The organism is Streptomyces candidus (assembly GCF_014207445.1).
GTDB lineage: Bacteria > Actinomycetota > Actinomycetes > Streptomycetales > Streptomycetaceae > Streptomyces > Streptomyces candidus.
Window position 1 is genome coordinate 397,445 of sequence record NZ_JACHEM010000004.1, and the last position, 56,254, is coordinate 453,698.

The 56,254-nt window shown below is 69.9% G+C and carries 54 protein-coding genes and 1 tRNA gene (1 of these 55 only partly in view); 25 read left to right on the forward strand and 30 right to left on the reverse strand.

The features are described 5' to 3' along the window. Positions 1-104: 104 nt before the first annotated feature. Entirely contained in the window at positions 105-821 is a 717-nt protein-coding gene (locus tag HNQ79_RS10520) for a rhomboid-like protein (RefSeq protein WP_185029363.1), read from the forward strand. On the opposite strand, the gene HNQ79_RS10525 is transcribed toward HNQ79_RS10520, so the two are convergent. Then, positions 742-1,932, reverse strand: a complete 1,191-nt coding sequence (locus tag HNQ79_RS10525) for a hypothetical protein (RefSeq protein ID WP_185029366.1) — start codon at positions 1,930-1,932, stop codon at positions 742-744. The genes HNQ79_RS10520 and HNQ79_RS10525 overlap by 80 nt on opposite strands. A gap of 149 nt (positions 1,933-2,081) precedes the next feature. Between HNQ79_RS10525 and HNQ79_RS10530 the strand changes: the two genes are divergently transcribed. After that, on the forward strand, positions 2,082-3,485 hold the full coding sequence (locus tag HNQ79_RS10530; protein WP_185029368.1) for an NAD(P)/FAD-dependent oxidoreductase: 1,404 nt from the start codon (positions 2,082-2,084) through the stop codon (positions 3,483-3,485). Positions 3,486-3,554: 69 nt separating this feature from the next. Here the strand turns inward: HNQ79_RS10530 and HNQ79_RS10535 are convergent. Beyond that, a tRNA-Thr gene (locus HNQ79_RS10535) sits at positions 3,555-3,628 on the reverse strand. A gap of 210 nt (positions 3,629-3,838) precedes the next feature. Here HNQ79_RS10535 and HNQ79_RS10540 point away from each other — a divergent pair. The 3 genes from HNQ79_RS10540 (at position 3,839) to HNQ79_RS10550 (ending at position 6,442) form a co-directional block, all read left to right on the forward strand. Continuing rightward, positions 3,839-4,978, forward strand: a complete 1,140-nt coding sequence (locus tag HNQ79_RS10540) for an ABC transporter ATP-binding protein (protein WP_185029369.1) — start codon at positions 3,839-3,841, stop codon at positions 4,976-4,978. Between the two features lie 243 nt (positions 4,979-5,221). Next, a complete protein-coding gene (locus HNQ79_RS10545; protein WP_185029371.1) occupies positions 5,222-5,638 on the forward strand; it encodes a hypothetical protein in 417 nt (138 codons plus the stop codon). A 72-nt stretch (positions 5,639-5,710) separates the two neighbouring features. Beyond that, a complete protein-coding gene (locus HNQ79_RS10550) occupies positions 5,711-6,442 on the forward strand; it encodes a nucleotidyltransferase family protein (protein WP_185029372.1) in 732 nt (243 codons plus the stop codon). A 270-nt stretch (positions 6,443-6,712) separates the two neighbouring features. On the opposite strand, the gene HNQ79_RS10555 is transcribed toward HNQ79_RS10550, so the two are convergent. The 11 genes from HNQ79_RS10555 to HNQ79_RS10605 form a co-directional block, all read right to left on the reverse strand. After that, positions 6,713-8,407: a DoxX family protein gene (locus tag HNQ79_RS10555; RefSeq protein ID WP_185029374.1), complete on the reverse strand. Its 1,695-nt coding sequence runs from the start codon at positions 8,405-8,407 to the stop codon at positions 6,713-6,715. Positions 8,408-8,565: 158 nt separating this feature from the next. Next, positions 8,566-9,522 (reverse strand): 23S rRNA (guanosine(2251)-2'-O)-methyltransferase RlmB, encoded by a 957-nt coding sequence (gene rlmB / locus HNQ79_RS10560; protein WP_185029376.1) that lies wholly within the window; start codon positions 9,520-9,522, stop codon positions 8,566-8,568. A 145-nt stretch (positions 9,523-9,667) separates the two neighbouring features. Then, the gene (gene cysS / locus HNQ79_RS10565; RefSeq protein WP_185029378.1) at positions 9,668-11,065 is read right to left on the reverse strand and encodes a cysteine--tRNA ligase; all 1,398 of its coding nucleotides are present in this window, start codon (positions 11,063-11,065) and stop codon (positions 9,668-9,670) included. 83 nt (positions 11,066-11,148) lie between these two features. Next, complete coding sequence (locus HNQ79_RS10570) at positions 11,149-11,553, reverse strand: PPOX class F420-dependent oxidoreductase (RefSeq protein WP_185029380.1); 405 nt, start codon at positions 11,551-11,553, stop codon at positions 11,149-11,151. A 41-nt stretch (positions 11,554-11,594) separates the two neighbouring features. Then, positions 11,595-13,076: an MDR family MFS transporter gene (locus HNQ79_RS10575; RefSeq protein ID WP_185029381.1), complete on the reverse strand. Its 1,482-nt coding sequence runs from the start codon at positions 13,074-13,076 to the stop codon at positions 11,595-11,597. Beyond that, positions 13,073-14,905, reverse strand: a complete 1,833-nt coding sequence (locus HNQ79_RS10580; protein WP_185029593.1) for an ABC transporter permease subunit — start codon at positions 14,903-14,905, stop codon at positions 13,073-13,075. The genes HNQ79_RS10575 and HNQ79_RS10580 overlap by 4 nt, the downstream gene beginning before the upstream one ends. Before the next feature lie 2 nt (positions 14,906-14,907). Then, positions 14,908-16,437, reverse strand: a complete 1,530-nt coding sequence (locus tag HNQ79_RS10585; protein ID WP_185029382.1) for an ABC transporter substrate-binding protein — start codon at positions 16,435-16,437, stop codon at positions 14,908-14,910. 26 nt (positions 16,438-16,463) lie between these two features. Further along, complete coding sequence (locus HNQ79_RS10590) at positions 16,464-16,943, reverse strand: GNAT family N-acetyltransferase (RefSeq protein ID WP_185029594.1); 480 nt, start codon at positions 16,941-16,943, stop codon at positions 16,464-16,466. Between the two features lie 231 nt (positions 16,944-17,174). Continuing rightward, positions 17,175-17,699, reverse strand: a complete 525-nt coding sequence (gene ispF / locus HNQ79_RS10595; protein WP_229923548.1) for a 2-C-methyl-D-erythritol 2,4-cyclodiphosphate synthase — start codon at positions 17,697-17,699, stop codon at positions 17,175-17,177. A 4-nt stretch (positions 17,700-17,703) separates the two neighbouring features. Beyond that, complete coding sequence (ispD, locus tag HNQ79_RS10600; protein WP_185029384.1) at positions 17,704-18,453, reverse strand: 2-C-methyl-D-erythritol 4-phosphate cytidylyltransferase; 750 nt, start codon at positions 18,451-18,453, stop codon at positions 17,704-17,706. 248 nt (positions 18,454-18,701) lie between these two features. Next, positions 18,702-19,184 (reverse strand): CarD family transcriptional regulator, encoded by a 483-nt coding sequence (locus tag HNQ79_RS10605; RefSeq protein WP_003953493.1) that lies wholly within the window; start codon positions 19,182-19,184, stop codon positions 18,702-18,704. 651 nt (positions 19,185-19,835) lie between these two features. Here HNQ79_RS10605 and HNQ79_RS10610 point away from each other — a divergent pair. Continuing rightward, positions 19,836-20,525, forward strand: a complete 690-nt coding sequence (locus tag HNQ79_RS10610) for a copper chaperone PCu(A)C domain-containing protein (protein ID WP_185029385.1) — start codon at positions 19,836-19,838, stop codon at positions 20,523-20,525. 112 nt (positions 20,526-20,637) lie between these two features. On the opposite strand, the gene phoP is transcribed toward HNQ79_RS10610, so the two are convergent. Then, complete coding sequence (phoP, locus tag HNQ79_RS10615) at positions 20,638-21,309, reverse strand: two-component system response regulator PhoP (protein WP_506005056.1); 672 nt, start codon at positions 21,307-21,309, stop codon at positions 20,638-20,640. A gap of 5 nt (positions 21,310-21,314) precedes the next feature. Further along, a complete protein-coding gene (locus tag HNQ79_RS10620) occupies positions 21,315-22,826 on the reverse strand; it encodes a sensor histidine kinase (protein WP_185029387.1) in 1,512 nt (503 codons plus the stop codon). Between the two features lie 226 nt (positions 22,827-23,052). Here HNQ79_RS10620 and phoU point away from each other — a divergent pair, with 226 nt between their 5' ends. Together phoU and HNQ79_RS10630 are read left to right on the forward strand one after the other, a co-directional pair. Next, positions 23,053-23,733, forward strand: a complete 681-nt coding sequence (gene phoU, locus HNQ79_RS10625; RefSeq protein WP_185029389.1) for a phosphate signaling complex protein PhoU — start codon at positions 23,053-23,055, stop codon at positions 23,731-23,733. A 131-nt stretch (positions 23,734-23,864) separates the two neighbouring features. Next, positions 23,865-24,011 (forward strand): hypothetical protein, encoded by a 147-nt coding sequence (locus HNQ79_RS10630; protein WP_185029391.1) that lies wholly within the window; start codon positions 23,865-23,867, stop codon positions 24,009-24,011. 258 nt (positions 24,012-24,269) lie between these two features. Here HNQ79_RS10630 and HNQ79_RS10635 read toward each other — a convergent pair whose 3' ends face one another. Then, complete coding sequence (locus HNQ79_RS10635; RefSeq protein WP_185029393.1) at positions 24,270-25,025, reverse strand: GntR family transcriptional regulator; 756 nt, start codon at positions 25,023-25,025, stop codon at positions 24,270-24,272. A gap of 79 nt (positions 25,026-25,104) precedes the next feature. On the opposite strand from HNQ79_RS10635, the gene HNQ79_RS33645 reads away from it, so the two are divergent. From HNQ79_RS33645 to HNQ79_RS10645, 3 genes are all read left to right on the forward strand, one after another. Continuing rightward, a complete protein-coding gene (locus tag HNQ79_RS33645) occupies positions 25,105-25,383 on the forward strand; it encodes a hypothetical protein (protein ID WP_229923518.1) in 279 nt (92 codons plus the stop codon). Between the two features lie 555 nt (positions 25,384-25,938). Beyond that, complete coding sequence (locus HNQ79_RS10640; protein ID WP_185029395.1) at positions 25,939-26,670, forward strand: GntR family transcriptional regulator; 732 nt, start codon at positions 25,939-25,941, stop codon at positions 26,668-26,670. Then, positions 26,667-27,008 carry a hypothetical protein gene (locus tag HNQ79_RS10645; protein WP_185029397.1) on the forward strand — a complete coding sequence of 114 codons (342 nt, stop codon included), beginning with the start codon at positions 26,667-26,669 and terminating at the stop codon, positions 27,006-27,008. Before HNQ79_RS10640 ends, HNQ79_RS10645 begins: the two co-directional genes overlap by 4 nt. A 223-nt stretch (positions 27,009-27,231) precedes the next feature. On the opposite strand, the gene HNQ79_RS10650 is transcribed toward HNQ79_RS10645, so the two are convergent. The 5 genes from HNQ79_RS10650 to HNQ79_RS10670 form a co-directional block, all read right to left on the reverse strand. After that, positions 27,232-28,323 (reverse strand): DNA cytosine methyltransferase, encoded by a 1,092-nt coding sequence (locus HNQ79_RS10650; RefSeq protein WP_185029399.1) that lies wholly within the window; start codon positions 28,321-28,323, stop codon positions 27,232-27,234. Then, on the reverse strand, positions 28,320-29,486 hold the full coding sequence (locus HNQ79_RS10655) for a DNA cytosine methyltransferase (protein ID WP_185029401.1): 1,167 nt from the start codon (positions 29,484-29,486) through the stop codon (positions 28,320-28,322). Before HNQ79_RS10655 ends, HNQ79_RS10650 begins: the two co-directional genes overlap by 4 nt. A 186-nt stretch (positions 29,487-29,672) precedes the next feature. Continuing rightward, complete coding sequence (locus HNQ79_RS10660) at positions 29,673-30,860, reverse strand: 5-methylcytosine restriction system specificity protein McrC (RefSeq protein ID WP_185029403.1); 1,188 nt, start codon at positions 30,858-30,860, stop codon at positions 29,673-29,675. Positions 30,861-30,867: 7 nt separating this feature from the next. Beyond that, a complete protein-coding gene (locus HNQ79_RS34480; protein WP_185029405.1) occupies positions 30,868-32,574 on the reverse strand; it encodes an McrB family protein in 1,707 nt (568 codons plus the stop codon). A gap of 698 nt (positions 32,575-33,272) precedes the next feature. Continuing rightward, positions 33,273-33,740 (reverse strand): NUDIX hydrolase, encoded by a 468-nt coding sequence (locus HNQ79_RS10670; protein ID WP_185029407.1) that lies wholly within the window; start codon positions 33,738-33,740, stop codon positions 33,273-33,275. An 18-nt stretch (positions 33,741-33,758) separates the two neighbouring features. Here HNQ79_RS10670 and HNQ79_RS10675 point away from each other — a divergent pair, with 18 nt between their 5' ends. The 7 genes from HNQ79_RS10675 (at position 33,759) to HNQ79_RS10705 (ending at position 39,862) form a co-directional block, all read left to right on the forward strand. Continuing rightward, positions 33,759-34,538, forward strand: a complete 780-nt coding sequence (locus tag HNQ79_RS10675; protein WP_185029409.1) for a GntR family transcriptional regulator — start codon at positions 33,759-33,761, stop codon at positions 34,536-34,538. 139 nt (positions 34,539-34,677) lie between these two features. Beyond that, a complete protein-coding gene (locus tag HNQ79_RS10680) occupies positions 34,678-35,034 on the forward strand; it encodes an SCO3933 family regulatory protein (RefSeq protein WP_185029411.1) in 357 nt (118 codons plus the stop codon). 2 nt (positions 35,035-35,036) lie between these two features. Then, the gene (locus HNQ79_RS10685; RefSeq protein ID WP_185029413.1) at positions 35,037-36,392 is read left to right on the forward strand and encodes an FtsK/SpoIIIE domain-containing protein; all 1,356 of its coding nucleotides are present in this window, start codon (positions 35,037-35,039) and stop codon (positions 36,390-36,392) included. 212 nt (positions 36,393-36,604) lie between these two features. Then, positions 36,605-36,913, forward strand: coding sequence for a SpdD-like protein (locus tag HNQ79_RS10690; RefSeq protein ID WP_185029415.1), 309 nt, complete (start codon positions 36,605-36,607; stop codon positions 36,911-36,913). A gap of 128 nt (positions 36,914-37,041) precedes the next feature. Then, a complete protein-coding gene (repSA, locus tag HNQ79_RS10695) occupies positions 37,042-38,415 on the forward strand; it encodes a replication initiator protein RepSA (protein WP_185029417.1) in 1,374 nt (457 codons plus the stop codon). A gap of 2 nt (positions 38,416-38,417) precedes the next feature. Further along, on the forward strand, positions 38,418-38,618 hold the full coding sequence (locus HNQ79_RS10700) for a helix-turn-helix transcriptional regulator (protein ID WP_014047492.1): 201 nt from the start codon (positions 38,418-38,420) through the stop codon (positions 38,616-38,618). After that, the gene (locus HNQ79_RS10705; protein ID WP_185029419.1) at positions 38,618-39,862 is read left to right on the forward strand and encodes a tyrosine-type recombinase/integrase; all 1,245 of its coding nucleotides are present in this window, start codon (positions 38,618-38,620) and stop codon (positions 39,860-39,862) included. Before HNQ79_RS10700 ends, HNQ79_RS10705 begins: the two co-directional genes overlap by 1 nt. A 692-nt stretch (positions 39,863-40,554) precedes the next feature. Here the strand turns inward: HNQ79_RS10705 and HNQ79_RS10710 are convergent. After that, complete coding sequence (locus tag HNQ79_RS10710) at positions 40,555-41,316, reverse strand: phosphoglyceromutase (protein ID WP_185029421.1); 762 nt, start codon at positions 41,314-41,316, stop codon at positions 40,555-40,557. Positions 41,317-41,506: 190 nt separating this feature from the next. On the opposite strand from HNQ79_RS10710, the gene HNQ79_RS10715 reads away from it, so the two are divergent. Then, entirely contained in the window at positions 41,507-42,781 is a 1,275-nt protein-coding gene (locus HNQ79_RS10715; protein ID WP_185029423.1) for an MDR family MFS transporter, read from the forward strand. 9 nt (positions 42,782-42,790) lie between these two features. Here HNQ79_RS10715 and HNQ79_RS10720 read toward each other — a convergent pair whose 3' ends face one another. Beyond that, the gene (locus HNQ79_RS10720; RefSeq protein ID WP_185029425.1) at positions 42,791-43,297 is read right to left on the reverse strand and encodes a type III secretion system chaperone family protein; all 507 of its coding nucleotides are present in this window, start codon (positions 43,295-43,297) and stop codon (positions 42,791-42,793) included. Continuing rightward, positions 43,290-44,681, reverse strand: coding sequence for a D-inositol-3-phosphate glycosyltransferase (mshA, locus tag HNQ79_RS10725; protein WP_185029427.1), 1,392 nt, complete (start codon positions 44,679-44,681; stop codon positions 43,290-43,292). The genes HNQ79_RS10720 and mshA overlap by 8 nt, the downstream gene beginning before the upstream one ends. A 203-nt stretch (positions 44,682-44,884) precedes the next feature. On the opposite strand from mshA, the gene HNQ79_RS10730 reads away from it, so the two are divergent. The 3 genes from HNQ79_RS10730 (at position 44,885) to HNQ79_RS10740 (ending at position 49,083) form a co-directional block, all read left to right on the forward strand. After that, a complete protein-coding gene (locus tag HNQ79_RS10730; protein WP_185029429.1) occupies positions 44,885-45,733 on the forward strand; it encodes a class I SAM-dependent methyltransferase in 849 nt (282 codons plus the stop codon). Positions 45,734-46,034: 301 nt separating this feature from the next. Continuing rightward, positions 46,035-47,120 carry a C40 family peptidase gene (locus HNQ79_RS10735; protein ID WP_229923516.1) on the forward strand — a complete coding sequence of 362 codons (1,086 nt, stop codon included), beginning with the start codon at positions 46,035-46,037 and terminating at the stop codon, positions 47,118-47,120. Between the two features lie 520 nt (positions 47,121-47,640). Next, entirely contained in the window at positions 47,641-49,083 is a 1,443-nt protein-coding gene (locus HNQ79_RS10740; protein WP_185029433.1) for a PP2C family protein-serine/threonine phosphatase, read from the forward strand. Here HNQ79_RS10740 and HNQ79_RS10745 read toward each other — a convergent pair. The 3 genes from HNQ79_RS10745 to HNQ79_RS10755 form a co-directional block, all read right to left on the reverse strand. Further along, positions 49,065-49,406: a DUF2516 family protein gene (locus HNQ79_RS10745; RefSeq protein ID WP_185029435.1), complete on the reverse strand. Its 342-nt coding sequence runs from the start codon at positions 49,404-49,406 to the stop codon at positions 49,065-49,067. The two genes, HNQ79_RS10740 and HNQ79_RS10745, sit on opposite strands and share 19 nt — an antisense overlap. Before the next feature lie 194 nt (positions 49,407-49,600). After that, positions 49,601-50,239, reverse strand: coding sequence for a hypothetical protein (locus HNQ79_RS10750; protein WP_185029437.1), 639 nt, complete (start codon positions 50,237-50,239; stop codon positions 49,601-49,603). Between the two features lie 23 nt (positions 50,240-50,262). Beyond that, a complete protein-coding gene (locus HNQ79_RS10755; protein WP_185029439.1) occupies positions 50,263-50,727 on the reverse strand; it encodes a helix-turn-helix domain-containing protein in 465 nt (154 codons plus the stop codon). 231 nt (positions 50,728-50,958) lie between these two features. Here HNQ79_RS10755 and HNQ79_RS10760 point away from each other — a divergent pair, with 231 nt between their 5' ends. Further along, a complete protein-coding gene (locus HNQ79_RS10760) occupies positions 50,959-51,858 on the forward strand; it encodes an aminoglycoside phosphotransferase family protein (RefSeq protein ID WP_229923515.1) in 900 nt (299 codons plus the stop codon). Positions 51,859-52,004: 146 nt separating this feature from the next. Next, complete coding sequence (locus HNQ79_RS10765; RefSeq protein ID WP_185029443.1) at positions 52,005-52,637, forward strand: histidine phosphatase family protein; 633 nt, start codon at positions 52,005-52,007, stop codon at positions 52,635-52,637. Between the two features lie 14 nt (positions 52,638-52,651). Here the strand turns inward: HNQ79_RS10765 and HNQ79_RS10770 are convergent, their stop codons facing one another. Continuing rightward, on the reverse strand, positions 52,652-54,106 hold the full coding sequence (locus HNQ79_RS10770) for an MFS transporter (RefSeq protein WP_185029446.1): 1,455 nt from the start codon (positions 54,104-54,106) through the stop codon (positions 52,652-52,654). A gap of 110 nt (positions 54,107-54,216) precedes the next feature. Between HNQ79_RS10770 and HNQ79_RS10775 the strand changes: the two genes are divergently transcribed. Beyond that, positions 54,217-55,152: a LysR family transcriptional regulator gene (locus HNQ79_RS10775; protein WP_185029448.1), complete on the forward strand. Its 936-nt coding sequence runs from the start codon at positions 54,217-54,219 to the stop codon at positions 55,150-55,152. Between the two features lie 10 nt (positions 55,153-55,162). On the opposite strand, the gene HNQ79_RS10780 is transcribed toward HNQ79_RS10775, so the two are convergent. Both HNQ79_RS10780 and HNQ79_RS10785 read right to left on the reverse strand, forming a co-directional pair. Further along, positions 55,163-55,834: a TetR family transcriptional regulator gene (locus HNQ79_RS10780; protein ID WP_185029450.1), complete on the reverse strand. Its 672-nt coding sequence runs from the start codon at positions 55,832-55,834 to the stop codon at positions 55,163-55,165. A gap of 115 nt (positions 55,835-55,949) precedes the next feature. After that, positions 55,950-56,254, reverse strand: partial view of an aminoglycoside phosphotransferase family protein gene (locus HNQ79_RS10785; RefSeq protein ID WP_311772288.1) — the 3' portion only. The gene runs 1,948 nt beyond the window's last position; the window shows 305 of its 2,253 coding nt (coding positions 1,949-2,253); the start codon falls outside the window, past its right edge; it ends in the stop codon at positions 55,950-55,952.

Sequence of the window (56,254 nt, forward strand, 5' to 3'; positions counted from 1 at the left end):
AGTCCGACGGGCCGCCCCACCCCTGACGCACGGCCCGCCGCCTCCTCACCGCCACCCCGGCGCGGCCCCGCCCTCTCCTCACCCCGCACCACCACAATCACCCCATGCCCCGCATGCTCCTCCTTCCCCCCACCCCTCTCAGCGTCCCCCTCGCCCCCTTCAGAGCCGCGCTCCGTCTCTGTCGCACCGCCCCCGGCACCTACATCTGGCTCGGCGTCCTCTTCCTCACCACCGTCGTCCTGCACCACATGGACCCCGCCCTCACCGACGACTTCCTCCGTCGGCGGTCCACCAACATCCACCACCTCTCCGAGCACCCGGTGCGCGTCCTGGTCACCTCCGCCCTGTGGCTCGACGGCGGGACCTGGCGCACCTGGCTGCTCTACGCCGTGCTCTACTCGGTCTTCCACGCCCCCGCCGAACGCCGGCTCGGCACCCTCCGCTGGCTCGCCGTCGTCGCCGCCGCGCACATCGGCGCCACGTACCTCGGCGAAGGCGTCCTCGGCTGGGCGATCCGTCACGGCATCGCAGAGCCGGAGTCGGTCAACACGCTCGACGTGGGCGTCAGCTACGCCCTCGCGGGGGTCGTCGCCGTCCTCACGTACCGCATCCCCTCCCCCTGGCGGTACGTCTACCTCTTCGGCGTCGTCACCTTCTACGCGCTGCCCCTCGTCAACGGCCGCACGTTCACCGACATCGGGCACTTCAGCGCCGTGCTCATCGGCCTCGCCTGCTACCCGCTCACAAGGAATCCAGGGCCGCGGCGTCTCCGTACGAGCCGTACGCGTCGAGCAGTTCCTCCCAGAACGCCAGCCCCCTGACGGTCTCGTGGCGCAGCCGCCGTCCGCTCTCCCCCGTCGGCCGGATCGCCGCGTACGCGGTCCGCAGTCCCTCGGCCACCCCCACCGTCAGCCCCTCCAGCCGCTCCTGCACCAGCGCGTCCCAGTCCACCGCCCCCGGGCCCCGTGCCTCCTTGTGCAGATCCACCAGCGGCAACTGCCGTCCCACCGCCCACACCGCCAACTGCGGCACGTCGCGCCACAGATGGGCGTGCCCGTAGCGCTTCCCCCGCCCCATCCGTGCCACCACGCCCCGCACGCGACGCGCGATCTCCACCGCACGCAGCACCCCCAGCGCCTGCGTGCCGTCGTTGAACACCACCCGGTACGCCTCCCCGCCGCGGTCCGCCCACAGCCGCTCCCGGCCCGCCGCGTCGGCCGCCGCGTGCGCCACCTCCAGCCTGGCGCCCGGGGCCAGGCACGCCAGCGCCGAGGTCGCCTCCTCCACCGTCACGCACCGCCCGTCCCCCTCCGCGTCGTACGGTTCGCGCACCTCGCCCCGCCGTACGGCGAACCGCACCCCGTCCGCCCGGAACTGCCGCATCACCCGCAGCAGGTTCGGATCCCGGATCAGTTCGTCCTGGGCGGTGGCCGGGTTGCGACGGCGGTCCTCCGCGTCCAGCTCCCCCCGTACGATCCCGACCGCCGGCCCCGTCACCAGTTCCACCCGGACCAGCGCCCGCTCCAGGCAGTCCCGCGGGAATCCGTCCTCGACCGCGCACCGCAGCACTCCCAGCCGCTGCACCCCGTCCAGCACTTCGGGCGCCTCCACCTGCACGGTCCCCGCTCCGCGCCCCCCGGTCCGCAGCACCCGGATCTCCGCCGCGCCCAGCACCAGGGACCCCACCACTCCGAAGTCCCAGTGACGCTGCCAGAGCAGTTCCGTCAGCTCGGCGTTGGCCTCGCTGTCCGCGAGGAAGCCGCGCCGGCCGCCCTCCCACTCCCGGTCCACCAGCTGGTCGGCGCCGACCCACACCGACCACCGGTGGTCACCGATCCGCTCCACCCGCTCCGGCCTCAGGACGAGCCCCTCGAAGGGCGCGGGAACGTACGACGGCGCCGGTTGCGGCGGCAGAAACAGATCTGTCCTCATGCCCCGTCCAACGCCCCCGCCCCCCGACAAGTCGCGCAGAACCAGCCCCGCCGACCCGACGAACCGCCCATTGCCGTACCCCGGCTCCGCCCCTTAGCGTCCCGGCACCACCCCTGAGCAGCCACGAGCCACACAGGACGAAGGTCAGCATGCGCGAGCCGAACCCCGGCACCACCAACGGGGGCATCTCCTTCTGGTACGCCGACGACGGCATACCCGCCCCCCGCGAGCCCCTCCCCGGCGACACCACCGCCGACCTCTGCATCGTCGGCGGCGGTTACACCGGCCTGTGGACGGCGTACTACCTCAAGAAGGCCGTCCCGTTCCTCAAGATCACTGTCCTGGAGGCCAAGTTCTGCGGTTACGGAGCCTCCGGCCGCAACGGCGGCTGGCTCTACCACGGCATCGCCGGCCGCGACCGCTACGCCCGGCAGCACGGCAAGGAGGCCGCTGTCCGCCTCCAGCAGGCCATGAACGACACCGTCACCGAGGTGATCGACACGGCCGCGGCCGAGGGCATCGACGCCGACATCCACCGCGGCGGCGTCCTCGAAGTCGCCTGCACACCGGCCCAGTGGGGCCGCCTCCGGGACTTCCACGCCGCCGAACTCGCCTTCGGCGAGAAGGACCGTCTGCTCCTGGGCGCCCGCGACACCGCCGCCCGCGTCCGCGTCACCGGGGCCGTCGGCTCCACCTGGACCCCGCACGGGGCCCGCCTGCACCCGGCGAAGCTCGTCAAGGGCCTCGCCGACACCGTCGAGGCCCTCGGCGTGACCATCCACGAGTCCACCCCCGTCAGCGAGATCACCCCCCAGCACGCCCGCACCCCGTACGGCACCGTCCGCGCCCCGTACGTCCTGCGCTGCACCGAGGGTTTCACCGCGAACCTCAAGGGCCAGAAGCGCTCCTGGCTCCCCATGAACAGTTCGATGATCGTCACCGAGCCGATCCCCGCCGACCGCTGGGCGGCCATCGGCTGGGACGGCCGCGAAACCCTGGGCGACATGGCCCACGCCTACATGTACGCGCAGCGCACCGCGGACGACCGCATCGCCCTCGGCGGCCGGGGGGTCCCGTACCGCTACGGCTCCAGGACCGACAAGGACGGCCGCACCCAGGCCGCCACCGTGGAAGCGCTCCGCGAGATCCTCGTCCGCTTCTTTCCCACCCTCGCGGGCACCCGCGTCGCCCACGCCTGGTCCGGCGTCCTCGGCGTCCCCCGCGACTGGTGCTCCTCCGTCACCCTCGACCGCTCCACCGGGCTCGGCTGGGCGGGCGGCTACGTCGGCTCCGGCGTCGCCACCGCCAACCTCGCCGCCCGCACCCTCCGTGACCTCGTCCTCCAGGACTCGGGGCAGGGCGGCCCCACCGATCTGACCGCCCTTCCCTGGGTCAACCACAGGGTCCGCAAGTGGGAGCCCGAACCGCTCCGCTGGCTCGGCGTCCAGGGCATGTACGCCGCCTACCGCGAGGCCGACCGCCGCGAACTGTCCGGCCGCACCACCGGCACGCACCCCCTCGCCACCTTCGCGGACCGGATCGCGGGGCGCTGAGCCCTCCCGGCCGGATTCGCAACAGGAAACGCCCCGCACGGCAGCCGTGCGGGGCGTTTGCCCTGGCGGAGCCCCCTATCGGATTCGAACCGATGACCTACGCATTACAAGTGCGTTGCTCTGGCCAGCTGAGCTAAGGAGGCGTGTGGCAGCAGTCTAACCGGACTCGCCACCCGCACGGACAGCGGTTTTGCCCACCCGGCCCACGGATTCGCCGCGCCGGACCTACTGACAGATCCCCGGCCCCCGGGTACCGTCACCCCTGGTCGTCCGCACTGGACCAGACCACTTCACCTCACTCCCTTACAACGGATCGTCCGGCACGTTCCTGCCGGTGAAGGAGACGCCGCACCATGGCTACTGTCACGTTCGACAAGGCGACCCGGATCTACCCGGGCTCGACCAAGCCCGCCGTCGACCAGCTGGAGATCGACATCGAGGACGGCGAGTTCCTCGTCCTCGTCGGCCCCTCCGGCTGCGGAAAGTCGACCTCCCTGCGCATGCTCGCGGGTCTTGAGGACGTCAACGGCGGCGCGATCCGCATCGGCGACCGCGACGTCACGCACCTGCCGCCGAAGGACCGGGACATCGCCATGGTGTTCCAGAACTACGCGCTGTACCCGCACATGTCCGTCGCCGACAACATGGGCTTCGCCCTGAAGATCGCCGGCGTGAACAAGGCCGAGATCCGCAAGAAGGTCGAGGAGGCCGCGAAGATCCTCGACCTCACCGAGTACCTGGACCGCAAGCCGAAGGCCCTCTCCGGCGGTCAGCGCCAGCGTGTCGCCATGGGCCGCGCCATCGTCCGCGAGCCGCAGGTCTTCCTCATGGACGAGCCGCTGTCGAACCTCGACGCCAAGCTCCGCGTCTCCACCCGTACGCAGATCGCGAGCCTCCAGCGCCGCCTGGGCATCACCACGGTGTACGTCACGCACGACCAGGTCGAGGCCATGACCATGGGCGACCGGGTGGCCGTACTGAAGGACGGCCTGCTCCAGCAGGTCGACTCGCCGCGCAACATGTACGACCGCCCCGTCAACCTCTTCGTCGCCGGCTTCATCGGCTCCCCGGCCATGAACCTGATCGAGGTCCCGATCACCGACGGCGGCGTGAAGTTCGGCAACAGCGTCGTGCCGGTCAGCCGCGAGGCACTGTCCGCCGCCGCCGACAAGGGCGACACCACCGTCCACGTCGGCGTCCGCCCCGAGCACTTCGACATCGTCGAGCTGGGCGGCGGCGAGGCCGCCAAGTCGCTGTCGAAGAACACCAGCGACGCCCCGGCCGGTCTGGCCGTCTCCGTCAACGTCGTCGAGGAACTCGGCGCCGACGGTTACGTCTACGGCTCCGCCGAGGTCGGCGGCGAGCACAAGGACCTGGTCGTACGGGTCAACGGCCGCGCCGTCCCGGAGAAGGGCACCGAACTGCACGTCGTCCCGCGCCCTGGCGAGCTGCACGTCTTCTCCACGAAGACGGGCGAGCGCCTCAGCGACTGAGGACGCAGGATCCGTCGAGGGGCCCCGCACTCCGGTGCGGGGCCCCTCGCGCGTCCGTCCCCGGCGATCCGGTTTCCACTCCGATGCGGTGTCACAGCAATCCGGGCTGTCGACAAATACCCCGGCACAGTGGGCATTTCGATCGCTGTACGTCAACACGGGATTCGAAAAGGAGCATCGAACCATCCCTCGTGAGGGTGACGGAATGTCGCCAAATCGTCACCGGCAGCTACGCTCACTCGCGTGACTCACTCAGCCCGCCGCATCGGCCGAACTCTCGCCCTCGTCCTGCCTGTCGTCCTGGTCCTCTCCGGGACCCTCGCCGTCACCCGCGTCCCGTGGGTGGCAGGCACTCCCGAGTCCCAGATGCTGACCGCGTCCTCGCAGGGCGTCTCCAGCCAGGCCAAGTCCCGTGCTCCGCAGGATATTCTGCGCGACCGGCTCCTGGTGGAACTTCAGGAAAAGGACCCCGGCACGGCGCTCACACACCTCCAGCGCGAGGTCGAACGCCGCCCCTCGCTCGCCAAGCACTGCATGGAGATCGCCCGCGCGCTCGGCCGTGCCGCCGTCACGCACTACGGGCCCACCCGCGCACAGTCGTTCTCGCGGCCCGTCTGCGACACGTCCTTCGCGTCCGGCGTCGCACAGCACCACAACTGAGTGCCCCGACAGGAGAAGCGGCGGCGCTGTCCGTGACCCACTGCGCCCCGCGCGGCGCATATCGTCCCTCGCATGACCCCCCATCCCACGACGCCCACGCAGGCCGTCGTCCTGGCCGGCGGCCAGGGCTCGCGACTGCGTCCGTACACCGACGACCGCCCCAAGCCGATGGTCGAGATTCCCGGAACCGGGACTCCGATCATCGGCCATCAGCTTTCCTGGCTGGCCGAGGAGGGCGTCACTGACGCCGTCGTCTCCTGCGGGCACCTCGCAGAGGTCCTCCAGGACTGGCTGTACGAGAATGCCGCGCAACTCCCCCTGCGCGTCAAGACGGTCGTCGAGACGGAGCCCCTGGGCCGCGGCGGCGGCCTCAAGTACGCCGCCCAGCACCTCCCGCACCCCGACCGGCCCTGGTACGCCACCAACGGGGACATCTGGACCCGATTCTCGCTGCGCGAGATGGCCGCCTTCCACGCCGAGCGCGACGCCGCCGCCACCCTCGCCCTGGCCCGCCCCCGCATCCCGTGGGGCGCCGTCGAGACGGACGCGTTCGGCAACGTCACCGACTTCATCGAGTCGCCGCCGTCCCCGTACCTCATCAACGCGGGCGTGTACGTCTTCTCCGCGGCCTTCACCGCCCTCCTGCCCGACCTGGGCGACCACGAGCGCACCACGTTCCCGCGGCTGGCCCGCGCCCGCAGCCTGGCCGGCTTCCCGCTGCCCCAGGGCGCGTACTGGCGCGCCATCGACACCGCGAAGGACCTGACCGAGGCGGCCAAGGAGCTTGCGGCACAGGGCCGCTGAGCGCCCTCTGCCGCACACCGCAGCGGCCTCCTGCCGTACGCCGCCGGGAGACCGCGCGGCGGGCACGTGTGCGCCGTACGCCGACGGACGGTCCGCCGCACACACCGCGCCGACCATCGCACGCACACACATGTCGCCCCGCCGCACGCTCACGCCTGTCCCCCCGCCGCACGCACGCGCCTGCCGCGCACCGGCCCGCGGCCTGCCGTACGCACGCAGCAGGACCCGGCGTCGAGACGCCGGGTCCTGCTGCCGTTCCACGGGAGCCGCCTAGCCGAGCAGGCCGCCGATCACCCTCTCGCTGCCTCCGCTGCCCGAGCCGCCGGACCCGGAACCGCCGGATCCTGACCCGCCCGAGCCCGAGCCACCCGAGCCGGAACCTCCCGAAGCGGAGCCCCCGCTGCTCGAACTTCCGCCGGGCTCGGCGTCGTTGTTGTTACCGCCGGTGGTTGTGCCGCCGCTGGTCGTCGGCCCCGCGGTGGACGTGGGGCCGCCGCCCGTGGTCGCCGCCGGGGCGGTGTCACGGGTGGGAGCGCGGCCGGTGGAGCCCGAGGTGGACTGGCTGGGGCCGGCCGTGCTGCCCGCCCCGGCCGTGCTCGTGGCACGTGGGGGGCCGGAGACGCTGGGCCGGGAGGACGGCCGCACCGAGCCGGTGACCGCGGGCGAGGGGGCCCGCCTGCGCGGACCCTCGCTGGTGCGCACGGCTCCGGGTTCCGTGGCGAGCGGCCGGCCGGGCAGGTGATTGACCGGGTCGTCCTCGGGACCCGGCACGACGACCTCGGCCGACCGGACCGCTCCGCCGAGCACCGAGCCCACCAGCAGCGTCAGGCCGACGACGAGCGTCACCATCAGGAAGCCGCGCCGCAGCACGCGTCGCCGCAGCTCCCACACCTCGCTGCGCGGGCCCAGCGTCCGCCAGGCCTCGCCCGCGAGCCGGGAGTCCAGCGAGTACACGGGGGCACCCGCGATGACCAGCGGCGACCAGGCGGCGAGGTAGATGATGTCGGGGGCGTCGTACGCCGGTACGGACTTCCAGCTCACCGTCAGCAGCAGCGCCGCCGACAGGAGCGCCCCGATGACTCCGGCGACCCGCTGCCACAGTCCCAGGATCGTCAGTACACCGACGACGACCTGGAGGAACGCCACGCTGAGCCCGGCGCCTACCGGGTGCTGGAGGGCGAAGTCCCGCAGCGGCTCGGCAAGCGCCCACGGGTGCAGCGAGTTGAGCCACTTGACCATGGAGCCGCGTTCGCCGCCGTCGAAGAAGACGGGGTCGCAGAGCTTGCCCATGCCCGCGTAGACGGAGATGAGACCGAGGAAGATGCGCAGCGGCAGCAGCACCACGCCGAGGTTCATCCGCCGGTCGGGGTAGAAGGGGTGCCGGGCGCGCGCGTCGCCCTTGCGCCGGCCGTCCGTCACCTCCCCCTCGTCGTACGGCTCTTCGTCGGTCTCGTAGGTGTCGTACGCGCCCTCCGCCTGCCGCAGCCGGGGCAGCATGCGGGTGTGCGGTGCGCCACCCTGCCCGCCGTCCACCACCGGGGTCTGCATGGTGTCGTCCGGGGCGTGTGCGGGGCTGCCGATGTGCGGGATCAGCTGGGTGGCGCCGGTGTCGAGGTCTGCGTCGGGATCGGTGTCCGTCGTGCCGCGCACCGCCTGGAGGAGCCCGCCCGCGCCGGGGTCGCCCGGCTCGGACTTGCCCGACCACATGACGGGGGCCCTGCGGCGTCCGGCAGCGGCGCCGGCCGCTGCCGCTCCGGCTCCCACCCCCGCCCCGCTCAATGCCGGAAGCATCGCCGTCCCGTCCAGACCACCGCGCACCACGGTGGGGCGCGCGCTCCTGGTCGGGGCGAGCTGCACGCGGAAGCTGGCGTGGTTGACGATGACCTGCGCCGGGTCGCAGGGCACCTTGACCATGCTCAGGGCGGGCTGATCGTCGAACCCGGGTGTTCTGGTGTCCACACTCATCTAACCGAGTGACGTGTGGTTAGGACACTGCCTTGACGCCGCCGATCTGTCCGAGACCCGTCAAATCGGGGCGTCCTCCCGGACATCGCAGGTCAACGCGGGGCGACGCGCGGAAGGGGCCCCGGACGAATCCGGGGCCCCTTCCGCGCGCACTGCGGTCACTTCCTGCGGCGAGCCGTCTCGTACAGGACGATTCCGGCCGCGACACCGGCGTTCAGCGACTCCGCGCCACCGGGCATCGAGATGCGCACCCGGTAGTCGCAGGTCTCACCGACGAGGCGGCCCAGGCCCTTGCCCTCGCCGCCGATGACGATGACGACGGGGCCGCCGAGCTGCTCCAGGTCCTCGACCTTGTGCTCGCCGTCGGCGGCGAGGCCGACGATCGTGATGCCGGCCTTCTTGTACTCCTCCAGTGCGCGCGTCAGGTTGGTGACGCGCGAGACGGGGGTGCGGGCGGCCGTACCGGCGGAGGACTTCCACGCTCCGGCGGTCATGCCGGCGGCGCGGCGCTCGGGGACGACGACGCCGTGGCCGCCGAAGGCGGACACCGAGCGGACGATGGCGCCGAGGTTGCGCGGGTCGGTCACGCCGTCGAGCGCGACGATCATCGGCTCCTCGTGCTTGTCGTGCGCGGCGTCGACGAGGTCCTGCGGGTGCGCGTACTCGTACGGCGGGACCTGGAGGACGACGCCCTGGTGGTTGAGGCCGTTGGTCATCCGGTCCAGCTCGGGGCGCGGCGCCTCCATCAGGTTGATCTTGCCGCGCTCGCCGGCGAGCTGGAGGATCTCGCGGACCCGCTCGTCGTTGTCGATGTACTGCTGCACGTAGAGGGTGATGGCGGGCACGCCGTCGCGCAGCGCCTCGTACACCGGGTTGCGGCCGACGACCATCTCCGAGGTGCCCTTGACGCCGCCGCGGCGGGGTGCGGGGCGGCGCGCCTGGGCGTGCTTGGCCTTGGCGGTGGCGAGACGGTTCGCCTTGTGCTTCTTGCGGTCCTCGGCCTTCGGGGTCGGGCCCCTGCCCTCAAGGCCCTTGCGCCGCTGGCCGCCGCTGCCGACCTGCATGCCCTTCTTGTTGGTCGTGCGGCGGTTCCTGCGTTGGCTGTTGCCGGCCATGACTACCTGTTTCCTTGTGGATACGGCGACCCACATGGCGATGCAGATCGTCTCGTTGCGTACATCTCGTTGCGTAAATGAAGTGTGCCGCCCGGGGTCCCGGGCGGCACATCGGAAGGCCCTGCGAAGGCCCGGCGCTCAAGCCCTACCGGGGCCCGAGCGTCCACCTCGGTCCGGACGGACTGTCCTCGACGACCAGTCCGGACTGCTGGAGCTGGTCGCGGATCGCGTCGGCCGCCGCCCAGTCCTTGCGCTCGCGCGCGGACTGCCGCTGGTCGAGCACGAGGCGTACGAGGGTGTCGACGACCCCGTGCAGGTCCTCTCCCCGGTCGGACTCGCCGGCCCAGTGCGGGTCGAGCGGGTCGAGACCCAGTACTCCGAGCATCGCACGGACCTCTGCGAGGCGTGCCACCGCGGCTTCCTTGTCGTCCGCGGCGAGCGCGGAGTTCCCCTGCCGGACGGTGGTGTGGATGATCGCGAGGGCCTGCGGGACACCGAGGTCGTCGTCCATGGCCTCGGCGAACGCGGGCGGCACGTCGGCGGCGGGCTCGACCGGCCCCGCCTTCTCGACGACCCGCTGGACGAAGCCCTCGATGCGTGCGAACGCGGACTCCGCCTCGCGCAGGGCGCCCTCGCTGTACTCGATGGCGGAGCGGTAGTGCGGCGTACCGAGGTAGTAGCGCAGCACGATCGGCCGCCACTTCTTGACCATGTCGCTGACCAGGACGGAGTTGCCGAGGGATTTCGACATCTTCTCGTTGGCCATGGTGACCCAGTGGTTGTGCACCCAGAAGTTCGCGAAGTCGTCGCCGAACGCCTTGGCCTGGGCGATCTCGTTCTCGTGGTGCGGAAAGATCAGGTCGATGCCGCCGCCGTGGATGTCGAAGGCGGTGCCGAGGTACTTGTGCGCCATGGCCGAGCACTCCAGGTGCCAGCCGGGCCGGCCGCGGCCCCACGGCGAGTCCCAGGAGGGCTCGCCCGGCTTGACGGCCTTCCACATGGCGAAGTCGCGGGAGTCGCGCTTGCCGGTGATGCCGGCCTCCGGGGGCTGGCGCAGCCCTTCGAGCTCCTGGTTGGAGAGCTGGAGGTAGTCGTCGTAGGAGCGGACGTCGAAGTAGACACTGCCGTCGGCCTCGTACGCGTGACCGCGCTCGATGAGGCCCAGCATCATCTCGACCATCTCGGTGATGTGGCCGGTGGCGCGGGGCTCGTAGGTGGGCGGGAGGCAGCCGAGGGCGGTGTAGCCGTCGTTGAAGACGCGCTCGTTCTCGTACCCGATGGACCACCACGGGCGGTCCTGCTCGGCGGACTTGGCGATGATCTTGTCGTCGATGTCGGTGACGTTGCGGATGAAGGTCACGTCGTAGCCGCGGTACGCGAACCACCGGCGCATGATGTCGAAGTTCAGCCCCGACCTGATGTGCCCGATGTGCGGGGCGGCCTGCACGGTCGCGCCACACAGGTAGATCGAGACACAGCCCGGGACGAGCGGGGTGAAGTCACGCGTCTGCCGGGCGCTGGTGTCGTACAGGCGAATAGTCACGCCACAAGGGTACTGAGTGTTTCACGTGAAACGGCCCGTCCCCGCCCCGCCGTATCCGGGCGGGGACGGGCCCGGCCGGTGCCTCAGATGTTGCCGACCACCTTGCGGGCGCGGACGCGGACGACGACGCGCTGGGTGTCGTTCACGGACGCCGGGTTGAACTCGGCGTACTTCTTGCCCGTGTACTTCAGGGCCAGCTCGTCGATGAGTTCCTGGCCGCCGTCGGTGGTCATCTCGGCGGTGCCGCGGATCTCGGCGTACGAGTAGGGGGCGTCGAAGGGCTGGAGGAGGACGGTGACCCGCGGGTCACGCCGCAGGTTCTTCTCCTTGCGGCGTCCGACCGTGGTCGAGAACAGCACGTCGTCGCCGTCGCGCTTCACCCATACCGGGGAGACCTGGGGGCTGCCGTCGGGCTGGATGGTGGCGACCGAGATGAAGACGGGGGTGTCGAGGAGTTCCTTGAGGTTGTCGCTGAGTGCGGCAGACACGGGATGCGGATCCTTCCGGGGGGAACGGTGGACTTCTACCTCTACCCCGCCGCCCGCCCGTCACGGCGCAGGCACCCCGCGAGAAGTGCCCCCGCGAGGGGTACGGAAGCCAGCCCGCCCCACAGGAGTAGGCCTCCTTCCCCCAGCAGCGCACCCGTCGCCGCACTTCCCACCAGCACCACCAGCCCGGACACCGACGACAGCGCGCCCATCGCCAGCCCGAGGTGCCGGTCGTCCACCAGGTCCGGTACCAGGGCCCGCGCGGCCGGCACCAGCAGCATCTGCCCGAGGGTGATCGCCACGACGAGGAACGCCCCCGGCAGCAGCCCGGCCGCCCCGCCCAGGTGCAGCGGTACGCAGACGGCCACCCCAAGGAACCCGGCCGCCACCACCAGCAGCCCCGCGACCAGCGCCGTCCGCAGCCCGAGCCGGCGCCCGGCCCATCGCGTCACCGGCAGCTGTACGCACACCACCAGCAGCGACGACAGCGCGAACAGCCAGCCCAGCGCGGCCTGGGAGCCCGTCGTCCGCTCCACCTCGGCGGGCAGCGACAGGTAGAGCTGGTTGTAGGCGACCAGGTAGCAGCTGTACGCCAGGCACACCAGCACGAACCCGGGGCTGCGCACCAGCGCCCGCACCCCGCCTCCGCGGCGCTCCCGGGCGTGCGCGGCCGGCCGCGCGGGCATCAGCCGCCAGTGCCCCGCAAGTACGGCCACGAAGACGGCGGCACCCGCGAGGCAGGCCGCCCGGAACCCGCTGAACAGAAGCAACGACCCGAGCAGCGGTCCGACGAACGCCCCGGCCTGCCCCGCCGCCGAGAACACCGCCAGCACCTGGGTGCGGGGCGTCCCGTCCTCCTGCTCGAACCGCACGGCCTCCCGCGCGGTCTCCGACTCCACGGCCGGTGAGAAGAGTGCCGCCGCGAACCCGATGAGCAGCACGGCCGCGACGACGGTTCCCGTGCTGCCCGCGAACGCGAGCCACACGAACCCTGCGATCCGCAGCACGCACCCGGCAAGCACCACGGGCCGCGGCCCGAACCGGTCGGTCAGTGCCCCGCCCACCACGAACAGGCCCTGCTGGCTGAACGTCCGCAGCCCGAGCACGAGCCCGACCGTCCACCCGGCCATCCCGAGACCGGTCCCGAGGTGCTGGGCGAGGTACGGCAGGACGGCGAAGAACCCGACGTTGAAGGCGAGCTGGGTCCCGACGAGCAGCCGGAGGTAGGAGGGCAGCGCCCGTATCTCGGTGAGGGCCCGCCACCGCGAGGCGGCGACAGCCGCCTTGTCGGGGCGGCGCTCGGCCTGGGGAGGGCGCGCGGGGCGCGCCCCGGCCGCCGTGTCCGGAGCACCAGGTGACCTGTCCGGGCGGAGGGCTCCCTGCGATCCGTCGGGGCCCGGAGCACCCTGCGCCCCGTCGGGGCCCCGAGGCGCCTGCGGCGCGTCAGGGCCCGGAGCCGTCGGCGACCCGTCCCGGCCGGGGGCCGTCGACTGCCCCCGCCGGTCCGTCGCGCGTCCTCTCATGTCCGTGCCCCTACCGCGACGGGCGCCCCGTCGGCGCGTGCCGCCGATCCCGTCACCCTGTCCACAGGTGTGGACGTCTCAGCCGCTTCCCTGCGGGCTCCGCGTGGCCCGCGGCCCCGTGCTCCGGCCCCGACCGCGGCCCACAGCACGGCCACCACGCCGCACAGCACCAGCGCCCCCGCGGGTGCGAGCACCGACCAGGGTGCCCGTTCGGCGTAGGGCATGTTCTCCGACAGCATGCGGCCCCATTCCGGGGCGGGCGGGCCCGCGCCCAGGCCGAGGAAGCCCAGCGAGGCGAGGTGCAGGGCGATCGCGGGGATGCGCAGCACCGCGTGGTGCAGCACCGGCGGCAGCACTCCCGGCAGTACGTGCCGCCGCAGTATCCGTCGGCGGCCCGCGCCCATCGAGAGGGCCACCGCCACGTGCGGTGCGGCCCGTTCCTGTTCGTACAGCGCCCGGGTGTGCGCGGCCAGCGGCGCCCAGGCGACGGCCGCGACGGCCAGCGCGGCCGCCCCCGCGCCCGGTCCGGCGACGCCCGCCACCAGCAGCCCCGCGACGATCGCCGGCAGCGCGTTGGCCGTCTCGGTGAGTCCGGTCGCGCCGGGCAGCAGTCCCACCAGGACTCCCACCACGAGCGTCAGCGCGCTCACCGCGACCGCGGTGAGTACGGTGCGCCCCGCACCGTGGCCCAGCCGGGCCAGCGTGTCCCGGCCCAGCGAGTCCGTGCCGAGGGGGTGCGCGGCACTCGGCCCGCCGAGCCGTACCGCCGCGTCGATGCCGTACGGGTCCCGCAGCAGCCCGGCCACCACCACACCGACGAAGGCCAGGGTCAGCAGCACTGCCGCCCACCGCAGCCCGCGGCCGGTCGTCAGCCGTGGCCGTACGAGCGGGGGCAGCGCCCGGTCCCGCAGGGCGGGCCCCACGAGGGCGCGCCCGAGTCCTCGGACCGCCAGTCCCGCCAGCGCGCCCAGGAGCAGCAGCACCAGCACCGACGACTGGAGCACCGGCAGGTCCTGGGCGAGCGCGGCGCCCAGCGCCGTGCCGCCGAGGCCGGGGATGGCGAACAGCGTCTCGACCGCGACCGCGCCGCCCGTGAGCCCGACGAGCACGAAACCGAACTGCGGCAGCACTCCCGGCACCGAGCGCCGCAGGGCGTGCCGCGCCACCCGGCTGCCCGGGATGCCGCCCGCCACTGCCGCCTTCGCCCACGGTTCCGCGAAGGCGGCGGGCAGCGCGTCGTCGAGGAGCCGTCCGAGCAGCGCCCCCGCCGGGACGCCCATCGCCGCGGCGGGCAGCACGACTGCGCCGAAGGTCCCCCAGCCCACGGCCGGGAACCACCTCAGCTGTACGGCGAAGAAGATCGCGAGCAGCGCGGCCAGCAGAAACTCCGGCAGCGCGGCCAGCGCCGCGCCCACGACGCCGGCTCGGGCGCCCCGGCCCATGAGCCGCCGCCGCGCGCCGAGCCGCAGCACCGGGAGGCAGAGCAGTCCCGCTACCAGCACGGCCACCAGCAGCGAGCAGGCCATCAGGGTCAGTGACACGCCGAGCGCCGCCGTCACGTCCGGGCCCACGGGCATGCCCGACACCCACGACGTGCCGAAGTCGCCTCGCAGGGCCCCGCCCAGCCAGCCGCCCAGTACGTGCGCCGGGCCGCCGTCGAGGCCGGTCTCGGCACGGATGGCCGCCAGCGTCCCGGGGGTGGCCGGACGGTCGGCGTAGCGGGCGTGCAGGATCGTCAGCGCGGGATCGTTCCTGGTCAGCCAGGGCAGCAGGCCGACGAGCAGCACCACGGCCAGAAGGGCTGCGGCACGTCCGGCGAGAGCGCGCAGTCTCATCCGATACGGGTGTCGGCGGTGATCAGCGTTCGTTCCATCGGGTCGAGCGAGACGCCTTCGACACCCTCGCGGACTCCCTGGACGAAGCGTTCGTGCACCAGCGGAATCACCGCGTCGGTGCCCAGCACCTTGGCCTCGGCGGCCATTTCGGCCTGCTGGCGCTCGGGGGTGTCCATGGCGCCGACGGTCTTCGCGACCGCCGCGTCCACGTCCTTGTCGCAGAGCTGCGAGAGGTTGAAGGACCCGGCGCAGGTGAAGTCACTGCTCAGGTACGAGGAGGGGTCACCGGTGTCGAGGAGGGTGTTGCGCGGCAGGATGAACGCGTCGAATTTTCCGTCCAGCGCGTCGGCCTCCATCCGCGCGTAGTCCCGCACCACCTGCCGGACCTTGAATCCGGCCTTCTCCAGCTGCTGCTGGACGGCGGTGGCGACCTCGGGCAGCTCGGGCCGGTTGGTGTAGGTGCCGAGGACGATCTCCCCTGCCGCCGCGGCCTTCTCCTTCGGGGCGGCGGCGGCGCGCCCCTCCACCGGCACCCGCTGCTTCGCCGCCCAGGCCACCCCCGGCCCGAAGAGACCCTGAGCGGTGTCCGCGCGGCCCTCGTAGACGCCTTCGACCAGGGCTTTGCTGTCGGTGGCGGCCCGGACGGAGGCCCGCAGCCCGGCGTCGGTGAAGGTGCCCTTCTCCGTGTTCAGGTAGAGGCTGTTGGTGCGCGCGGTCGGCACCTCGCGGGCTTGTCCCTCCGCCAGGAGCGAGACCTGCGAGACGGGTACGGACTCGGCGATGTCGGTCTGTCCGGCGCGCAGCGCGTTCGCCCGAGCCTTGCCGTCCGCCACGAACTTCACGTCGATGCCGGGGGCCTTGGCCTTGCTGCCCCAGTAGGAGTCGTTCCTGGTCAGGGTGGCACTGACGGCCCCGTTGAGCTTGCTGAGGGTGTACGGGCCGGTGGCGTGGCCGACCAGGTCGACCTTGCCGCCCGCCTTGTAGGCGCCCTCCGAGAAGATCGAGAGCGAGGGGTTGGCCAGGCGTTGGGGCAGCAGCGGATCGGGTTTCTTCGTGGTGATGCGTACGGTCTGCGGGCTCTGCGCGGTCGCGCCGATGTCGGTGTCGCTCAGGACGCGCGGCTTGGGCGACGCCTTCTCGGCGGCGTCCAGGGCGCGGACGACGGCCTGCGCGTCGAGCTGCTTGCCGTCCTGGAAGACGGCCTTGCGGAGGGTGAACGTCCACGCCCTGTCGCCGTCCGGCCTCCACTCGGTGGCGAGCGCGGGCAGGGCCTCGCCGTTCTTGCCTAGCGTGGTCAGGCCCTCGGCGACCGCGAGGCGGCTGAGGGTCACCGCGTCGTCGCCGAACGGGGACATGGCCTGGGCGGGCGGGAAGGCGAGCGCCACCCGGACCCTGCCGCCGTCGCCGCCCGCCGAGGATGCCCCGGAGTCAGTGCCTCCGGCGCACGCGGTGACGGTCAGGGCGAGGGCGGCGGCCGTCGCTGCGAGGGGCAGCGCACGCGGCAGGGCACGACGTATCGAGGACATGGCACGACCCTACATGAAAATGATTGTCACTTGACAGTGGCCACCGGCAGTTCGAAGTGGACGATGCCCTGGCCACCGCCGGGCAGCTTCCGCTCGTCACAGACCTCGACCGCGAGCGATCGCCAGAAGGGCTCGGCGCCCGGCACAACCGGATCGGTGTGCAGATAGGCCGTCTCGTACCCACCGACCTTGCTGACAAAGTCGCACAATTCGCTCACGATCGCCCGCGCGAGACCGTGCCGCCGGTGCTCCGGGCGGACGTAGATGCGGCAGAGCTGAGCGGTGGTTCCGGATGGGAAACGGGCGGCCACCCATTCCGGATTGGGCGGCGCGGCCGGCCCCTGGTCGCGAACCGCGCCGGTGGCGACGATCTCGCCCGCCGCGTCCTCCACGACCAGCAGCGTGCGCCGTTCGGGCCGCAGATAGGCCCCGTCGAGATCGATGATGTCCGCGTGCCAGCGGGGTACGTAACCGGACTTCAGGTCGCGGTAGACGGTGTCCAGCATGACGGCCCGCGCCCCGCCGACGTCCTCGGCGGTCGCGGTCCGCAGCACGTAACCCCCGGGGAGGGGAGGGGAGGAGGCCCGGCCCCCAGCGGCCCCGGGGGCATCCGTCGTCACCGTCACCACACGCCTCCGATCCTGCCGCACCACCTGCCGTACCAGCGTACGTGCAAGCGATGCGCAAGAAAGGAGCGAGGGGGTTCGGTCCGCCTGCCGCAGAACGGTTCCCGCAGGTCAGGCCCGGTACACCAGAGCGGTGGCGATCGCCGCCAGCCCTTCGGCGCGGCCGGTGAGCCCCAGTCCGTCGCTGGTCGTCCCGGACACCGACACCGGCGCCCCCACGGCCGCGCTCAGCACCTTCTGCGCCTCGTCGCGACGCTTGCCGATCTTCGGCCGCACGCCGACGACCTGCACGGCCACGTTCCCGATCTCGAACCCCTCGGCCCTGACGATCCGGGCGGCCTCGGTCAGCAGCGTCACCCCGGAAGCCCCGGCCCACTCGGGCCGGCCCGTACCGAAGTGCGCGCCGAGGTCGCCGACCCCGGCCGCCGAGAACAGCGCGTCGCACGCCGCGTGCGCCACCACGTCCGCGTCCGAGTGCCCGGCCAGCCCGAACTCCTCGTTCTCCCAGTGCAGTCCGGCACACCACAGTGCGCGCCCGCGCTCGAAGGCGTGGATGTCCGTGCCGATCCCGACGAGCGGGATCACCGGCCGCCCGGACCCGGGGGCGTTCCCCGGCCCGTTCCCAGAAGCCGGCATGTCCTCAGAAGCCATCGTTGGCCCTCCTCCGTGCGAGTACCGCCTCGGCCAGCACCAGGTCCAGCGGCCGGGTCACCTTGAACGCCTCCTCGTGTCCGGGCACCACGACGACCGGCTCCCCGAGCCGTTCGACCATGCCGGCGCAGTCCGTCGCGCCCTCACCGCTCGCCGGTACGGTCTCGTGCGCCCGTACGAGGATGGCCCGGTCGAAGCCCTGCGGCGTCTGGACCGCCCGCAGCAGCGCCCGCTCGGGCGTCGCCACGACAGGTTCCGGCTGTCCGTCGGTACGCGGCTCGACCTGCTTGACCGTGTCGGCCAGGGGCAGCGCCGGGACCACGGCCGGCGCCCCGTCGCGCACCGCCTCCACCACCGCGTCGACGGTGTCCACCGGCACCAGCGGACGCGCGGCGTCGTGCACCAGCACGACGGAGACGTCCTCCGGCAGCGCGTCGAGCCCGAGCTTCACGGACTGCTGACGGGTCTCTCCCCCGGGCACCACCACGACCTCGGTGCGCTCGGGCATCGCGTGCTCGTACTCGTCGAGCAGGGCCCTGACCTCGGCCGCCCCGTCAGCGGGGGCCACCACGACAACCAGCGACACGGCCCGGGATGCGGCCATCGCCCGTACCGCGTGGATCAGCATCGGAGTTCCGTTGAGCGCACGCAGCGCCTTGGGCGCTCCGGGCCCCAGACGCACCCCGCGCCCCGCCGCCGGAATCACCGCGGCCGTACGCAACCTTGCTTCGTCTGTCATCGACTACTCCGGAGGTTTGTCGCCTCGCCCCACATGGGTATGGCCTCAGCGGCGCCGCGTGCGGCTCCGCCGACCGGTGCCCTTCCGTGACGACCGGCCAGGAGGAGACGCACAGGCTTGGAAAATGATCTTCAAGGACAAAAAAATGATGCCGCGGTCTCCACCGGCGGACTGCGGACACAGTCAACCGACGGACACCGCGGCATCACAACAAATCAACGCACACACCGGGTGACCGGCATGTGGAGTTACGACGCGAGAACCTCGTCCAGCAGGGCCTCGGCCTTGTCCTCATTGGTGTTCTCCGCGAGGGCCAGCTCGCTCACCAGAATCTGGCGCGCCTTGGCGAGCATGCGCTTCTCGCCGGCGGAGAGACCGCGCTCGCGCTCACGACGCCACAGGTCACGCACCACTTCGGCGACCTTGATGACGTCGCCCGAAGCGAGCTTCTCCAGATTTGCCTTGTAACGACGAGACCAGTTCGTCGGCTCTTCTGCGTACGGTGCGCGCAGCACCTCGAAGACCCGGTCCAACCCGTCCTGTCCAACCACATCGCGTACGCCGACGAACTCCGCATTGTCCGCCGGTACACGAACCGTCAAGTCGCCCTGGGCGACCTTGAGCACCAAGTAGGTCTTGTCCACGCCTTTGATCTGGCGAGTCTCAATGGCCTCGATCAGCGCGGCCCCGTGATGGGGATAGACCACGGTGTCGCCAACCTTGAACGTCATGTGACAGGTACCCCTTCCGTGGCTATCCAGAGTAACACGGAAACCGCTTCTTCTGAATGGCGTTTCCGCAGGTCAGGGCGTATCTCGGGGCTTGACAACAGCGCCAGGAACGTGCTGCGAAGGGCTTGCGGAAGGCGGTATTCGCAGGTGGGAGCGGCTGTACGGGCGCACAGAAACGCGTACGTTACACGCACCACAGAGAGCCGAAGAGGGGCCGAAAGTCCCGGTATGCCGGGTTCGGTGAGGGGCGCTTCGTCTACTCCGTTCGGAGATCGCTCACCCGTACGGAGGCAATCTGCAATTGATCAACGGTCCGGTTCGATCAATTGCCGACGGCGGTTCGCATTCCCCCGGCAATATCCCCTCGGCCCGCCCATGCGGCCCCGGGAACCCCGCCGCTGAACCAATCACTTCAGGACATTGAACGGCGTACGAAATCGAGACTGAACGGTTCCGGGCGGGCGCACCGGCGCGCCCGGCGGGGCGCACTGTCGTACCGACGGCGCGCAGGTGGCGCGCACGGGCCGGGCAGCCCGGGGGACGGCGGTCGGGGGCGGGTCGGGTGCGGGCACGGGTCAGCGGCTCGGTAACCTGAGCGCGCATCACGCATGAAGCCCGCCCGTCCGTTACGTCCTAGGAGTTGCCGCCGCCGTGCGCAGCCTTCGACGCGGCGCTCTCGCCGCTACCGCCCTCGCGTTCTCGATCGCCTCGCTCGCCGCATGCGGCGCGGGCAACGACGCCCAGACGCTCTCCGTCAAACCGGACAACGCCGCGATCTCCGTGGACAACGGCAAGATCAAGATCCAGAACGCCGTGGTGATCACTCAGCCGCGCGACAAGGACAAGGGCAACGCCGTCGGCGAGGGCCCCGCGGTCGTCTCCGCGACGGTCTTCAACGACGGCGACAAGCCGCAGACCCTCGACGCGATCAAACTCGGCAGCCCCAGCGCCGACGTGAAGCTGACCCCGGCCAAGGGCAGCACCGGCAAGGTCACCGTGCCGGCCGGCGGCTCCGTGATCATCGGCGGTAAGGACAACGTCTCCGCGGTCATCGAGAACGGCCGTGAGTCCGCGCAGAACGGCAACGCCCAGCCCGTCACGTTCTCCTTCAGCGAGACCGGCGACGTGACGCTGCGCGCCTTCGTCGTCCCCGCGCACGACCACTTCGAGGGCTTCGGCCCCGACAAGGTCCCGGCGACGCCCACCGCCTCCCCCACCGGCTCGCCGACCGGCACCCCGACCGGAACCCCCGGCAGCACCCCGGGCTCGGAGACGGGAAGCCCGGCGAACACGACGCCCACGCCCCCGGCGGGCTCGGCCACGCAGACCGCGGCGCGCTGACGCACGACGCGGACAGACGGGAGGGCCCCGCCGGCGGTTGCCGGCGGGGCCCTCCCGTCTGTCGTACGCCACCGGCCGGGACCGGCCGGGACCGGCCGGGCGAGGGTCCGGTTTACGGCTCGAACTTGTAACCCAGCCCGCGCACCGTGACCAGGTAGCGCGGCGCGCCCGGGTCGGGTTCGATCTTGGCGCGCAGGCGCTTGACGTGAACGTCGAGGGTCTTGGTGTCGCCGACGTAGTCCGCGCCCCAGACGCGGTCGATGAGCTGCATGCGCGTCAGCACGCGGCCGGCGTTGCGCAGCAGCATCTCCAGCAGGTCGAACTCCTTGAGCGGGAGGTCGATCTTGGCTCCGGCGACGGTGACGACGTGGCGGTCCACGTCCATCCGTACCGGGCCGGCCTCCAGGGCCGCCGGAGTGACTTCCTCCGGTTCGCCGCGACGGCGCAGCACCGCCCTGATGCGGGCTATCAGCTCGCGGGAGGAGAAGGGCTTGGTGACGTAGTCGTCGGCACCTATCTCCAGGCCGACGACCTTGTCGATCTCGCTGTCCTTGGCGGTCACCATGATGACCGGCACGTTGGAGCGCACGCGCAGCTGGCGGCAGACCTCCGTGCCGGGCAGGCCGGGGAGCATCAGGTCGAGCAGGACCAGGTCGGCGCCGTTGCGCTCGAACTCGTCGAGCCCGTCGGGGCCGGTGGCCGCGACAGCGACTTCGAAGCCCTCCTTGCGGAGCATGTAGGACAGGACGTCGCTGAAGGATTCCTCGTCCTCGACGACGAGCACTCGGGTCACGGAAGGACCTCCGGGGCAGGGGCGTTCTCACGGATGGGGGTCTTGGGCTCGTACGTCGCGGCCGCGTACGGCTCGTGCCTACGCGGGGCGCTGGACGTGCTGAAGGTACGGAAGGTGTTGGCGGTGCCGGGCGCGCTGTCGCTCCCGTGCGCCCTGTCGGTGTCCTGCGCGCTGTCGGTGTCGTGCGCGTGGGAGGTACGGGACGTGCTGTCGCCGTCGTGCGCGCCGGGGGCACGGGTGGTGCTGTCGTCGGCCGGGGTCTCGGCGTCGTCGTCGAACCCCTCGACCGCGTCGGCGTCGTCGGGGCCGACGAGCGGGCGGCCCGGAGTGTGCTCGACCCTGGACTCGCGGACGGAGCCCGCTTCGGGCAGCCGCAGGGTGAAGGTGGAGCCCTGTCCCTCGGAACTCCACACGGTGACCTCGCCGCCGTGCGAGGCGGCCACGTGCTTGACGATGGCCAGGCCCAGGCCGGTGCCGCCGGTGGCGCGGGAGCGGGCCGGGTCGACGCGGTAGAACCGCTCGAAGACGCGGTCGCGGTCCCGTTCGGAGATGCCGATGCCCTGGTCGGTCACCGCTATCTCTATGAGGTCGCCACCGGGGGCGGGCACCCGGCGGGCCGCGATGCCGACGCGGGTGCCGGAGGAGCTGTAGTTGACGGCGTTCTCGACGAGGTTGCCGAGGGCGGCCGCGAGCTGGCCGCGGTTGCCCCAGACGTGCAGTCCTGAGGTGCCGCCCGCCGCCATGGTGATCTGTTTGGAAGTGGCTGTCTGCCGGCTGCGGTCTATGGCCTCGGCGACCAGTTCGTCCACCCGTACCGGTTCCGAGTCCTCCAGCCGGTCGTCGTTCTGCACCCGGGAGAGGTCGATGATCTCCTGGACGAGCGAGGTGAGCCGGGTCGCCTCGATCTGCATGCGGCCGGCGAAGCGGGTGACCGCCTCGGGGTCGTCGGAGGCGTCCATGACCGCTTCCGAGAGCAGCGAGAGCGCCCCCACCGGGGTCTTGAGCTCGTGGCTCACATTGGCGACGAAGTCGCGCCGCACGGCTTCGATGCGGCGCGCCTCGGTCAGGTCCTCCACCAGCAGGAGCACCAGCCGGGAGCCGAGCGGGGCGACCCGCGCGGACACCGCCAGCGCCTCGCCCCGGCCGGTCCCGCGACGCGGCAGGTCCAGCTCGACCTGTCGTATCTCCCCGTCTCGCCGGGTGTCGCGCGCCATGTGCATCATGGGTTCGACCGCCAGTTTCCCGCCCCGGACCAGTCCCAGGGCGTACGCCGCGGAGCTGGCCTTGACCACGTTGTCGCTCTCGTCGAGCACGACCGCGGAGGAGCGGAGCACGGACAGGACGGTGTCCACGCCCGGCGGCAGGGTGGCGTTCGCCTCGGGCCGTACGGAGGAGCGGGTGGGTCGCTTCTGCTCGCGTTCGCTCCAGCGGAACGCCAGCATGGCGATGACGCCGGTGCACAGTCCGGCCATCGCTGCTGCTGCGGCGACTGCCGCGTTCACGTCCATGTGCCCAAGGTTATGCCTGGTCACTGACACAGACTCGGGCGAATGGGTGCCGGCTGATTCGTTCGTCGCCCAGAGTTCACCGAGGGGATGGGGTCGGTTCACTTCGTCGGCCGGAACCGGACGCGTCGCGGACGGATGGTGGGAACGTGGGGACCGGAGCCCCGCCAGACCCCGGCCGTACCCCGGAATCACGCTGCATCAGTGAAGTCAGGAAGTAGGGAACCCCATGCGGGACGCGTACCACGAAGAACTCGACTCGATCGGCGAGGCGCTGGTCGAGATGGCGCGGCTGGTCGGTTCGGCCATAGGGCGCGCCACCACGGCCATGCTCGACGCCGACCTCAAGCTCGCCGAGAGTGTCATCGCCGGCGACCAGAAGGTCGACGAGCTCCAGCACGACCTGGAGGCCCGCGCGATAGCCCTGCTGGCCCGCCAGCAGCCGGTCGCCACCGATCTGCGCATCGTCGTCACCTCGCTGCGGATGAGCGCGGACCTGGAGCGCTCCGGCGACCTGGCCCAGCACGTCGCGAAGCTGGCCCGGCTGCGCTTCCCCAACACCGCCGTGCCGAACGACCTGCACGCCACCATCCTGGAGATGGGGCAGCTCGCCCAGCGCCTGATGGCGAAGTCGGCTGAGGTCATCATCACCAAGGACGTCGACCTGGCCCTCCAGCTGGAGCAGGACGACGACGAGATGGACCTTCTTCACCGCACGCTCTTCACCCATCTGATGGACGACCGCTGGAAGCACGGCATCGAGACCGCCGTCGACGTCACCCTGCTCGGCCGGTACTACGAGCGTTTCGCGGACCACGCGGTCTCGGTCGCCAAGCGTGTCGTGTACCTGGTCACGGGCGAGCACGCGGACGAGGTCCAGGCGGCACAGGAGAACGGCGCACAGGCCTGACCCCGGCCCGCCCTTCGCACTCCCCTTGCCCTCCCGTGCTTCCGCGCGCTGTTGATGCGCCCGCGGGATGGGCATGGAATGGGTGGGGCAACGCATCGCGCTGCCTTACGGCGTGCCTTCGAGGAGGACCCATGGCCGACACCCCGAACACCGAAACCCCGCAGGAAACCCGGGACGTGACGTTCCTGCCCGTCCTCGGCGCCTGCGGCTGCGGCTCCGGCTGCAGCTGCGGCTGCCAGTCCGGCGGCTCCTGCCAGTGCGGCGGCGGCTGCGGCTGACCGCGCGCGTCACGCACGACGAGGGACCCGGCCAGTGCCTCGGCCGGGTCCCTCGTCGTACGGGGGCGGTGAACGCCGCTACTTCTTCTTGCCCTGGGTCTTGCGGGGAATTTCGGTGACCAGGGTTTTCGCAGGTAGGGACGCCGATCGGCTGCGGGTGAGTAGGTGCTGTCGGTCGTCATCGGGTGCCCTTGAGCAACCTCGGACGGCCCGGAGACGGCCCAGGAACGGCCCGACTGTCGCTTGCCGCGCAGTTCGCTACCTACCGATGGGGACCTCGTACACGATCTCGCACAGCGCAGCGGGAAGGACGATGTCCGCCGTCTCCACCGGCTGTGCCTGGTCGCTGTAGTACGTCCGCTTGATGTGCGTTACCAGGGCTGCCTTCTGAATGCCCAGGAGTGATGCTTCCTCGGCGGTCGCCAACCGCGGCTCCGGCTGCTCCACCGCATGGCTGACCGTGATGCCGATCTCCGCCATGCGATTGACCACGCCCGTTCCGGCGTACGGCCCGCCCTCGGGAAGGACAACAAGGGTGCCGGCGGTGAGGTCGTACGGCTCCCAGCTCGTGGAGAGCTGCACCGGCCTGCCGTCGGCGAGGAACTCGTACACGGTGCGGACGCACAGGTCACCTTCGCTGATGCCCAGGCGCGATGCGACGTCGGCCGGCGCCGGTACCTTCGCCTCGGTTCGACTCTCCCAGTCTCCCTGCTTGCCTACGGCCTTCATGTCCGCACGGAACGGGGAACCGTCCGGCTGCTCACGGGCGGAGGAACGGACCACGCGCACCCGCTTGCGGGGAGCGGCGACGTACGTACCTGATCCCGCGCGGCCTTCCAGCACGCCCTGGGAGATCAGTAGTTCCTGAGCCCGGCGCACCACGTTCTCGCCGACGCCGCACTCCTGGGCGATCTGGGCGCGCGAGGGAAGCCGATCCCCCGGCGTCCACTCATGCTCCGCGATGCGACGCCGGAGCTCATCGGCGATGCGGAGATAAGGCGGCTGCTCAGACATATGGAAAATCTAGTCCACTAGCTCTAATCTGGTTAACTAGCTTTACTCAAAGTGAACGACGGGTGACGGGGGCTGTGCTGTGCCTGCTTTCGAAGCCAAGGCCAGAGGCATCGCAGCGCGGTTGTCCGCCGTCGGACTCGTTCCTCGTGTGGAGCGGCGCGCCCACTTCATCGCGATCGAAGCGGAGGTGCCGGAATCGCTCACCGCAGAGTCATGGCGGGAGCTCTTGGCAGCGATGGCGGAGGCCGACCGATTCGGGCTCCTCGCCAACAGCGTGAACGGCCGCACGTTATGGGCCGCCGTACGAACCGCGACCCCCGCGACGGGTGACGTCCGGGGGCCTGGCCATCAGCGATAGGAGCTGGTCTACGTGTTCAACCGCATCCGTTGTCACCCCTCGGCGCCTGCTCAACCGGCATTAGCGCCTCACGACTACTTCGGGCACAAGCGGCTCACAAGTGCGGAGGTCGGCTGATGCCCTCTCGTCAGCAGCCGCGCGTCACGCGTACCGAGGTCGCCCGTTACCAGTCGATTTCTTGTCTGATCGGTACGCACCACGAGTGCACGCAGTCGGCCCAACCGGCAGCACCGGTCGGCATCCCCGTGGTCTACGAATCGTGCAGCTGCACCTGCCACCCCCTGACGACCGCCGATAGCAGCGACGGGACGGAGTCGCCGCGGTGAAGAGTTGGGCACCAGGTGGTGCGGCGGCCGGCCCCATCGAGATCACCTCTGCGAGCGTGCGGCGCGGCGATGTTGTCCAGATCGGAGGCCGCCCGTGCCGCGTGATCGACCTCATCCAACTCCCAGGCGGAGCTAAGCGCCTGCGCTTCGAGTCGGGCGAGACGCTCACCATGCACTCGCGGTCCCGGTTCGTAGCGCTTCGGGTGATGAAGCGCTGGTGATGAGACCAATGCCCTCTCGCCGTCACGTTATCGCCGACGACCTTCGAAGTCAGATCTTGACCGGCCGCATCAAGGCTGACGAATGCCTCCCCTCTGAGGCTCGCCTCGCTTCCCACTACGGAGTCAGCACGCCAACGCTGAGGAACGCTCTCGCGGTCCTGGAGAGCGAAGGACTCGTAGAGAAGATCCACGGCAAGGGCAACTTCGTCCGCTACCCGCGCCGAAGGATCACGTACCTCGGCGGCGGCCGACCACTCCAGATGAGCTCGTCGGACGAGTCGACGTTGCGCGTCAGCGTCCACGCCTCCAGCGTCCTGGCTCATGGGCAACTCGTCGGCCTCCTGGAGGTGCCGGCGAATAGCCCGCTCACCGAGTTCCTCTGCCTCGGCTACGAGGGCGATTCGCCGCACAGCTTGGCTCGTGTCTATGTCCCTGGCGACCTCGCTCCAGCCGACCTGCCCAACGGTCCGCTCTCTTGTGTAGGCGCCGTAGCGAGGTTGACGGCGCTCCGCCCACCGCTGGCCGAGATCCGTGAACGGGTCAACGCCCGCCCTCCCACACCCGAAGAGGCGGCGACCCTCCGGATCAGCCCGTCCTTGGCAGTGCTCGCGATCACCCGCGTCGGGGCTGACCACACAGGACGCGTCGTGGAGGCAGCGCTCCTGGTGCTCCCCGGCGATCGTGCCGACGTCCTCTTCACCACCCATCCCATAACCAGAGAGAAAGAGGCGGAGCGATGACCACCCAAAATGAGCTGAGGCTGCTCCCGTGGACAGGCCCTGAAGGAAAACCCTGCTATCTGAGCACCGACGACAGCGGGAGCCACATGTCCCGCCTGGCCGACACCACCGAAGCGGCACAGCTGGGCATGGCGGCCGAACTCCTGGAGCACGCGGCCGAAGTGCTCGCAGGCGGAGAGACAGAGTCGAACGAGCTGCATCAACTCGCGGTGAACATGAGCGGAGCTCTCCAGGACGCGCTGCGGGTGGCGATTAGCCGCGGCAACCGCCTTTCCTCAACGGTTGCATCAGATCGAGTGCAGAGCGCGGCTCCACTGCGGCAGACGCCCTTTGAATAACAGCGGGTCAGCGAACGGCAGAGGCGCCCCAGAGCCAGGCTGTGGCTCCCCTGCCGTCGCGTCAGACGATCACGCCCATGCACCCAGTCACGTGGAGCACGCGGCTCCGGAGGCCGCTACTGTCCCCCTGCAAGTTGCAGGTGACGGCGATGCTGACTGTGTGCGCCGCTCGGTGGGGCCGCGCATAGGCCGCGAATGTTAAGCCCCCTGATCTGTCGCCGGCCTAGGACGCCACAGTCTGCGGCCACAGGTGCAGCTGGGTGGCGTCATCGACGGTGGATCGAGTATTCGATGGCTGCGACAGCGATGCTCTAACGCTTTTCCCGATGGCCTTGGCCAGCAAGGGAGGAACGGCATTTCCAATCAGCCGAGCACCCTCTTCGCGATTCCCTAGAAATACGAATCTGTCAGGGAATGATTGAAGTCGCGCACCTTCTCGAAGTGTAATGCTTCGATGTTCCTCCGGATGGCCAAACCGGCCCCTCGTGAAGCTGTCAAATCGCGCAGTGATTGTGACCGATGGGTCATCCCACGAAAGACGCCCATAAGTATCGAGATGCCTATGGTTACCTTGATGGCATGCCAGTTGGAGATGTTTAGGTAGGTATTCCCTGCCCCCGCCAGGTGGGACATGCTTGATTCGTTCGATGTTGAGTGCGCTTAGTCGCGCCTCGCGATAGTGATTTGGAATGTCTGGGTGGCAGCTGCCATCCAACGGCGGAGACGGGAGGTCTCGGATCGCTTCTGCCACGGTACGGGGCTCACGGCATACGGGTTCAGGCCAAGAAAAGTCCACCCCTTGCGGCAGACCGACCAGAAAGGCGCGGCGACGCCTCTGTGGAACTCCGTAAGCTGCTGCATCGAGAATAGCTGCGTGAACCTGGAAGCCAAGCTCCTTGGCAGCGGTTTCAACTGCCTCAACAAGGTGCTTACCTCGAACGCTGCGGATTGCCGCGACGTTTTCCATGAGGAATGCGCGTGGTCGCATCTCGTCCAACCAGTTCAAGTACCGTAGGACCAGAAGATTTCTTGGATCTTCGCGGGCTCCACGCCCTTGCATAGAAAAGCCCTGGCAGGGGGGGCCTCCAGCGAGAAGATCGAGCTCGCCGCGCTTGATGCCGGCCAGCTTTAGAAGTGTCTTCCCGTCAGTTGCGGCGGCATCCAGTACTTCAGCTCTTCCAGCGAGATTCTTCCGGTGAGTATCCATCGCGACTTGATTGTTATCGAAGGCAAGTTTGACCGAAAAGCCAGCCTGCTCAAGGCCGAGAGAGAGGCCGCCCGCTCCCGCAAAAGCGTCGACAGCTGTCAATGTCACGGATTCAACACCCCCCCACGCCTGCGAATCCCTGGAATCAGAACCGAGAAACTGCTGCCTACGGGTTTATCCTGCACCTCGAAAAGTCCAACTTCGGAATCAACGTCCGGCATTCCATTGGCGATATGCTCACCGAACGCTTGCGCGGCCAGAGGAGGCACAGCGTTTCCGATTTGCTTGTATCGATCATCAAACGGGCCCACGAACTGCCAGTCCGCAGGAAAAGTTTGCAGGAGTCCCGCCTCTCGCGCGGTCATGCCCCGATCTTGCTCCGGATGCGCGAACCGACCGCAGCTAGGTGTCCTGCATCGAGCGGTAATGGTAGGAGCGGGCCCGGACCAGGCCAGACGTCCATAAACGTCTGTATAGCCGCCATGGGATCCCCGGGTTCGGTCCAAGCATTCGGGGCCCACGCCAGTCGGACGCGATCCTCCATCGTGAGGGACTTGGCGAAGGATTTCTAGCGTTGACGCACGGTGCCGAGATGTCACGTGCATCGGATCGCTTGGGTTCGCCTCACCGCTCGCTACGGGCGGGAGGTGCCCGATCCACTCCTTCACGGTCGAGTAGCTCCCAGGAGTGTTTCGAACTGCAGGGAAGGTCGGCCTCTGATGCAGGGAGGCCAGCACTACCGTACGGAAGCGCTCTTGGGGCACCCCGAGTTGAGCCATGTTCAGAATCTTTGCCCGCACCTGATAGCCGGCGCCCTCGAGCTTCACGCGCAGTTCAGCAAAAAGATCCCATGATCGCGCAGAAACGAGGTCTGCCACGTTCTCGATCATGATCACATCTGGACGTAGCGTTAGAGCCAGATCGCCAAAGACGCTGAACAGCTGGTTTCTGCCCTTACGATCCCCTCGAACCTTCACGTGAGATGAGAATCCCTGGCACGGGGGACCGCCAGTGAGGAGAAACTTCTTGCCTTGCGCCCTACCACGCACCCTGGCGGCCCAAGCGCTACGAAGACCCTCGTCCTGCAGCGTGAGCAGGTCGAGTTGCTCAGGCTGATGTCCGAGGTTTGCTGCGTAAGTGGCGTTGGCCCACTTGTCGTTGTCCGCAGCGTAAACCGGCACGAAACGGTCAGTTGCGGCAAGTCCGGCAGACATGCCTCCGCAACCGCTGAAGAGGTCGGCGTAGGCCCAGGCGGGTTGGGGCTGGTTCATGTCCTAGATCCTAGAAGCTCGGACTGACAATGCGGGTTTGGCTAGACAGCGTTCAGGCGAAGAGCTGGGAGAGATTTGCTCTAGGTTAAGCCCCCGGGCCCGCACTTCAGGCCGTCAGCAGCGTTCCAGTGGTGCCGTCCACGACTGAGCGTGATGTGACGCATCTAACCCCCGAGCGGCGGCACCCTACAAGGTGCTTATCCAGGACGCGATGACGGATGCCATCGCGTCAGGATCTGTCGGGTCAACAGCAATCACATCGACGGTGCACCCTCCGTTGATTCTGCCTAATCTTCTAACGCCCGGAGGGGCATTAAGGGCGGGTGCCACGAGAGCGCCTGCATCGGCAGAGAAGGCTCCGATGTGTGCAATCAGTTGATAGAGCTCATCTTCAGTTACCCGTTCGCCGGAAATGCGATACTTGGCATCTAGTAGCCCTATTTTGCCATGATGTTGCACGACGATGTCGGGATCGGCTCGCTTCGCTATCGCACTCGGTTCGCCATCCCTTGCATGAAAAATCTTGATACGTTGGGATTTGCCGTCAGTTACCGTAGCGGAGGCCGGGGCGACGCGATGGCAAGTTTCACGCACCGCCTCTTCGAATACCCGGTCGACGTTCACCCAGGCGCTAAAGGGTGCTTCCCCGTGCTGCTGTGAACGGAAAGGCACCCCAGAAAGTAGCGCTTCTGCAATACGCAATGACCTTAGAAGACTCTGATCTGCCTCGGATAGGTTCATCGGGAAGCTGGGTTGCGCATAGACCTCGGCTCCCGATAGGGCGTGAATACATTTCTGGATGCTCCTCCTTTCATCTGGGAAGTGACGCAAAAGACGCTCCGCGCGGATGCTGGCGGCTAGCAAGTATCGGTTTACGGGCGTGTCTTCAGTGAGTACGCGGGAGCGAGTTACGACGTGGTCTGTGCGGCCTTTTGCCCACAAATGCAGGACGGTTTCACGAACGGATATCCTTCCTCTCGGGCGATTGCTTTGGGAAGTAACTGTGACGTACTCCTTGCGCAAGCTTCCGAGTATCTCGCCCTCTAGGGTGCGCAGGAATTCTAGAGCTATTGCCACAATGGGTGCTACACGGTCGCCATGAGAAGATTTCTGGCTGTTCTGCTTTCGGCCGCTGGAAGAGATTGCCAGACAAGCGGCCACTGTCCCGGGAACTAGCTCGTCGATTGTTACCGAGAACTTGTCATTGAAGGCGATCGTGCCTGCGTAGGGGCCAATTTCCAGCTCTGCACCTAGACGTGTTCTACGAAGGGTTGCAACTCCTGAGCGGGCCCAAGGTAACTGCATGGCTTGCTCTACCGGCATGCCGATTTCGCTTTCCGTTAGCTGCAGCCGGCCGTACGTTCGTACTCTCATGACGGGCTCAGAGGCTCCCTTCTATGGCGTTGTTGTGGTGTCGCCACGAATAGCCCTGCTCGATCCTTTCAGGCTCAGGGTATACGGTGAGCCCGCCACGGCGTAGAAAGTATCGAAGGGATTCGTGCCACAGGTCATGCAAGTCCGCGACATTCCTTATGCCGACAAATAGCCCGTGGCCGAATGGGGCGTCAGCCGGCAGCCCCTTGAACCAGTCCAGTACCTGGATCTTGAGGGCCTCGTCCATGCCTGAGGTGTCAAGGATATATTCGAGGGCGTCCAGATCGCGAGGTACTTCAATCTGTCGCAGACGCCGCACCAAAGCGTCATCCATGTTGACAACACTGCGGTCTGCGGGGTTGAGAGTGGCGATGACTACGAGGTTCCGGGCGATAGCGACTTCTCTAGAAAGGCCGGGAACCAGGAACGGTCGTTCGCGGTACTCGATGTAGGTCAGAAGTTCACCGAGAACGTTCGCTACATCTGCCCTACTTAGCTCGTCCACAACAAGAACGTGCGTCTTGTCAGGGTTCGCTAGGGCGCTGTCATTGATTCGTACTAGCGCCCCGGGCGATGGCACAAAAGTGCCATTGACGGGTGCGAGCCCTCCTACGAATTCTTCATACGTGAACCCCGCGTGGAATTGCACTGTCAGCGCCCTAGTCGGGTCGCCCTCGGTGAGTACATTGGCGGCCTCTTGGGCCGTTCGGGTTTTTCCGGTTCCCGCTGGGCCTACTAGGGCGATGATTTGACGATCGCCGTAACGGCGGCACTTTTCGACAATGCTGCTAACCATCCTGTCGCTGGAGTGGGAATTAGCTGCCGTTCTGCGGTGACTCACGGTGCCCAGCCAGCGAACGTATTCGGCTCGATCGGGCGTTGGGTTGTAGGGCGGAGGCTCGTTAATTGTGTTGTCAATTAGGGAAACGTACGCGGCTGACAAGTGGCGGTAACCGTCCTGGCGGTCGCGCGGTTCCAATAGCAACCCTTTGAAGGCTGCGCGCGAGAACCAAGTGTCGAGACGATCTGATTGGTCCTTCCCTGCGTCGGGGCGTCGCGGACCAAGAATTGATTCCATCAAGGTCGGGTTACTGGGATCGTAGTCGGCCTGCATTCGGGCGTTTCTAATCTTTTCAATGGCGTCAGGAACTTCGGAATCACGCAGGCAGGGAGTCAAAGCCCTGCCAAGTTCCTCCCAGTGAAGCTTGTTATCAAGTGCTCTCATGGCGCGCCAGATAGCGAGCAATGGCCTGACGTCGGTCCCTTCGGGATACTTCGCGCTTGTAAGTGGGTTGGCCAGTTGATACCGGGACAATACTGGGACAACGAGCTGGGCAAGTCGCTCGCAAGAAGCCGTGTATAGCTCTTGACTAAAGTCATCCACCCGTTGATATTGTTCGTCGAGATGGGTAATGAGTTCGTTTCCGAAATCCGTCGACTGCAGGGTTCCCGCATCTTCATAGAGAAGCCCAAGGCCGCGAAAGAGGGCAAGGTAAGTCCGAAACCTAGACTCTGCCTGTTCCTGCAATTCGGGTGCGACTTGCTTGCTCCTTATGCCCAGATTCTTGCGGACATCGTCGTACGGTGGCCGCCAAGGCTTCCCGACCGAATGCAACATTGCATGGAGCAGCGATGCTCCCACGTCTGCTGGCCGTGCCAGAGCTCGCAGGTCCGGCACCACGTCGCGACCAGAAATATCCCAATTCTCGTTCACGAGTGAAGCCTGCCACGTTCCACGGTTCCATGAGGCAACTCTGCTCACACCGGTCGCAACGTTGAGCCGTGCCGAGCACTGAACGACGCACGAGGTCGGATGCGCGGGTTTGGCCGGTGTCCTGCCCGGTTTGGGGTCGAGCATGATCAGGGGGCCGTACGCTTGCTGGCTACTCGGGCAGGCTTCCCCCTGCCCGCAATGTGTCCGAGTGGCCCCCTGGTCTTGCTCGACGCGGGACCCGAACCGGGGAGGTGGGTAAAGCCGTGGAGCCGACCGACCCCACCCCCGGCCTGGTCTTTCGCCCCTTGTGGGCGCGGGCGGGCGACGGCGCCGCAGTCCCGGTGACGTAGGCATGGAGGGGCAGCGGTGCCGGCGTCCGGCCGGCGCCGCCGCGCTGTGCGCGGCACCTCGGATCTCTGTATCAGACAGCATCGCTGTTCAGGAGGCCGGGAAAGCAGACGCATCAAAGCGTCAACTGTGGTGTTCTCCCGAGCTTCCACCGCCGTACCTCGGTGCCGGTGCCCTGGCGTTGTTGCTCCCTCCCGGGGCAGCACCCGGACGCAGCGCGCGAAGGGGAGGAAGCCCTCCCGCGTGGTTGGCGATGCTGCGGCAACTGGGCAGGCAGTGGATCGACTCGCTGCCCGAACCGTGGTTGGGGCAGCGAGCGAAGCGAGCTACTTGATGAAGTAGGGAAAGTTCTATCGGGCCGGTGTCAGGCGCTTGCCGTCGTGGCTTCGCACGTGGGGCCCGTTCCCGTCGAGAGCGTCCAGGAGCCGGACCGCGTAGACCTCGGACATCCGCTCGGCGACCTCTTCGGGCGTGAGCCATCCGACCGCGGTCGATTCGCTGGACGTCCGCTCGCTTCCGCCGGCGGGCTTGCAGCGGAAGACCAGGGCCACGATGCCGCGGGTGGTGTTCTTGTAGACCCCGGTGAGCTCGTCCACTTCGACGTGGATGCCCGTCTCTTCCAGGACCTCGCGCCGGACGCCCGTCTCCGGGGCCTCGTCGAGTTCGAGTACGCCGCCGGGGAGCTCCCAAGTGCCGTTGTCGGCACGGCGGATCGCCAGCAGTCGCCCGTCCTCGCGCACGACCACTCCGGCTACGGACACGGAGTGGAGCGGCGTTGACGTGCTCTCCTGCGCACTGTTACTCATGTACAGGAGCATAGGAGGAAGAGAAGGACTATGGAAACAGCGGTAGGAGGTGGGAAGTCCGTACCCCGGTACGTGCAGATCGCCGAGGAGATCGTCCAGCAGATCCGCGCCGGCATCCTCAAGCCCGGCGACATGGTGCCCAGTGAATCGGAGCTCGTGGAGCGCTACGGCGTCTCGGGCGGCACCATCCGAAAGGCCATGGTGGAGGTCCGCGCGAGTGACCTCGTGGAGACCCGCCAGGGCAAGGGGTCCATCGTGAAGGCCCGGCCGCCGGTACGGCACCGGTCCTCGGACCGGTTCAAGCGCTCGCACCGGCAAGGTGGCAAGGCCGCGTACCTCGCCGAGTCGGAACAGTCCGGGGCGAAGGCGGGCGTCAGCGTTCTCTACATCGGCCCGATGGAGGCTCCGGAGGACATCGCGGAGCGGCTCGGCGTTCCGGCCGGCACCCAGGTACTTGCCCGGCGCCGCCTCTATTTCCGGAACGAGACTCCCGTGGAGACGGCCACCTCGTACCTCCCGTGGGACGTCGCGAAGGACATTCCCGAGCTGTTCGCGAAGAACCCCGGCGGTGGTGGCATCTACGCCCGACTCGAAGACCACGGACACGAGTTCGCGGAGTTCGTCGAGACGCTGCAAGCCCGACTGGCGACCAAGGCGGAAGCGTCCGAACTGGCCCTGAGCCCCGGCGCTTCAGTGGTTCACCTGATCCGTGAGGCGAGGACGACCGAGGACCGCGTCGTGGAGGTCTGTGACACCCTCATGGCCGCTGACCAGTTCGTTTTCAGCTACCGGATCCCTGCCACCGACTGACGTCAGCTCAACTCCCCGCAGCCCGCCGCGACTTCTCTGTTTCGGTGGGTTGACTCATGTACAGGAGTGATGCACTCTTCTTCATGTCACTCATATACATGAGTGGTTGAGCCAAGCACATTTAGAGGAGTGATCTTCCGTGCGTACGATCCCCGTCGACACCTCCGCCGCCTCCGTGATGGTCGCCAAGCCTCCGCAGATCAAGGTCAAGGACCGCCGTACCGGCGAGATCGCCATGGACACCGAGAGCGGCGCGAAGCTCATGACCGTGGACGTGATGTTCGCGGCGAACGACGAAGTGGAGATCCTGTCGGTCACCGTCCCCGAGCCGGGCATCTCCGGTGAGCTGATGATGGGCACGCCCGTCGCCGTCACCGGCCTGATCGCCCGCCCGTGGGAGAACGAGTTCAACGGACAGAAGCGGCACGGCATCGCCTTCCGCGCGGTGGCGGTCACCTCGCTCGCCGCCAGTGCCGAGAAGCCCAAGGCGGCTTGATCATGACCGGTCTCCTGGTCTCGCTGCTGCTGGTCGGCGTCATCGCAGTGATCCTGCGATGGCAGCGTCCCGCCTGGTACTGGATGACCTTCGGGGTCACCTTCGCCGCGCTGAGGGTCGCCGTCCGGTACACGTCGGTCATGGACGCCTGCGGGCTGACCGTTCCGCCCGCCCGCTGGCGTCTCTCCCTCGCCCGGATGGCGAACCGACCCGTTCCCGAGTCGCGGGCCCCGCGCATCCTCCGTCTCCGGCCGACCCGTACGGGGCTGGTGCTACGTCTCAAGCTCCGCCCCGGTCAGGATGCCTTCGACGTCGCTTCGGCCACCGACCGCCTCCGGCACTCCTTCGGGATGTACGGAGTCACCTCCCGCGAACTCCACTCGGGGGTCGTCGAGTTACGGATGACCGGGTACGACGTCCTCCGGCGGGTGCAGATGCCCGCCAAGACCGACCACGCGCCGATGCGCATCCCTGTCGCGCTGCGCGAGGACGGGTCCGTCCACTACCGCGACTACCGGGCCGTGCCCCACGGGCTGACGCTCGGTGCGACCGAGTCGGGCAAGTCCGTCTACCAGCGCAACCTGGTCGCCGGCCTCGCATCACACGACGTCGCTCTCGTCGGGATCGACTGCAAACAGGGCGTCGAGCTCTTCCCACTGGCCCGGCGCTTCTCCGCCCTCGCCGACAACCCGGACACCGCCCTCGAACTTCTCGAAACACTCGTGCAGCACATGGGGGACGTCTACCAGCTCATCCGCGCCGCCCAGCGCATCACCGTCGACGTTCCGGACGCCGACATAGCCGCCGACATCTGGGACCTGCCCGCCGACATGCGCCCCACCCCGGTCGTGGTCCTGGTCGACGAGGTGGCAGAGCTGGCCCTGTTCGCCACCAAGGACGAGGAGAAGCGTCGGGACCGGATTGTCACCGCCCTGGTCCGCCTCGCCCAGCTCGGCCGCGCCGCGGGCATCTACCTGGAGATCTGCGGCCAGCGCTTCGGCTCCGAACTCGGCAAGGGCATCACGATGCTCCGCGCCCAGCTCACCGGCCGCACTGCCCACCGCGTCAACGACGAGTCCAGCGCCAACATGGCCTTCGGAGACATCGCCCCGGACGCCGTACTCGCCGCGATCCAGATCCCCACCGACGTCCCCGGCATCGCCGTCTCGGGCGACTCGACCGGTGGATGGACCCGCATACGCGCACCGCACACCTCCCTGCGCCAAGCCGTGAACATCTGCAACCGGCACGCCGACCGCACCCCGGACGTGCCCGCACTCGCGGCCTTCCGGCCCGCCGTCGCCCCGCTGCCCTCGGCCGCCGCGCCGCTCGCCAAGACCGCGCCTGCCACCGCCTGACCTCTCCGCACTCCGGTCGGCGCGACCATCCCCGCGCCAGGGCTCGCCCTGATCGTCGTCGGCTGGCTCGGCGTGAAGCTCATCCGCCCGCCCTGGTGGCTCGTGCTCGTGCTGCTGCTCGGCGGTTACCTCCTCGCCGACAGCCTCTTGTCCCCCGTGATCGACACCGCCGTCAAGTGACCCCGCACGACCCGACCGAAGGGAGAACCACCATGCTCCGCCCGAAGATCCCCGCCAACCCGATGCCGACCGGAATCGTCACGGGCCCCGCCCGGACCGACACCCCCGTCGTACTCCACGAGGCCCCGGCCCCCGTGCCGACCGGCGCGGCTCCCGCCCGGCCCACGGTCCAGCTCACGCCCGGTGCCGTCATCGCCGTCATCGGTGGCGGCACGGCCGTGGTCCTGATCGTCGGAGCGGTCCTGGTCTCCATGCTCCTCGCGGTCGCCGTCACCGCCGCGTCGCTCGCCGTCAGCGCCCTGGTCGTGCGCTCGCTCGTGGCATCGCAGAACCACCGCTGACCGGCTTCCGGGCGGCCTCGATACCGCCAAGCATCCGCCGCCCGGAAGCCGTGCTCCTGCCCGAACCACAGATCCGGAAGGAAGCACCATCATGACCGACCGCACCGCCCGCCGCCGGGAGAGTGCACATGCCTGAGGCGCCGTTCGATCGGATCACCCTCGGCGACCTGCTGCGGGTGGCTTCGGCCCCCGACTTCCACCGCTGGGAGGACCAGGTCCGCCGTACCGGCGGCTGCTCCGACCCGATCCACCTGACCGGCTGGACCTTCACCAAGGACAGGACCACCGGCGAGACCCTGCACCACTACTCGACCGAGACCGAACCCGGTGGACGCCTCCGCCTCGCCTGCGGAAACCGCCGCGCCTCCCGCTGCCCCTCCTGCGCCTGGACGTACGCCGGAGACACCTACCACCTGATCCGCGCGGGCCTGGCCGGAGACGACCGCCGCGACGTACCCGCTACCGTGCGGGACCACCCCCGCGTCTTCGCCACTCTCACCGCACCGTCCTTCGGCCCGGTCCACAACCGGCCCGACCACGGCACTTGCCGCTGCGGTAGCCGGCACCCCTCCGACGCACCCGAACTCGGCACCGCCCTGGACCCGGAGACGTACGACTACGCCGGATCGGTCCTGTTCAACAACCACGCGGGCGACCTCTGGATGCGGTTCACCACCCGTCTCCGCCGGGAGATCGCCGCCCGCGCCGGACTCACACAGGCCGAACTGAAGGAATCCGCCCGGCTCTCGTACGGCAAGGTCGCGGAGTTCCAGAAGCGCGGGGCGATCCACTTCCACGCCGTGATGCGCATCGACGGACCGGAAGGACCGGACACCCCTCCCCCGTCCTGGGCCACCGTTGACCTGCTCACCGACGCGATACGCGCCGCCGCCCGTCACAACTACACCTCGGTGTCCGCTCCGGCCGTCGACGACCAGCCCGCCCGTACCTTCCGCTGGGGCACACAGCTCGACGTCCGCCCGGTCACCGCCTTCGGCGACGGCTCCGATATCACCGAACAGGCCGTGGCGTCCTACGTCGCGAAGTACGCCACCAAAGCCGCGGAGAACACAGGCACCCTCGACCGACGTATCGGCGAACTCTCCGAACTCGACCGCCACGGCGTCCCGGACCACGCCCGCCGCCTCATCGCCGCGTGCCACCTCCTCGATCCGCTCTACCCCGAGCGCCGGTTGTGGGCCTGGGCGCACATGCTCGGGTTCCGCGGCCACTTCTCCTCGAAGTCCCGCCGCTACTCGACCACGCTCGGCGAACTCCGCCAGGCCCGCGCCGACTTCCGCGCCGCGCAGGAACAGCAGACCCTCGGCCTGGAGGACCGCGCCCCGGACACCGTGCTCGTCCTCACCGACTGGCAGTACGCCGGGCACGGTCACTCCCCCGGCGAATCCGTCCTCGCCGCGACCATCGCCCGGGACCTCCAGCTCAACCGCGAGACAGCCCGTGAAGCCATGGCGGAGCTGGTCGGCGAGAGGGAGTGGTGACCATGGCGCTCCCCCTGCCGAGCCGTTATCTGACGCCTGACGACCTGGTCGAGATGTTCGAGCTGCCCAGCGTCGAGACGGTCTACCAGTGGCGCCGGAAGCGGACCGGCCCCCGCGGCTTCCGTGTCGGCCGGCACCTCCGCTTCGATCCGGACGACGTACGGGCCTGGGTCGACTCCCGCCGGGGCGAGGTGGCTGCCTGATGGCCGGACACATCCAGGACCGCTGGTTCACGACCGAGGTCGGACCGGACGGCAAGCCGCGCAAGGTGAAGTCGGAACGCCACGGGTCCGGGCTGCGCTACCGCGCTCGTTACATCGGCCCGGACGGCAGGGAGAAGTCCAAGAGCTTCCAGGATCGGCAGAAACGGCTCGCCGAACAGTGGCTGGCCCACATCGAGACGGACATGGCGCGGGGTCAGTACATCGATCCTCGCGCCGCCCGGACCACCTTCCAGCAGTACGCGGAGGGCTGGGTGTCCACACAGGGGGCCGACCCCAACACGCAAGCCTCGATGGAGTCGCAACTCTGGCTGCACGCGTTCCCGTACCTCGGCACGCGCCCGCTCGGTTCGTTCCAGCCGGCGCACATCCGCGACTGGGTGCAGCAGCTCCAGGCGAACGGTGTCCGTGGCTCGTACGCCCGGACGATCTACTCCAACGTGCGGGCGGCGCTGAGCGCGGCCGTGGACGACGGACACCTCCCCCGGAACCCTTGCGCTGCCCGCTCGGTCCGGCCGCCGACGGTGGACGCGAAGCGCGTCATGCCCTGGACGCCGGAACGGCTCTTCGCCGTGCGCGCGGGCATGCCCGACCGGTATCAGGCGATGGTCGACCTCGGCGGCGGCTGCGGCCTCCGGCAAGGCGAGATGCTGGGCGTCGCGGTGGACGCGATCGACTTCCGCTCGGACACGCTGCACGTCGTCCAGCAGCTCAAGCTGAGCCGCAGCAAGCCCGTCTTCGCCCCGCCGAAGGGCGGCAAGCTACGGGACGTACCGCTCCCCGGCCCTGTCGCCGACGCGCTGAGGGCGCACATGAAGCGGTTCCCGCCGGTTGAGAGCACGCTGCCGTGGAAGGTCGCGGGCGGACCCCCGGTGACCAAGCGGCTCATCTTCACGGCACCGCGCGGCAGTCACGTATGGCGAACCTCGCTCAACGAGGAGGCGTGGAAACCGGCGCTGGCCTCGGCCGGAGTCATCCCGGTCCCGGCAGCCGGCACGTCCCACGCCGAGTCACGCGAGAACGGCATGCACGCCATGCGGCACTTCTACGCGTCGGTGCTCCTGGACGCTGGCGAGAACATCAAGGCGCTCGCCGAATACCTCGGCCACTCGGACCCCGGCCTGACGCTGCGGGTGTACGCGCACCTGATGCCGTCAAGTCAGGAGCGAACGAGGAACGCAGTCTCCGCCGTCTTTCAAGCAGTTATAGCCGATAACCATCGGTGATCGCAGATCTCTCATGACGTTCATCCATGGACGGCGCGTTCCTTCCATGGATGAACCGTTATCCGGCTTCCCATTTCACGAGTGAAATCTCCTCTTGTGGAGGAGAGAATATTCCGTCCCGAATAAGGAGCCCCGTATGACCTACCCTCACCTGGACCCAGGGCAGGCCGCCCACCAGTGCGTTCGTGTAGACAAAGCGTTCACACGGAAGAAAGCAGGAAGGTTTCTGCAAACTTTCTCGGCGTGAGCTAGTTATGCATGCATAACTACACCCCTTGACCAGGTCGTCGACTTCCACCTGCGCATTTGGCACATTGGAGCCAACATGAGAAAGTCTCCTCAGCACGAAAGCCGCCCGGCCAGGGGCGGCTTTCGCTTCCGTTCTGCCAGGGAATCACCTTGATCAGGGAACCTCACAGAGTTGGAGTATGTATGGTCTCACGCACAGGCGTCACGGTCGAAATCGGCCCTCGCGATTTACCCATCGCGCTCATCGGGGCAGCGGGGGGCGCGCTCGCCCTATGGGCCGAAGCTCCTACTGAGGTAGCCGTGCCAGTGGCTCTATTGATCATCTTCGACATCCGCGTTCGTCGCTGGCGGCGTCACACCTGACGGCCCACAGACGGCCCAGCGCACCAAAAAGCCCCCCACCGCGCGGAGAACCCGCAGGTGGGGGGCTTCTTCAGCTCTGCTTACTTCTTCTTGCCCTGGTTCTTGACCGCCTCGATGGCCGCGGCTGCCGCGTCCGGGTCGAGGTACTTGCCGCCCTTGGTGACGGGGTGGAAGTCGGCGTCGAGCTCGTAGTAGAGCGGGATGCCGGTCGGGATGTTCAGGCCGGAGATGTCCTCGTCGGAGATGCCGTCGAGGTGCTTGACCAGGCCGCGGAGGCTGTTGCCGTGCGCGGCGACCAGGACGGTCCTGCCGTCGAGGAGGTCGGGGACGATGCCGTCGTACCAGTACGGCAGCATGCGCTCGACGACGTCCTTGAGGCACTCGGTGCGGGGTCGCAGCTCCGAGGGGATCGTGGCGTAGCGGGGGTCGTCCGACTGCGAGAACTCCGTGCCGTCTTCGAGGACCGGCGGCGGGGTGTCGTACGAGCGGCGCCACAGCATGAACTGCTCCTCGCCGAACTCGGCGAGGGTCTGCGCCTTGTCCTTGCCCTGGAGGGCGCCGTAGTGGCGCTCGTTCAGGCGCCAGCTGCGGTGCACCGGGATCCAGTGGCGGTCCGCGGACTCCAGTGCGAGCTGGGCGGTGCGGATGGCGCGCTTCTGGAGCGAGGTGTGCAGGACGTCCGGGAGGAGACCGGCGGCCGTGAGCAGCTCACCGCCCCGTACGGCCTCCTTCTCGCCCTTCTCGGTGAGGTTGACGTCCACCCAGCCGGTGAACAGGTTCTTCGCGTTCCATTCGCTCTCGCCGTGGCGGAGGAGGATCAGCTTGTACGGTGCGTCGGCCATGCGTACGAGCGTAATGGACATCCGGTGTGCCTCGCGCGCGTACGCGGGCGAGGGCGGGCACGCGGGGGCGCGGTGCGGTGGATTGACGGTCGGCGTCAATTGAGTAGCGGGCCCGTGCATCCGCTTCGTAAGTTCCGGACATCTGGCAAGCCGCTTACACCAGCCACGCACACACCTCCGGGGGATCCGCATGTTCGCGACAGGACTGAGCCGCGCCGTGCGCGAGAGCGTCTCGGGGCTCCCCCGGGAGTTCTGGTGGCTGTGGACAAGCACGCTGGTCAACCGGCTGGGGGCGTTCGTCGCCACCTTCATGGCGCTGTACCTGACGCTGGACCGCGGCTATTCCGCGACGTACGCCGGGCTGGTGGCGGCGCTGCACGGGCTGGGCGGAGTGGTCTCCTCGCTCGGCGCGGGCGTGATGGCGGACCGGCTGGGGCGGCGGCCCACGATGCTGGCCGCGCAGGTGTCGACCGCCCTGTCGGTGGCGCTGCTGGGGTTCATGGAGCACCCGCTGGCCATCGCGGCCGTCGCGTTCCTGGTCGGTATGGCGAGCAACGCCTCCCGGCCCGCGGTGCAGGCGATGATGGCGGACATCGTGAAACCCGAGGACCGGGTGCGGGCGTTCAGTCTCAACTACTGGGCGATCAACCTGGGGTTCGCGATCTCGTCGACCGGGGCCGGGTTCCTCGCCGAGTACAGCTACCGCGCCGGCTTCCTCATCGAGGCGGTGATGACACTGGGCTGCGCGATCGTCGTCTTCGTGAAGCTGCCGGAGTCGCGGCCCGAGCGGACGGTGGCGGAGAAGGCCGACGAGGCGGGCGTGGGCCTCGGGACGGTGCTGCGCGACGGGCGCTTCATGAGCGTGGTGGGTCTCTCGTTCCTGGTGGCACTGATCTTCCAGCAGGGGTACGTGGCACTGCCGGTGGCGATGGGTACGGACGGGTTCTCCAGCTCCGACTTCGGTACGGCCATCGCGGTCAACGGTGTGCTGATCGTGGCGCTCCAGATCCCGGTCACCCGCTTCATCGCGCACCGGGACCCCAGACGGCTGCTGGTGGTCTCCTCGCTGCTCGCGGGGTACGGCTTCGGGCTGACCGCGTTCGCCGGGTCGCTGGGGGTGTACGTCCTGACGGTGTGCGTGTGGACGCTGGCCGAGATCGTCAACTCGCCCGTCCAGACCGGTCTGGTGGTGCGGCTGTCGCCGGTGCACGGGCGCGGCCGGTACCAGGGCATGTACACGATGTCGTGGGCCGTGGCGGCACTGGTGGCGCCGCTGCTGGGCGGGTACGTGATCGACCGCTTCGGCAGCGAGTGGCTGTGGGGCGGCTGCGCGGTGATCGGGATGGTGGCGGCGGCCGGGTACTGGGTGCTGATGCGGGGGCTGCCGGAGGAGCCTCGGGCGGTGGCGGCGGCGGTACGTCAGGAGGACGCGGCGAAGGCCTCGGAGGTCACCCCCGCCGCGTGAACGCCCGGGTCAGTCGCGCGGCTTCGTCAGGTGGGCGAAGGCGTCCAGGTTGCGGGTGGACTCGCCGCGGGAGACCCGCCAGTCGTACTCCTTGCGGATGGCGGTGGCGAAGCCCAGTTCCAGGAGGGTGTTGAAACTTCCGTCGGCGGCTTCGAGGACCGAGCCGAGGAGGCGGTCGATCTCGTCGGGGGTGACGGCGGTGAGCGGGAGCTTCCCGGCGAGGTAGACGTCGCCGAGCGGGTCGATCGCGTAACCCACCCCGTACAGGCGCAGGTTGCGTTCCAGCAGCCAGCGGTGGACGGCCTCGTGGTTCTCGTCGGGGTGGCGGATCACGAAGGCGTTCAGGGAGAGCGAGTGCTGTCCGACGATGAGCGACACCGTCGTGGAGAGCTTGCGGGTGCCGGGGAGTGTGACGGCGTAGGAGCCCGGCGCGGGGCTCTCCCACTTCAGCTCGGCCTCGTTGAGGGCCGCTTCGAGGATGCCCCGTGCGTCGGCAGTGCGCGCAGTGTCAGCCATGGTGCGAGCGTACGTGACGTCGGTGTTCGTACATCGCCGCGGTGTAGACGTCCGCGGTCGCGGACGCGGCGGTGTCCCAGCCGAAGGCCTGCGCGTGCCGGGCGGCCGCCTCGCCCATGGAGTCGACGAGTGCGGGACGGTCGACGAAACGGCGCAGGACGCGGGCGTACGCGGCCGGGTCGTGGCCCTCGACGAGGAAGCCGGTGCGCCCGTCCCGTACGGCCACGGGCAGACCGCCGACGGCGGCGGCGACGACCGGGGTGCCGGTCGCCTGCGCCTCGATCGCGACGAGGCCGAAGGACTCGCTGTACGACGGCATGACGAGGACGGATGCGGCGCGGAACCAGTCGGCGAGGCGGTCCTGGCCGACCGGTGGCCGGAAGCGGACCACGTCGGCGATGCCGAGCCGGGCGGCCAGTTTCTGGAGCTTCTCCGGCTTGGCCATGCCGCTGCCGCTGGGGCCGCCGACGACCGGCACGACCAGCTTGGTGCGCAGCGAGGGGTCCTCGGCGAGGAGGACGGCGACCGCGCGGAGCAGGACGTCGGGAGCCTTGAGGGGCTGGATGCGGCCGGCGAACAGCGGAATGAAGGCGTCCTGCGGGAGGCCGAGGCGGGCTCGGGCGGCGGCGCGTCCGGAGGGGGCGCCCCCCGGGCGGAGCGTGCCGGTGTCCTTGGGCGAGGGGCGGAAACGGTCCAGGTTGACGCCGGGGTGCACGACGGCGACGTTGCCCGGGTCGGCCTCGTAGAAGCGGACCAGTTCGTCGGCCTCCTCGGCGGTGTTCGCGATGAGGCGGTCGGCCGCCCGGACGATCTGGGTCTCACCGATGACGCGGGCGGCGGGCTCGGGGGTGTCGCCCTCGGCGAGGGAGGCGTTCTTGACCTTGGCCATGGTGTGCATGGCGTGGACGAGGGGGACGCCCCAGCGCTGTGCGGCGAGCCAGCCGACGTGCCCGGAGAGCCAGTAGTGCGAGTGCACGAGGTCGTAGTAGCCGGGGCGCTGGCCGGCCCAGGCCTGCATCACGCCGTGCGTGAAGGCACAGAGCTGGGCGGGCAGCTCCTCCTTGGCGAGCCCTTCGTACGGGCCCGCGTCGACGTGCCGTACGAGAACCCCGGGCGCCAGCTCCACGCGGGCGGGAAGGCCGCCGGTGGTGGCCCGGGTGAATATCTCCACCTCTATGTTGATCGCGGCGAGACGCTTGGCCAGCTCGACGATGTAGACGTTCATGCCGCCCGCGTCGCCGGTGCCGGGCTGGTGCAGCGGCGAGGTGTGCACGCTGAGCATGGCGATCCGGCGCGGCTTGCGCGGGGCACTGCCCGGGAGGCGCAGCCGGGGGGTGGCCGCCGCGGCCAGTGTGCCGGTGAGTCGGGAGACGTACTGGCTCACGTCGACGGTCCTCCTCGACTGTGCGGGGACTTCTGCTGGGCGGGAACATCTGCGGGACGGAGGCGCCTGCCGGTGGGCACACCTCAGAGGGGGCTGTACGGCCCTTCCGAAGGGGAAGAACAGCGGAATTCCCCATACCATTTCCACTTTGCCAAATCATTGCGTTGCGTTTTCCGCCCGCTCCGCCCGCTTACGCTCGGTGCATGGCCTCCCGCACGTCCCCCGCGCGCCCTGTCGGCGCAGTCACCCGCGGGACCACGAACCCGAACCGGCTGCGTCGCATGGACCGCTGGATCGCCGCCGCACACGGCCCGGCCCTGCTGCGCACACCCGGAGCCGTGGCCGTCGACCTGGGCTACGGGGCCGCCCCCTGGACGGCGGTCGAGCTGCTCGGAAGGCTGCGGACCGCCGCGCCCACCGTCGAGGTGGTCGGCATCGAGATCGAGCCCGTACGCGTGACGGGCGCGAAACCGTACGAGCGGGAGGGGCTGACCTTCCGGCACGGGGGCTTCGAGGTGCCGCTGGACGGCGGACGGCGGCCGGCGCTGATCCGCGCGGCGAACGTCCTGCGGCAGTACGACGAGGACCAGGTGGCCGCCGTGTGGGAACGGCTGCGGGACAGACTGGCGCCGGGCGGGCTGCTGGTGGAGGGGACCTGCGACGAGATCGGACGGCGGCACGTATGGGTGGCGCTGGGGCCGGAGGGCCCGCGCACGGTCACCTTCGCGACCCGGCTGGGCTCCCTGGACCGCCCCTCGGACCTGGCCGAACGGCTCCCCAAGGCGCTGATCCACCGGAACGTGCCCGGCGAACCGGTGCACGCCTTCCTGCGGGACTTCGACCGGGCGTGGGCCGCGGCGGCCCCGTTCGCCTCACTGGGAGCGCGGCAGCGGTGGATCAGGGCGGTGCGGGATCTTTCCGCGGACTGGCCGGTGACCGGGCCGCACTCCCCCACCGGGCACGCGGCGGCGGACGGGGAGCGGCGCTGGCGGCAGGGCGAGGTGACGGTGCGCTGGGAGGCGCTGGCACCGCGGAACATCTCGTACCGGTGAGGGAATGCCCCGTACCGGTGGCGGAACGCCTCGTACCGGTGACGGAGGACCACCTACCGGTGAACAACGCGGGACTTTCACGGGCGGGGTGCAATCCGGGGAACGGGAAGGGGATCTCGTTCGTCGGACGGGTGTGGAGGGAAGGGCCGGAAGGTTCCCGGGGGTGGTGAGTGGTCGTTGTTTCCGTGTCTGTCGCTTTCGCGGCGGGCGCGGCGGCATCGCACCGGCACCAGCGGGGGCCGGCCGGCATCACCGGGCCGTTGACGGCCCATCGGATTCTGATTCGTTCCGGGGGGAGCTCGTGAACCGACGCCTTATCAGTCGTCACCGTGGCCGAAGCGTCACGACCGCCATAGCGCTGGTCTGCGCGCTGAGCGTGCTGGTGCTGCCGGGGCAGGCGTACGCGGATCCGCCGCCGCCACCGCCTGGCTCCGGCTCCGGCTCCGGCTCCAGGAAGAGCCTGGACGAGGTGCGCAGAGAGATAGACGGTCTGTACCGGAAGGCGGCGGTCGCCACCGACGCGTACAACCTCGCCGAGGACCAGGCGCAGACCCAGTCCGGCGAGATCGCGAAGCTGGCCCGGCAGATCGTCGCCGGTGAGCAGAGGATCGAGAAGCTGAAGGACCGCATCGGCGCCCAGGCACGCGCCCAGTACCGGACGGGCGGCGTGCCGCAGAGCGCGCGGCTGATGATGAGCGGCGACCCCGACCTGTTCCTGCGCGGCGCGGGCCGGATGCAGCAGGGGCAGCAGGCCGTCAAGGGGATGCTGGACGAACTGACCCGCGCGCAGGAGGACTTGCGGACGTACTCCCAGGACGCGAGCGGTGAGTGGAAGAAGCTGGAGGCCAACCGCAAGCGCAAGGAGAAGGCGCAGAAGGAGATAGAGAAGCAGATCGACGCGGCCGAGAAGCTGGAGGCCCGCCTGGAGACCGGCGAGCGGGCCAGGCTGCTGGAGCTGGAGCGCGACGAGCAGTACCGCGCGCAGAGATCCTGGCTGGACTCCGGCGCCCTGAAGAACGGCGGCGGGGCAGGGGCGACGGAGCAGGGCAGACGCGCGGTCGGGTACGCGACGGCGCAGATAGGGGCACCGTACGTCTGGGGCGCGGAGGGCCCTGACGCCTTCGACTGCTCAGGGCTCACCCAGCAGGCGTGGGCAGCCGCAGGGCACGACATCCCGCGCACGTCGCAGGAGCAGTGGCGACTGCTGCCCAAGGTGAGGATGGCGGACATCCGGCCCGGCGACCTGATCATCTACTTCGCGGACGCGAGCCACGTGGCGATGTACATCGGGGACGGAAAGATGGTGCACGCGCCGAGGCCGGGACGGAGTGTGACAGTGGCAGGGGCGGGGTCCATGCCGATATTGGGGGTCGTGCGGGCGCGGTAGGGGGGCGGGGACGGGGGGTGTACGGGCTCGGGAGGCGTACGGGAGCGCGGGTCCGCGGGACCGGGCGGGCGCGGGAGGCGGCAGGCACGGTGGGCGTGCGGCAGGCGTCGTACGGCTGCGGGGACCGTGCGAGCGCGGGAGGCGGCGGGCTCGGGGGACGTGCGCGGCAGGAGGCCGTCCGGCCGCGGGGGCGGGCGGACGGGGACGTACGGGATGGCGCGGGCGGAGGGGCGTGTGAGCCCAGCGGTCGGCCGACGGGCGCACGGAGGCGCCCCGGGACCGGTGATCATGGGCGGCACGGTGGGCTCGGCGTGATCTTTGTCATGGGCGAGGGGGCGGCCGCAGCGCGTCCCGGAGCCGCTTATGCCTGGCCGGAGGCGGCGAAACGCACCGGCATATGACCCCGTCCGCTGCGGCCACGCCATTCCGTTGCGGCGCCGCCTACCGCTAAGGTCCCCGTTTGGCGGGGCGTCGCTCGGCGTCCCACCGCGCCCTCGGGGGGAGGGAAGGAACCGAACCGATGCCCGTACCCATACCGCGGCAGAGAGTTGTGTCTGCCGTGGAAAGCGGTCAGGCCGGCGATCACCACAGCACAGCCGCACCCCACCAGCAGCCGACCGACCTCACACTGCTGGTGATCGAGAACGACCCGGCGGACGCGTTCGCCGTGCCCGCGCTGTTCGACACCGCGAACGGCACCAAGGTCCGTGTCCGCACCGCCCGCAACCTCACCGAGGCCGAGCGGCTGCTCACCGACGACGTGCACTGCATCCTGCTGGACCTGGCCCTGCCCGGCTGCGGGCACTGCCCCGAATGCACGGAGGACGCCGCCCGGGGCGCCGACGACGGAACCGGCAACGGGGCCGCCGGGAAGGGCACGGGCCCCGTGCTGGGCGCTCTCCACGACGTCCTGCGGATGGCCCCGGGCCAGGCCGTCCTCGCGCTGACCCCGCCCGACCGGGCGGAGCACGCGGCGGCCGCGGTGCGGGCCGGTGCGCAGGACTACCTGTTCCGCGACGAGCTGGACGCGCGGCTGCTCAGCCGTGCCATTCGCTACGCGGTGGAGCGCAAACGCGCCGACACCGCCTCGTACAAGCTGGCCGAGTCCCGTCTGCACGCCCAGGAGAACGCCCGCCTGGAGCGCGGTCTGCTCCCGACCCCGCTCCTGGACGGCTCGGACCTGCGGTTCGCCTCCCGCTACCGCCCCGGCCGCTCCCGTGCGCTGCTGGGCGGTGACTTCTACGACACCGTCCGCACCCCGGACGGCACGGTCCACGCCATGATCGGCGACGTCTGCGGTCATGGCCCGGACGAGGCGGCCCTCGGTGTGGAGCTGCGGATCGCCTGGCGGGCGCTGACGTTCGCCGGCCTGTGCGGCGACGAGTTGCTCTCCACGCTCCAGCGCGTCCTGGAGCACGAGCGGGAGAGCGAGGAGATCTTCGCGACGCTCTGCACGGTCGACATCGCCCCGGACGGCCGCCGCGCCGGACTGTGCCTGGCCGGTCACCCGGCCCCGCTGATCGCCCGGCAGGACCGGCAGGGGCAGCGGATCGCCAGGCTCATGCCGTACGAGGACGGAGGGCCGGCCCTCGGCCTGCTGACGCGCGCCCGCTGGCCCCGGCAACAGGTCGAACTGGGCGGCGCCTGGAGCCTTTTGATGTACACGGACGGACTGATCGAGGGCCGGGTCTCCGGCGCCGACGGCCTGGGTGAGCCCGGCAGGCTGGGCCAGGACGGCATGGTCGCGATGATCAACCGCCAGCTCGCCGAGGGGCTGCGCGGCGAGGACCTGCTGGACGCCGCCGTGACCCGGGTGCGTGAGCTGAACGGCGGCGAACTGACGGACGACGTGGCGGTCCTGCTGCTCGACCGGGAGGAGACCCGGGACCGCAGCAGGTACGCCGGGGCGGCCCGACCGGCCGCGCCCTTCCGGGCCTCCGGCCCTCAGCGCCCGCCGTTGTAGGGCCCGTACGGCCCGTCACTGCTGCTCCCGCCGCGTCGGCCGCCGCCGCCTCCGGAAACCTGGCGCAGGGCGGGCCGTACGTCCACCAGGAACACGATCGACGCGACCAGGCCCGCGATCTGGAGGAACAGCATCGGCAGAAGCAGGTTCACGACGACGGTGATGCCGAGGATGATCAGCCAGAAGTTCTTGGACTGCTTGTCGGCGGCCCGGTAGGCGTCGGCCCGTGCGGTCGCGGCCATGATCAGCGCGGCCACCGCCGTGACGATGAACACCAGGTCGACCACGATCATCAGCCCGACATCGAATCCCGAACGCAACATACTGAGCACCGCCTCATCAGGGTTGACCGCCTCGTGACCGCCTCGCCCAAGGTACCGAAACGACGGACCGGACGCCCTCGGGACGAACCGGCCCGTTGTGTCCGGCCGTACGAAACCGCCTGATCCGCCGCTTCCGGGCGGCGGATCAGGCGGCTGCTTCCGCTCGGTTGCTCCTCGTGGCTACTTCCGAGCCGCTACTTCTGCTCGGTGTCCTGAGCGGTCTTCTTCGCCGCGGCCTTGCGCGCCGGGGCCTTCTTCTGCGCCGACTCGGAGTTGGTCTCCAGCACCACGGGCGCGGCGGCCTTCGGCTCGTCGGTGCCCGCAACGGCGGACTTCGTCCCCGCGCTCTTCGGCTCTGTCGCCACGAGCGGCTCCGTCGCCACGACCGGCTTCGGCGCCGGGTCGGGCTCGACGGCGATGGCGATCTCGTTGATCTCCTCGGCCGCCTCGCCGCGCCAGCCCTTCACGGCCTGCTCGCCGTGCTCGGCGACCTTCTCGTACGCCTCACGGGCCTTGACCGCGTACTCCGCGGCCACGCCCACGCTTCGCAGCGCGAGGTCCTGGGCCGTCTCGCCCAGCTTCTTCAGATCCGTGTCGAAGGAGCCGACGACCTCGGTGAACTTCGACTGGAGGGTGGCCTGCGCCTCCTTGGCCTGCGAGGTCACCTTCTCCTGAACGGTCTTGGGGTCGGTCTGGCGGACCTTCTCGAAGCGCTCCGGCGCCCCTTCGGCCAGCTTCTTGGCCTGCTGGACGGCGAGGTCCGCCGTACCGGCGACGAAGTAGAGGGGGGTCGGGTCGGCGAGGGTCTTTCGCAGGTCATCGCTGATGGCCATAACTGTGGTCCTCCCGGATCGCGTCATTGTGAGGGTGGTACGTCATCACTGCCGGCGTCACGCGTGGCCGTGGCGCCTGTCGCACCCGGCGCCACATCCCCGTCCTCGGCCACGGCGTCGGCCACGGCCTGCGCCGCGCTCTCCGCCGCGTTCTCCTTGCGGAAGGACTCGTAGATCTGCAGCAGCACCTGCTTCTGCCGCTCGTTGAGCGAGGGGTCGGCCAGGATGACGGCGCGCGTCTCCAGCTCGTCCCGTTCCTTCTCGTCGAGGATTCCGGCCTGCACGTACAGCGTCTCGGCGGAGATCCGCAACGCTTTCGCGAGCTGCTGGAGGATGTCCGCGCTGGGCTTGCGCAGGCCGCGTTCGATCTGGCTGAGGTACGGATTGGACACCCCGGCGGCATCGGCGAGCTGGCGCAAGGACAGCTGCGCGTTGCGCCGCTGTTCGCGCAGGTACTCCCCGAGGTTGCCGACGTTCAGTGATGCCATGCCTCCGAGGATGCACCGTCCTTGCTAACTTTTGCAAGCGCATGCTTGCAAAAGTGCTGCATGCCACGCGCGGCAGTGGGAGGCACCCCCGCAAAATCCGGTTCTCCTGTGCGGCCCCACCGCGCCCCACGGCTTGCGCGCATCGGGTAAATCGGTCGACAGGCGCGGCGGCGGGAGACTGCAATGGTTCTGCCGTCCGCCACACGGAGCGGACCGACCGCTGGAGCTGCCTTGGCAACCGCGAGAATCGCGGACATTCGGCCGGAGATCGATACCGCACTCGTCAGGCGTCTGGTGGACACCCAGTTCCCGCAGTGGGCGGGGCTGCCTCTGCGCCCCGTCGTGCCGGGCGGCTCCGATCACGTGATCCACCGGCTGGGCGAAGAGCTGGCGGTCCGGCTGCCCCGGCACCCCGGGGCCATCGGGCAGGCCGGGAAGGAGTTCCGGTGGCTGCCTCGGCTCGCCCCACACCTCCCGTTGGCCGTTCCGGTAACGACGGCGGTGGGGAAGCCCGGCTTCGGCTACCCGTGGCCGTGGGCGGTGTCCCGCTGGCTGGAGGGCGAGGTGGCGACCGTCGACTCACTGGGCGACTCCACCGGTGCCGCCGTCGAGTTGGCTCGTTTCCTCAGGGCTCTGCAGCGGTGCGCACCCCCCGGCATTCCGCCCACCGCTGCCCGCGAAGAGCTCGCCGGTTGGTCGTTGGCCGGGCGGCACGGCGCGACGCGGTCCGCCATCGCCGAGGTCGGCGGCGTCTTCGACGCCACGGCGATGACCGGGCTGTGGGACGCCGCCATGGACGCCCCCGCGTGGGATCGCCCCCCGGTCTGGTTCCACGGTGACTTCCACACGGGCAACCTGCTGACCTTCGACGGCCGCCTCAGCGCCGTCATCGACTTCGGCGGGCTCGGCATCGGCGACCCGGCGTGCGACCTGATGATCGCCTTCACCCTCATGACGTCGGCCGGCCGGGCCGCCTTCCGCGACACGCTCGGTGTGGACGACGCCACCTGGCTACGGGGCCGCGGCTGGGCCATGGCCACCGGCCTGAACGCCTACACCTCCTACGCCGCCGCCGACCATCGGGTCGCCGCGCAGACCACCCGGCAGATCAACGAAGCACTCATCGGATAGCGGAGCAGGCGGTCCTCGGCCCGCACGACTCACAGTGCCCGCCGAACCCCCGGGCCCGCCCGGCTCCCTGTGCCCGCCGCGCACAGCGCCGTTCCGCTGCCGGTCCGCCGTTGCTCACCGCGGTGGTGGCCGCTAGCTTCCTCGTCATGGACACGCCCCAGCCCCGTTACCTGTATCTCGCCCGGCACGCCGAGGCCAACAGCGACGAGTCCGCGCTCACCGACGCCGGGCGCCGTCAGGCCGTCCTCCTCGGCGAACGGTTGCGCGAGGTACCGCTGGCCGCGATCCACCACGGGCCGCTGGCCCGCACCACGGAGACCGCGCGGCTGGTCGCGGAGCAACGGGCCGACGGGGTGCAGCCGTTGGCGTCGGACGCTGCCGGGGACTACATACCGTACGAGCCGACGCGGGAGGACCTGGTGGGTGGCGGGGTGGATGCCGACCGCTACCTGGACTTCGTGGCGCAGTTCCCGCCCGCCGAACGGGCCGCGGGGGCGCAACTGGCCGGTCGAGCGGAGAAGTTGTTCACAGGTCCGGTCGACGGGAGCGAGCCCCGGCACGAGCTGGTCGTCACCCACAACTTTCTCGGCGGGTGGATCGTGCGTGCGGCGTACGACGCGCCGGCCTGGCGGTGGCTCGGCATCAACCTCGCGAACGCCGCGCTGACCGTGATCCGTTACGCCCCCGGCCGGCCCTCCTCCGTTCTCGTCTTCAACGACATGGGGCACCTGCCCGCCGAGCTGCGCTGGACGGGGCTGCCGCCGGAGTCGCGGGTCTGAGGCCGCCCGGCACGTCAGGCGCGGAGGGCCGACGCCGCACGGCCCGACGGGGCGGGCGCCGCGACGGAGCCGAGGGGTGCGGCGGAGCCGAGGGGTGCGGCGGACCCGGCGGGAGCGGGCGAGGGGCCCGACGCCACGATCCTGCTCGGTCGTACCGTTCGCGCCCGATCGCCCGCCGATGCCCGTACCGCGGTCCAGGCCGCGACGGCCGATCCCACGGACAGCAGCACCGCGAAGACCACCATCACCGGCTGCCGCCCGAGCTGGTTCGCCGCGAGACCGAACAGCACCGACGGCGCCCCCATCCCCACGTACGCGATCACGAAGAACACCGCGAGCACTCCCGCCCGCGAGGCCGGGGCGGCGGCGGCTGCCGTCTGGTCCACGCTCGCCTTGAACAGGAGCCCGGAGCCCGACCCGGACAGCACGGCAGCGACCAGGAGCAGGGCGAGCGACGGGACGTACAGGGTGACCGCCGTCAGGCCCAGGCCCAGCGGGAACAGCAGGGCGCCCAGCTTCAGCAGCCCCACCACCGGCAGCCGCCCGAGCAGCAGTTGTGCGAGCACCGACGCGCCGAAGACGACGAACGTCACCGTGCCCGCGACCAGCGGCGAGGTGTTCCCCAGGTCCTGCCGGACGATGACCGCGCCCAGTGCGGAGAACAGGCCGGTCGCCGCGAAGGCGAAGAAGCCGGTGGCGGCAGCCGCCATGAAGACCGGACTGGCCCCCTCCCGCAGCGCGAAGCGGGCGGGCCGGGTGCCGGAGACCGGCGCCCTGTCGACCGTCTCGGGGGTCACGAGCACCAGTACCAGCAGCACCAGCATGGCGGCACCGAACAGCACGAACGGAGTGACCAGCGGCGACCCGGACCACTGCGCCAGCGTCCCCACGAGCAGCGGGCCGAGCGCCAGTCCGCCGAGGTTGGACACGGTGGCGACCAGACCGGGCGTCGTCGACAGCGGCTGCCCCGGGTGGGCCCGGTGCCAGAGGTCCATGAGGTACGCGGTCGCCGTCGAAGCCATCAGGCCCACGGCCAGGCCGGTCATCAGCCGGGCCGTCAGCAGCCCCGGCAGCCCCGGCCACAGGACGAGCAGCGCGGCGGCCGCGGTGTCCGTGAGAAGGGCGGGAACGATGATGCGGCGCCGGCCCCACCGGTCCGAGAGGTGGCCAAGACCGAGGAACCCGACCGCGGCGCCGACCACCATGATCGCGAAGGCGAGGGTGACGGTGGTGGCGCCGAAGCCGTCGCGGTCCTGGTAGAGCGGCCACAACGGCGTCGGGGCGGTACCGAAGGCCATCAGGGTCGCGAAGGCGACCGCGACGAACCAGAACCCGGTGCGCGGCGAGACACCCCGCCGCCGGGCGTGCCCGGCGGCGCGGTGGGTGCCCGGGATACGGACGGTGTCGGGGGTACGGGGGGTGCGGGCGGGACCGGTGGTACCGGTGTCGGGGGCGGGCGGCGTCGTCATGTTCATGTGTGTGTCAACGGACGGCGCCTTCCCCTCCTTACCAGCTCCCCGGCATCAGGTGGAGATACTCAACATCTCCACCAGAGATATCCGGTGCGACACTGTTCCTCATGGAACTCCGCCACCTCCGCCACTTCGTCGCCCTCGCCGAGGAACGCAGCTTCACCCGGGCCGCCGCCCGCGAGCTGATCGTCCAGTCCGGGCTGTCCTCGTCCGTGCGGGGCCTGGAGAAGGAGGTCGGGGCGCTGCTGTTCGTACGGGGGACCCGCCCCGTACGCCTCACCACCGAGGGCGAGGCGCTGCTGCCGGCCGCCCGCCGCACCCTGGACGCCGCGGACACGGCGCTCCAGGCGGTACGGGGCGTGCACGGCGGCCTCACCGGGCGGCTGCGCATCGGCGCGTACCAGGCCAGCCGTCACCTGGTGCCGCTCGCCGCCTGGCTGTCCTGCTTCGTACGGGAGCACCCGGGCCTGGACATCGAGGTACGGCAGTTCCCGGCCACCGAGATGATCAGCATGGTCGCGGACGGCGAACTGGACTGCGCGCTGGCCGCCGCCCCGGACCGGGCGAAGACCGCCGCGCTGCTGGATGTCGTCGAACTGGTCACGGAACCCTTCGTCCTGGCCTGTCCGTCGGACCACCCGCTCGCGGCCCACGACGAGGTCCCGTTGCCCCTCCTCGACGGCGAACGCTTCGTCGAGACCCACAGCCGGTGGACCGGCCGTCTGCTCACCGACGCCTACTTCGCGGAGGCCGGCCTGACGCGGCGGATCGTGTGCGAGGTGAGCGAGTGGGCGATGGTCAGCGACCTGGTCGCGGCGGGCCTCGGCGTCGCCTTCGTCCCCGCGAGCCTGAGCCGCGACCTCCTCCCCCTCCCGGACCTGCCGCTGCGATTCCTCCCCCTGACCGGCAACACGACGTCCGTCCGCCTGGAACGCCGCGTGGACCTCCTCCTCCCCCGCGGCCAGGGCCTGAACACGGCGACGCGGATGTTCGCGGAGCACGTACAGCGGGAGGTCAGGTCGGCGCGCAGGCAGGCGGGCTGACCCGCACGCCCTACTGTGCGATCCCGTCGCGCAGCTGACCGAACGCGAACTCCGCCGCCCGCACGGCCCCCGGGTGCACCGCGTCGGCGCTCTCCCCCGCGTGCTCGATCCGCCGCCAGTTCTCCTCGGCGAGGGTGCGCAGTACGACCCCGACCTGTCCGGCCGCCAGCCGCGCCCGCACGTCGGGGCCCTCGTCCCCACCCGACCCCAGTGCGGCGGCGAGCGCGGCGTCCGAGCGCCGGGTGTACGTGTGCAGCCGCGCCACGAGGCTCTCCGTGCCGTACAACATCCGCTGGTAGGCCAGCACTTCGGGGTCGTCGCACAGCCCCGTGATCGGGTCCCGCTCCGCCAGCCCCCGCAGGAAGTGCCGCTCCAGGGCGTCGAGCGGCCCGCTCCCCTGCTCACGCCCGGCCCTCACCACCCGCGCCGGCTCGTCCTCGTGGTCGGCGAACCGGTGCAGCGCGAGGTCCTCCTTGGCCGGGAAGTACCGGAACAGCGTCGGCTTGGACACCTCCGCGGCGGCCGCCACCTCGGCCACCGACACGGCGTCGAACCCCCGCTCCAGGAAGAGCCGGATCGCGGCCTCGGAGATCGCGGCGTACGTCCGCCGCTTCTTCAGCTCGCGCAGGCCGCCGGGAACGGGGGACGCGGGGGAGGGTGGGGTCTCGCTCACGGGCGCCATCCTAGGCAGGCCCCGGGGCCCGCTCCCGCGGAGCCGGCAGGGCAGAGCCGGCAGGGAAGCCACGCACCGGGCGGCCCGCAGGTCCTCGGACGCCGGCGGCGACACCGGGCCCGGGTCAGCCGGACGGTCCCCGCCCCTCGGCACCCGGGGCCCCGTGTCCGGCCCGGGGAAGGAGCGGCGCCAGGTAGGGGTTGATCACCCGGGGGTTCGGCAGCCCCAGCGCAGCGGTCGCCGCGCGGAGGGTCATGGCGTACGAGTCGACGGCCCGGCGCACGTTGGGGGCCTCCCGGCTCGCGCCGGTCACCAGGCGGTCGAGGTCGACGTAGGCGGAGCGGACGATCTCGATCCAGCGGTAGGTGTGGACGTCCTGCTGCCAGCCCTGGACGTAGCCCGGGTCGCGCGCGCCGAGCAGGCGCGCCC

Excerpts from the sequence above, each read along its gene's own strand:
- HNQ79_RS10670 (WP_185029407.1), bottom strand. The coding sequence starts at position 33,740 with ATGCTCCTGTACATGAGTAACAGTGCGCAGGAGAGCACGTCAACGCCG.
- ispF (WP_229923548.1), bottom strand. The coding sequence starts at position 17,699 with ATGCCGGCTTCTGGGAACGGGCCGGGGAACGCCCCCGGGTCCGGGCGG.
- HNQ79_RS10755 (WP_185029439.1), bottom strand. The coding sequence starts at position 50,727 with ATGGCATCACTGAACGTCGGCAACCTCGGGGAGTACCTGCGCGAACAG.
- HNQ79_RS10775 (WP_185029448.1), top strand. The coding sequence starts at position 54,217 with ATGGAACTCCGCCACCTCCGCCACTTCGTCGCCCTCGCCGAGGAACGC.
- HNQ79_RS10620 (WP_185029387.1), bottom strand. The coding sequence starts at position 22,826 with ATGGACGTGAACGCGGCAGTCGCCGCAGCAGCAGCGATGGCCGGACTG.
- HNQ79_RS10675 (WP_185029409.1), top strand. The coding sequence starts at position 33,759 with ATGGAAACAGCGGTAGGAGGTGGGAAGTCCGTACCCCGGTACGTGCAG.
- HNQ79_RS10745 (WP_185029435.1), bottom strand. The coding sequence starts at position 49,406 with ATGTTGCGTTCGGGATTCGATGTCGGGCTGATGATCGTGGTCGACCTG.
- HNQ79_RS10710 (WP_185029421.1), bottom strand. The coding sequence starts at position 41,316 with ATGGCCGACGCACCGTACAAGCTGATCCTCCTCCGCCACGGCGAGAGC.
- HNQ79_RS10740 (WP_185029433.1), top strand. The coding sequence starts at position 47,641 with ATGCCCGTACCCATACCGCGGCAGAGAGTTGTGTCTGCCGTGGAAAGC.
- HNQ79_RS10635 (WP_185029393.1), bottom strand. The coding sequence starts at position 25,025 with ATGTCTGAGCAGCCGCCTTATCTCCGCATCGCCGATGAGCTCCGGCGT.
- HNQ79_RS10720 (WP_185029425.1), bottom strand. The coding sequence starts at position 43,297 with ATGGCTGACACTGCGCGCACTGCCGACGCACGGGGCATCCTCGAAGCG.
- HNQ79_RS10715 (WP_185029423.1), top strand. The coding sequence starts at position 41,507 with ATGTTCGCGACAGGACTGAGCCGCGCCGTGCGCGAGAGCGTCTCGGGG.
- HNQ79_RS10655 (WP_185029401.1), bottom strand. The coding sequence starts at position 29,486 with ATGAACCAGCCCCAACCCGCCTGGGCCTACGCCGACCTCTTCAGCGGT.
- HNQ79_RS10640 (WP_185029395.1), top strand. The coding sequence starts at position 25,939 with ATGCCCTCTCGCCGTCACGTTATCGCCGACGACCTTCGAAGTCAGATC.
- ispD (WP_185029384.1), bottom strand. The coding sequence starts at position 18,453 with ATGACAGACGAAGCAAGGTTGCGTACGGCCGCGGTGATTCCGGCGGCG.
- HNQ79_RS10660 (WP_185029403.1), bottom strand. The coding sequence starts at position 30,860 with ATGAGAGTACGAACGTACGGCCGGCTGCAGCTAACGGAAAGCGAAATC.
- HNQ79_RS10585 (WP_185029382.1), bottom strand. The coding sequence starts at position 16,437 with ATGTCCTCGATACGTCGTGCCCTGCCGCGTGCGCTGCCCCTCGCAGCG.
- HNQ79_RS10730 (WP_185029429.1), top strand. The coding sequence starts at position 44,885 with ATGGCCTCCCGCACGTCCCCCGCGCGCCCTGTCGGCGCAGTCACCCGC.
- HNQ79_RS10690 (WP_185029415.1), top strand. The coding sequence starts at position 36,605 with ATGCTCCGCCCGAAGATCCCCGCCAACCCGATGCCGACCGGAATCGTC.
- HNQ79_RS10780 (WP_185029450.1), bottom strand. The coding sequence starts at position 55,834 with ATGGCGCCCGTGAGCGAGACCCCACCCTCCCCCGCGTCCCCCGTTCCC.
- HNQ79_RS10520 (WP_185029363.1), top strand. The coding sequence starts at position 105 with ATGCCCCGCATGCTCCTCCTTCCCCCCACCCCTCTCAGCGTCCCCCTC.
- HNQ79_RS10575 (WP_185029381.1), bottom strand. The coding sequence starts at position 13,076 with ATGAGAGGACGCGCGACGGACCGGCGGGGGCAGTCGACGGCCCCCGGC.
- HNQ79_RS10555 (WP_185029374.1), bottom strand. The coding sequence starts at position 8,407 with ATGAGTGTGGACACCAGAACACCCGGGTTCGACGATCAGCCCGCCCTG.
- HNQ79_RS10550 (WP_185029372.1), top strand. The coding sequence starts at position 5,711 with ATGACCCCCCATCCCACGACGCCCACGCAGGCCGTCGTCCTGGCCGGC.
- HNQ79_RS10700 (WP_014047492.1), top strand. The coding sequence starts at position 38,418 with ATGGCGCTCCCCCTGCCGAGCCGTTATCTGACGCCTGACGACCTGGTC.
- HNQ79_RS10590 (WP_185029594.1), bottom strand. The coding sequence starts at position 16,943 with ATGCTGGACACCGTCTACCGCGACCTGAAGTCCGGTTACGTACCCCGC.
- HNQ79_RS10630 (WP_185029391.1), top strand. The coding sequence starts at position 23,865 with ATGGCCGACACCCCGAACACCGAAACCCCGCAGGAAACCCGGGACGTG.
- HNQ79_RS10645 (WP_185029397.1), top strand. The coding sequence starts at position 26,667 with ATGACCACCCAAAATGAGCTGAGGCTGCTCCCGTGGACAGGCCCTGAA.
- HNQ79_RS10685 (WP_185029413.1), top strand. The coding sequence starts at position 35,037 with ATGACCGGTCTCCTGGTCTCGCTGCTGCTGGTCGGCGTCATCGCAGTG.
- HNQ79_RS10770 (WP_185029446.1), bottom strand. The coding sequence starts at position 54,106 with ATGACGACGCCGCCCGCCCCCGACACCGGTACCACCGGTCCCGCCCGC.
- HNQ79_RS10765 (WP_185029443.1), top strand. The coding sequence starts at position 52,005 with ATGGACACGCCCCAGCCCCGTTACCTGTATCTCGCCCGGCACGCCGAG.
- repSA (WP_185029417.1), top strand. The coding sequence starts at position 37,042 with ATGCCTGAGGCGCCGTTCGATCGGATCACCCTCGGCGACCTGCTGCGG.
- phoU (WP_185029389.1), top strand. The coding sequence starts at position 23,053 with ATGCGGGACGCGTACCACGAAGAACTCGACTCGATCGGCGAGGCGCTG.
- rlmB (WP_185029376.1), bottom strand. The coding sequence starts at position 9,522 with ATGGCCGGCAACAGCCAACGCAGGAACCGCCGCACGACCAACAAGAAG.
- HNQ79_RS10540 (WP_185029369.1), top strand. The coding sequence starts at position 3,839 with ATGGCTACTGTCACGTTCGACAAGGCGACCCGGATCTACCCGGGCTCG.
- HNQ79_RS10525 (WP_185029366.1), bottom strand. The coding sequence starts at position 1,932 with ATGAGGACAGATCTGTTTCTGCCGCCGCAACCGGCGCCGTCGTACGTT.
- HNQ79_RS10705 (WP_185029419.1), top strand. The coding sequence starts at position 38,618 with ATGGCCGGACACATCCAGGACCGCTGGTTCACGACCGAGGTCGGACCG.
- HNQ79_RS10530 (WP_185029368.1), top strand. The coding sequence starts at position 2,082 with ATGCGCGAGCCGAACCCCGGCACCACCAACGGGGGCATCTCCTTCTGG.
- HNQ79_RS10605 (WP_003953493.1), bottom strand. The coding sequence starts at position 19,184 with ATGACGTTCAAGGTTGGCGACACCGTGGTCTATCCCCATCACGGGGCC.
- HNQ79_RS10750 (WP_185029437.1), bottom strand. The coding sequence starts at position 50,239 with ATGGCCATCAGCGATGACCTGCGAAAGACCCTCGCCGACCCGACCCCC.